The following is a 56,161-nucleotide window of genomic DNA, read 5'->3' on the forward strand; positions in this document are numbered from 1 at the left end:
ACTGCCACAGTATGGTCGCGCGGCGGGCGATGACTGTGTGGCCGCACAGAATGCGGTGGACGTCACCCACCAGCGGAATGGAGGCTCGTGGCGGCGCCGCCACGAGCCTCCTGTCCGCCTGGTGCGTCCTTCTCGGAACACGAGACGGCCCCCGCAGCATGCGCTGCGGGGGCCGTCTCGTGGTGGTGCGGGGACCTACTTGGTGTCGTCCGCAGCGTCGTCCGACTTCGAGGCGGCGTCGGCCTCGACCTCGGCCGCAGCAGCGTCCTCGGTCTCGGGCTCGACCGGAGCCGACTCCTCGGTGGTCTCGGTCGTCTCGACCGGGAGCTCCTCGGCGCTGTCAGCGTCGGCGTCGTCCGTCACGGTGGTGTCCGCGACCGGGGCAGCAGCGGCCGGAGCCGCGTTGCGGGTCACGGGAGCCGGGCTGCTCGAGAGCGGCTCGAGCACGAGCTCGATCGACGCGAGGGGCGCGTTGTCGCCCTTGCGGAAGCCGAGCTTCGTGATGCGGGTGTAGCCGCCCTGGCGGTCGGACACCTGCGGCGCGATCTCCGTGAACAGCGTGTGCACGACGGTCTTGTCGCGGAGGGCCGCGATGACCCGACGACGTGCGTGCAGGTCGCCGCGCTTCGCGAACGTGATCAGACGCTCGGCGACCGGACGGAGGCGCTTGGCCTTCGTCTCGGTGGTCGTGATCCGACCGTGCGTGAAGAGGGCGTTGGCGAGGTTGCTCAGGAGCAGGCGCTCGTGAGCGGGACCGCCACCGAGGCGGGGGCCCTTGGTGGGCTTCGGCATGTCAGTTCTCCAGTGGTGAAAGAGGGGTGCGCGCCATGACGACGCGCGTGCGCATCAGCGCGAGGTCAGTTGCTGGACTCTTCTTCGTCGTACCCGCTGTAGAAGTGGGCGCCGTCGAATCCGGGGACGGTGTCCTTGAGGGACAGGCCGAGCTCGGTGAGCTTGTCCTTGACCTCGTCCACCGACTTCTGACCGAAGTTGCGGATGTTCATGAGCTGCGTCTCCGAGAGGGCGACGAGCTCGGACACCGTGTTGATGCCCTCGCGCTTCAGGCAGTTGTAGCTGCGCACCGACAGGTCGAGGTCCTCGATCGGGGTCTGCAGTTCGTTCGAGAGCACCGCGTCGACCGGCGCGGGGCCGATCTCGATGCCCTCGGCCGCGGTGTTCAGCTCGCGGGCGAGACCGAACAGCTCGACGAGCGTCCGACCGGCCGACGCGATGGCGTCGCGCGGCGTGATGGCCGGCTTCGACTCGACGTCGACGACCAGACGGTCGAAGTCCGTGCGCTCACCGGCACGCGTCGCCTCGACGCGGTAGGTGACCTTGAGGACCGGGGAGTAGATCGAGTCGATCGGGATCTGACCGGCCTCGCTGAACTCCGAGCGGTTCTGCGTCGCCGAGACGTAGCCACGGCCACGCTCGATCGTGAGCTCGAGCTCGAAGCGTGCGGTGTCGTTCAGGGTCGCGATGACGAGGTCCGGGTTGTGGATCTCGACGCCGGCCGGAGCGGAGATGTCCGCTGCGGTGACCTGACCGGCACCCTGCTTGCGCAGGTACGCCGTGATGGGCTCGTCGTGCTCGCTGGAGACGACCAGGCTCTTGATGTTGAGGATGATCTCCGTGACGTCTTCCTTGACACCGGCGACGGTGCTGAACTCGTGGAGGACGCCGTCGATGCGGATGCTCGTGACGGCAGCACCGGGGATCGAGGAGAGGAGCGTGCGGCGCAGCGAGTTCCCGAGGGTGTAGCCGAAGCCGGGCTCGAGCGGCTCGATGACGAATCGCGAGCGGTGCTCGGAGATCGGCTCCTCGGTGAGGGTGGGGCGCTGTGCAATGAGCACTGTGGGATTCCTTTCGGCGAAGTGTCCGCTATATGACACTTGGCGGTACGACGGGGCCAGCCGGGCCCCGACGGGTCTGTTGAGTTGTGATCACGCGCACCGATGTGCGCGATCGAACGACCAGGAATGGCCGTCCCTGCTCGGACCCGCTAGGGAACGAGCAGGGGACGGCCGGTTGCTCCTCGCGTCAGACGCGGCGGCGCTTGGGCGGACGGCACCCGTTGTGCGCCTGCGGCGTGACGTCGTTGATCGAACCGACCTCGAGGCCTGCGGCCTGGAGGGAGCGGATCGCGGTCTCACGACCCGAACCGGGGCCCTTCACGAAGACGTCGACCTTCTTGACGCCGTGCTCCTGCGCCTGACGCGCAGCGGACTCGGCGGCGAGCTGCGCCGCGAACGGCGTCGACTTGCGCGAGCCCTTGAAGCCGACGGCCCCGGAGGACGCCCAGCTCAGGACGGCACCCGACGGGTCGGTGATGCTGACGATCGTGTTGTTGAACGTGCTCTTGATGTGGGCCTGGCCCACGGCGACGTTCTTCTTCTCTTTGCGGCGCGGCTTGCGCGCGGCGGTCTTGGGAGTAGCCATGGTGATCTCCTATCGGGCCTTCTTCTTGCCTGCCACGGTGCGCTTCGGGCCCTTGCGGGTACGCGCGTTGGTCTTCGTGCGCTGACCGCGCACGGGGAGACCACGGCGGTGCCGGATGCCCTCGTAGCTGCCGATCTCGACCTTGCGGCGGATGTCGGCTGCCACTTCGCGGCGGAGGTCACCCTCGACCTTGTAGTTGCCCTCGATGTAGTCACGGAGGGCGACCAGCTGGTCGTCGGTGAGGTCCTTGACGCGGATGTCACCGGAGATACCGGTGTCCGCGAGCGTCTTGACCGCGCGAGTGCGGCCGACGCCGTAGATGTACGTGAGTGCGATCTCCACGCGCTTCTCGCGCGGGATGTCGACGCCTGCTAGACGTGCCATGTGCTGGCTGCTCCTGTTGTCGATGGAGGTGTGGAGCAGTACCGGTGCTCGGGCCTCCGACCCGAGGTGTCCCCGCTCGCGCGGTTCTTGGTACTGCGTTCGATGTTGAGTTGTGGTTCCTGCGCAGGCCGCCCGTGGGCGATCCGCGTCAGAGCACCGGGACTAGCCCTGGCGCTGCTTGTGACGCGGGTTGCTCTTGCAGATCACCATGACGCGGCCCTTGCGGCGGATGACACGGCAGTGCTCGCACATGGGCTTGACGCTGGGGTTGACCTTCATTGCTGATTCCTCGTGCTCGCTGGCTTCGTGCTCGGCGGGTTCGCCGAGTCGTTCCTTTCCAGCTCGCGGATCACTTGTAGCGGTAGACGATCCGGCCGCGGGTCAGGTCGTACGGGCTCAGCTCCACGATCACGCGGTCCTCTGGGAGGATGCGGATGTAGTGCTGGCGCATCTTCCCGGAGATGTGCGCGAGGACCTTGTGCCCATTCGTCAGCTCAACGCGGAACATCGCGTTGGGCAGAGCTTCGAGCACCGAGCCTTCGATCTCGATGACGCCGTCTTTCTTGGCCATAGCCTCACTGTCGCTTGGTTGGATTACCGGTGTGATCCCCGAGCCGGTCTGCGGGTCGGGCGCCACACCCGAGAGGGCATGGCACACCAAAGATCGATCTTATGGGACTACCGCCCGATTGCCAAGCCCGGGCGCGTCGCGGACCCCAGTCCGAGGGTGTTCCTGTGCGCATGGGTCTGCTTCCACAGTCGATCCCCGGCATGCTCCTGGATGACGAGGGGCCTGCACCCCTACGGTGACACCCGAGCCCACGAACGGAGAACCCGTGCCAGACGCCCCCAGCGGCCCCCGCCCCTTCGCCCGACACGGGCGTCTCCCCCGCCGTCGCGGGTGGTCGACGCTCGTGGGCGTCGTCGCGTCCGCCGTCGCGGTCGTCCTGGTCAGCGGCACGAGCGTCGCGGCCATCGCCGGCGCCCAGCTCGCGAGTGCCCCCACGTCGGTGCAGCTGAGCACGGACGACCAGAGCACCGCGAAGACCGCCGACATCACGGCGATCAAGGGCGGCGCGAACATCCTGCTCATCGGCAGCGACACCCGCGTCGGGCAGTTCGACTCGGACGAGGACGTCGAGGGCGCGCGCAACGACGTCACGATGCTCATCCACGTCTCCCAGGACCACCAGCAGCTCACCGCCGTCAGCTTCCCCCGCGACCTGATGGTGCCGATCCCCGCGTGCAGCAACCCGGAGACCGGGACGAGCTACCCCGCGGCCACCTCCGCGCAGTTCAACACGGCGCTCGGCAACGGCGGGGTCTCCTGCGTCGTCGACACCGTCGAGAACCTCACCGGCCTGAGCATCCCGTACGCCGGCCTCATCACCTTCGACGGCGTCATCGAGATGTCGAACGCGCTGGGCGGCGTCGACGTCTGCGTGGCGAAGCCCATCGACGACACGTACACGGGCCTGCACCTGAGCGCTGGTTCCCACGCGCTGCAGGGCTCGGACGCGCTCGCGTTCCTGCGGAGCCGACACGGCGTCGGCGACGGCAGCGACCTCGCACGCATCAGTTCACAGCAGGTCTTCCTGTCCTCGCTCCTGCGCAAGGTGACCGCCGACGGCACCCTGTCGAACCCGGTCACGCTCTACAAGCTCGCCGGGGCCGCGCTCCACAACGTCGTGCTGTCGGACGGCCTGAACCGTGCCCAGACCCTGGTCGGGCTGGCCGGGATGCTCCGCGGCATGAGCACGGCGAACATGCTCTTCGTGCAGTACCCCGTCGTCGACGACCCGGCCGACAGCGCGCGCGTGATCGTCGACCAGACCACCGCCCACGCGCTCAACGTCGCACTCCAGACCGACGAGAAGACCACGCTCGGCGACTCGTCCACCGGTCGGGCGTCGGAGGACCAGTCGGCCGCCGCGGGCGACCCGAGCGCTGCACCGTCGGCGCCGGCGGCCGCTCCGACCACCTCCGCACCGTCTGCCGGCACCGGCACCGGCACGGGGTCGGACGCAGGGGCGGCTGGCACCCCGACGGCCCTGCCCTCGACCATCACCGGGCAGAGCGCCGCGGAGCAGACCTGCTCCGTCGGCAACTGACGGCGGCGGGACGGGTCGGCACCGGGCCTCCAGTCCGGACCGGTCGGTCTGACCGGGGTGTCCGGCCCGACCCGCTCGTCCGGCTCCGCGTCGGCGGCCTGGAGGCGGTGGCTACGGGATCGGGACCGGCGTGACGCCGAGCGGTGCGAGCCCGGCTGCACCACCGTCGGTGGCGGTCAGCACCCAGATGCCGGCAGCGTGCACCGCGACGCTGTGCTCCCAGTGGGCCGCGTCGGAGCCGTCCTGCGTGCGGACGGTCCAGTCGTCGTCGTCCGTGGTGTTCTCGATCGTGCCCGCGGTGACCATCGGCTCGATGGCGACGACCAGACCGGGACGGACCGCCGGACCACCGCCGCGGACGCGGTGGTTGAAGACCGGCGGGTCCTCGTGCATGGACCGGCCGATGCCGTGACCGGTGAAGTCCTCGACGATGCCCCAGGTCCCCGTCTCGTCGACGGCGTCCTCCACGGCGTCACCGACCTCGTGCAGGTGCTTCGCGCTGGCGAGTGCCGCGATGCCGTGCCACAGCGACCGCTCGGTGGTGTCCGAGAGCTGCTGCCGCGCCGCCGTGGTCGTGGCGTCGCCACCGGGGACGACGGTCGTGAAGGCACTGTCGCCGTTCCAGCCGTCCACCTCGGCCCCGGCGTCCACCGAGACGAGGTCACCGGGCTGGAGCACCCGCCCGCCGGGGATCCCGTGCACGATCTCGTCGTTCACCGAGACGCACAGCGTGTGTCGGTACCCCGGCACGAGCTGGAAGTTCGGCACGCCTCCACCGTCGCGGATCGTCCGCTCGGCGATCGCGTCGAGCTCCCCCGTCGTGATGCCGGGTCGGATCGCGGACCGGACGGCGTCGAGCGCCGCTGCGGTCAGCAGCCCGGGTCGCACCATCGCCCGGAGTTCGTCCGGGGTCTTGTAGATCGACGGCTTGCGGAACCGGACCACGCGGGTCAGACCGCTGCTGCGAGACCGCGCGAGGCGAGCGCGGCCTGGATGCGGTCGCCGACCTCGTCGATGGCACCCAGGCCGTCGACCTCGACCACGAGACCGCGCTGCTGGTAGGCATCGACGATCGGTGCGGTCTGCTCGACGTAGACCTGCTGGCGACGACGGATCGTCTCCTCGTTGTCGTCGCTGCGCCCCTGCTCGCCGGCGCGCTTCAGGAGCCGCTCGACGAGGGCGTCCTGGTCGGCGACGAGCCGGATGACGGCGTCGATCGCGGTGCCGTGCTCGGCGAGGAGCGCGTCGAGGTACTCGACCTGCCCGACCGTGCGGGGGTAGCCGTCGAGCAGGAAGCCCTGCTCGGCGTCGGACTCCTGCAGGCGGGACTTCACGAGCTCGTTCGTCAGGGAGTCCGGGACGTAGTCGCCCGCGTCCATGATCGCCTTCGCCTGGACCCCGAGCGGGGTGCCCTCGGTGACGTTCTTCCGGAAGATGTCACCCGTGGAGACGGCGGGGATGCCGAACGACTCGGCGATGCGGCCGGCCTGGGTGCCCTTCCCCGCTCCGGGAGGTCCGACGATGATGAGACGTGCGCTCAACGGAGGAGCCCTTCGTAGTGACGTTGCTGCAGCTGCGAGTCGATCTGCTTCACGGTCTCGAGACCGACACCCACGATGATGAGGATGCTCGCGCCACCGAACGGGAAGTTCTGGTTCGCGCCGAACAGCGCCAGTGCTGCCAGCGGGATGAGTGCGATGAGACCGAGGTAGAGCGCACCGGGCAGCGTCACCCGGGTGAGGACGTAGTCGAGGTACTCGGCGGTGGGACGCCCGGCACGGATGCCGGGGATGAACCCGCCGTACTTCTTCATGTTGTCGGCGACCTCTTCGGGGTTGAAGGTGATCGCGACGTAGAAGTACGTGAAGCCGACGATGAGCAGGAAGTACAGCACCATGTAGAACCAGTTGTCACCGGAGACGAGGTTGCTCTCGATCCAGGTGACCCAGGCCGCGGGCTCGGTGCCGTCGGAGGGCTTGTTGAACTGCGCGACCAGGGCCGGCAGGTACAGCAGCGACGAAGCGAAGATGACGGGCACGACGCCGGCCATGTTCACCTTGATCGGGATGTACGTGTTGTTGCCGCCGTAGGTGCGACGACCGACCATGCGCTTGGCGTACTGCACCGGGATCCGGCGCTGCGACTGCTCGACGAACACGACGGCCATCATGATCACCAGGCCGACCAGGATGACGAAGAGGAACAGCTCGAACGACTGCGACTGCTCGATCGCCCAGAGCGCGGAGGGGAACTGCGCTGCGATGGACGTGAAGATCAGGAGCGACATGCCGTTGCCGATGCCGCGCTCGGTGACGAGCTCACCCATCCACATGATCAGGCCGGTGCCGGCGGTCAGCGTGACCACCATGAGCATGATCGCGTACCAGGAGTCGTTCGAGATGATCGACGAGCAGGAGGCGCTGGCGTTGGTGCCGAAGAGCTGACCGGAGCGTGCGACCGTGATCAGGGTCGTGGACTGCAGCACACCGAGCGCGATGGTGAGGTAGCGCGTGTACTGGGTCAGCTTCGCCTGACCGGTCTGGCCCTCCTTGTAGAGGGCGTCGAAGTGCGGGATCACGACGCGCAGCAGCTGCACGATGATCGACGACGTGATGTACGGCATGATGCCGAGCGCGAAGACCGAGAGCTTCAGCAGCGCGCCACCGGAGAACAGGTTGATCAGGTCGTAGAGACCGCCCGAGGACGAGGCACTCGCGAGGCAGGTCTGCACCGCCGCGTAGTCGACGTACGGCGCCGGGATGTACGACCCCAGCCGGAACAACGCGATGATCGCGAGGGTGAAGCCGATCTTCTTCCGAAGATCGGGGGTGCGCATGATGCGCGCGACCGCTCTGAACACGAGAACTCCGAACTTCTGGGACCGGACTGGCCAGTCGTGCCGGGCGTGGTCGCCCGTGGCCGGAAGCGCCGACCGCGTGGCCCGGTGACCGCCAGCCTGACTGGCGGAACGTTCCGGGCCTCCATCAAGGAAACCGTAACGGCGGCCCGTGCGCAATGCACACGGGCCGCCGGACGGGGGACTACTCGGTGACGGTGCCGCCCGCTGCCGCGATCTTGGTCTGGGCGGAACCCGAGACCTTGTCGACCGTGACGGTGAGCTTCACGTTGATGTCACCCTGACCGAGAACCTTGACCTTCTCGTTCTTGCGGACGGCGCCCTTGGCGACCAGGTCCGCGATGGTGACGTCGCCGCCGTTCGGGTACAGCTCCGCGAGCTTGTCCAGGTTCACGACCTGGTACTCGACGCGGAACGGGTTCTTGAACCCACGGAGCTTCGGGGTGCGCATGTGCAGCGGCATCTGCCCACCCTCGAAGCCGACGCGGACCTGGTACCGGGCCTTCGTGCCCTTGGTACCGCGGCCTGCGGTCTTGCCCTTCGAGCCCTCACCGCGACCCACACGGGTGCGGTCCTTCTTCGAGCCAGCGGCCGGACGAAGGTGGTGCACCTTCAGGATCTGGACGCGCTCGTTCTTCTCGTCGCTCATGCGTCGACCTCCTCGACCTTCACGAGATGCGCCACCGTGGCGACGTACCCGCGGTTCTGGGAGTTGTCCTCACGCAGGACCGTACGGCCGATGCGCTTGAGACCCAGGCTGCGGAGCGTGTCGCGCTGGTACTGCTTCTCGCTGATGACGGACTTCGTCTGCGTGATCTTCAGCATGGCCATCAGGCACCTGCCTTCTCGTTCGCGGCGTGACGCGCAGCGGCCTCGGCACGGAGCAGGCGAGCCGGCACGACGTGGTCGATGTCGAGGCCACGACGTGCTGCGACGGCGCGGGGCTCCTCGAGCTGCTTGAGGGCCTCGACCGTGGCGTGCACGATGTTGATGGTGTTCGACGAACCGAGCGACTTGCTCAGGACGTCGTGGATGCCGGCGCACTCGAGCACGGCGCGGACCGGACCACCGGCGATGACACCGGTACCGGGGCCGGCCGGACGCAGGAGGACGACGCCAGCGGCGGCTTCACCCTGCACCGGGTGCGGGATCGTGTTGCCGACGCGCGGGACGCGGAAGAAGTTCTTCTTGGCTTCTTCGACGCCCTTGGAGATCGCCGTGGGGACTTCCTTGGCCTTGCCGTAGCCGACACCCACGAGCCCGTTGCCGTCACCGACGACGACGAGCGCGGTGAAGCTGAAGCGACGACCACCCTTGACGACCTTGGAGACGCGGTTGATCGTGACGACGCGCTCGAGGAACTGGCTGTCGCCGCCTCGCTTGTCACGGTCACGGCCCTGCTGACGGTCACGGCCGCCACCACGACGGCCGCGGTTGTCGGCCGAGTCGCGGTTGTTCGACGCGGAACCGGCAGCGGTCTCGACGGGACGCTCGGCGACGGGGGCAGCAGCCTCCGCCTCCTTGCCCTTCGGGGCGGCTTCGGTGGTCGCCTCGTCGGCGGTCGCGGTCTCGTCGGCGCTGGTCGTCTCGTCCGAGCTCGCGGACTCCTCGACGCTGGTCGCCTCGTCCACGGACGCGGTCGCGGTCTCTTCGACGCTGGTCGTCTCTTCGACGGCCGGGGTCTCTTCGGCGTTGCTGTTGTTCGCGATGTCGCTCACAGGTTCAGCCCTCCTTCACGGGCACCATCGGCGATCGCGGCGACGCGACCGGCGTACTTGCTACCACCGCGGTCGAACACGACGGCGTCCACACCGGCGGTCTTCGCACGCTCGGCGAGGAGCTCGCCGACGCGGCGCGCCTTGGCGGTCTTGTCGCCGTCGAACGAGCGGAGGTCGGCCTCCATCGTCGATGCGCTGGCGAGGGTGTGACCCTTGGTGTCGTCGATGACCTGCACGAACACGTGACGTGACGAGCGGGTGACGGCGAGACGGGGACGGGTCTCGGTCCCGGTGATCTTCTTCCGGAGACGGTTGTGGCGGCGGGCCTTGGCGGCCGCCTTGCTCTTGCCTCGAGTACGAGTTCCGATGGCCATGATCACTTACCTGACTTTCCGGCCTTGCGGCGCACGTTCTCGCCGGCGTAACGGACACCCTTGCCCTTGTAGGGCTCCGGCTTCCGCAGCTTGCGGATGTTGGCCGCCACTTCGCCGACGGCCTGCTTGTCGATGCCGTTGACGGTGACCCTGTTGTTGCCCTCCACCGTGAAGCTGATGCCTGCCGGCGGCTCGACGGTGATCGAGTGGGAGTAGCCGAGGGCGAACTCGAGGTTCGAGCCCTTGGCAGCGACGCGGTACCCGGTACCGACGACCTCGAGGCCCTTGGAGTAGCCCTGGGTGACGCCGATGATCTGGTTCGCGATCAGGGTGCGGGTCAGGCCGTGCAGCGAGCGCGACGTGCGCTCGTCGTCCGGACGCGTGACGAGGACCTGGTTCTCGTCGACGCTGGCCTGGATGGGCTCCGCGATGACGAGCGCGAGCTCGCCCTTCGGGCCCTTGACCGCGACGTTCTGACCGTCGACGGAGACGGTCACGCCTGCGGGGATGTCAATGGGAAGACGTCCGATTCGAGACATGTTCGATCACCAAACGTAGGCGAGGACTTCCCCACCCACGCCCTTCTGCTCGGCTTCGCGGTCGGTCAGGAGGCCCGAGGAGGTCGACAGGATCGCCACACCGAGGCCACCGAGGACCTGGGGGATCTCCGTCGACTTCGCGTAGACCCGGAGGCCGGGCTTCGAGACGCGCTTGATGCCGGCGATGGAGCGCTCGCGCTCGGGGCCGTACTTCAGCTCGATGGTGAGGGTCTTGCCCACGCGGGCGTCCTCCACCTTCCACTCGCTGATGTAGCCCTCGCGCTTGAGGATGTCAGCGATGGTCGTCTTCAGCTTGGAGCTCGGAAGCGAGACGGCGTCGTGGTGCGCCGAGTTCGCGTTCCGCAATCTGGTCAGCATGTCTGCGACCGGATCGGTCATCGTCATGATGTGATTCCGTTCTTCGCCTGGTTTCGACACCCGTTCCACGAATGCCGACCTGAGCGATCGAGTGACTCCAGGGCGATTCCCCGGAGTCTGTGTGTTCGTGCGTGCGGGCCGGAGGACGTTGATCCTCCGGCCCGCATCACCCGGAGTAGCTTAGACCGTCTGCTCGGCAGCGCGGAACGGGAAGCCCAGCTGCTTGAGCAGGGCGCGTCCCTCGTCGTCCGTCTTCGCGGAGGTCACGACGGTGATGTCGAACCCGCGGACACGGTCGATGCGGTCCTGGTCGATCTCGTGGAACATGCTCTGCTCCGAGAGACCGAACGTGTAGTTGCCGTTGCCGTCGAACTGGCGGTCGCTGAGACCACGGAAGTCGCGGATACGGGGAAGTGCCAGCGAGACCAGGCGGTCCAGGAACTCCCACGCGCGGTCACCACGGAGGGTGACGTGCGCGCCGATGGCCTGGCCCTCACGCAGCTTGAACTGCGCGATGGACTTGCGGGCCATCGTGACCTGCGGCTTCTGACCCGTGATCGCGGTCAGGTCCTTGATGGCCCCGTCCATGATCTTCGAGTCGCGAGCTGCCTCGCCGACACCGGTGTTGACGACGACCTTGACCAGGCCGGGGACCTGGTTGACGTTCGCGTACCCGAACTGCTCGGTCAGCGTCGCCTTGATCTCGTCCTTGTACTTCTGCTTCAGGCGCGGCTGGACGTTGTCAGCCGTCGCGGCAGTCGTGTCAGTCATCAGAGCTTCTCACCAGACTTCTTGGAGTAGCGGACACGGACGGTCTTCTTGACGCCGTCCTTCTCCACCTCTTCGTTGCGGAAGCCGACGCGGGTCGGCTTCTTCGTGGTGGGGTCGACGATGGCGACGTTCGACACGTGGATCGAGGCTTCGTGCTGCTCGATGCCACCGGTCTTGGAGCCGCGCTGCGTCTGGCCGACGCGGACGTGCTTCGTGACGAAGTTCACGCCCTCGACGACGACCCGGTTCTTGTCCTTGAGGACCTCGATGACCTTGCCCTGCTTGCCGCGGTCACCGCCGCGCGCCTGCGTGGCGCCCGTGATGACCTGCACGAGGTCACCCTTCTTGATGTTCGCCATGGCTTACAGCACCTCCGGCGCGAGCGAGATGATCTTCATGAACTTCTTGTCACGAAGTTCGCGACCGACCGGACCGAAGATGCGCGTTCCGCGCGGGTCGCCGTCGGCCTTGAGGATCACTGCCGCGTTCTCGTCGAACTTGATGTAGGAGCCGTCCTGACGACGGGTCTCCTTCTTGGTGCGAACGATGACCGCCTTCACGACGTCACCCTTCTTCACGTTGCCGCCGGGGATGGCGTCCTTCACCGTGGCGACGATGACGTCACCGAGTCCGGCGTAGCGACGACCCGAGCCACCGAGAACGCGGATGGTCAAGATCTCCTTGGCACCCGTGTTGTCGGCGACCTTCAGGCGGGATTCCTGCTGAATCACTGCTGTCTCCTATTTCCGCAAGCGGGCCGCGAGGCCTACTTGGCCTTCTCGAGGATCTCGACCAGGCGCCAGCGCTTGGATGCGCTGAGGGGACGGGTCTCGCTGATCACGACGAGGTCGCCGACACCGGCCGAGCCGGCCTCGTCGTGTGCCTTCACCTTGGAGGTGCGGCGGATGACCTTGCCGTAGAGCGCGTGCTTCACGCGGTCCTCGACCTCGACGACGATGGTCTTGTCCATCTTGTCGCTGGTCACGTAACCGCGGCGCGTCTTGCGGTAGCCGCGGGTGAGGGCGGCGGAGTCCTTCTCTTCGTTCGCCATCAGTTCTCCTCGGCGGTCTCGGCCTCGGTCGACGCAGCGGGCTTCTCAGCCTTCTTGGTCGTCTTCTTGGCCTTGGTTGCGGTCTCGACGGGCGCAGGAGTGGCACGGATGCCGAGCTCGCGCTCGCGGAGGACGGTGTAGATCCGGGCGATGTCGCGCTTGACGGCACGGAGACGGCCGTGGCTCTCCAGCTGGCCGGTGGCCGACTGGAAGCGGAGGTTGAACAGCTCCTCCTTGGCCTTCTTCAGCTCGTCAGCGAGACGCTCGTTCTCGAACGTGTCGAGCTCCGTCGGACGGAGCTCCTTGGAACCGATCGCCATTATGCGTCGCCCTCCTCGCGCTTGATGATGCGTGCCTTGAGGGGCAGCTTGTGAATTGCACGGGTCAGTGCCTCGCGAGCGACCTCGTCGCTCACGCCGGAGAGCTCGAAGAGCACACGACCCGGCTTGACGTTGGCGACCCACCACTCGGGCGAACCCTTACCGGAACCCATGCGGGTCTCAGCAGGCTTCTTGGTGAGCGGACGGTCCGGGTAGATGTTGATCCACACCTTGCCGCCACGCTTGATGTGACGCGTCATCGCGATACGAGCGGACTCGATCTGACGGTTGGTCACGTAGGCGGGGGTCAGGGCCTGGATGCCGTAGTCACCGAAGGAGACCTTGGTGCCACCGGTGGCCTGACCCGAACGCTTCGGGTGGTGCTGCTTGCGGTGCTTGACTCGACGGGGGATAAGCATGGTTACGCCTCAACTCCTGCGCCGGCCGGCGCGTCCTGCGGGGCCTGCTGCTCACGGCCGCCGCGGTCGCCGCCACGACGGTCACCGCGGTCGCCACGGTCGTTGCGGTCGCCACGCGGGCCTCCGCGACGCTCCGGGCGGGACGAACGCTGGTTCGCCTGCTCGCGAGCGAGCTCCTTGTTCGTGATGTCGCCCTTGTAGATCCAGACCTTCACGCCGATGCGGCCGAACGTCGTCCGGGCCTCGTAGAAGCCGTAGTCGATGTTGGCGCGGAGCGTGTGCAGGGGCACGCGGCCCTCGCGGTAGAACTCCGAGCGCGACATCTCGGCGCCGCCGAGACGGCCGGCGACCTGGATGCGGACACCCTTGGCACCGGCGCGCTGTGCACCCTGGAGGCCCTTGCGCATGGCGCGACGGAACGCGACACGAGCGCTGAGCTGCTCCGCGATGCCCTGTGCGACGAGCTGGGCCTCGGTCTCGGGGTTCTTGACCTCGAGGATGTTGAGCTGGATCTGCTTCTTGGTGAGCTTCTCGAGCTCACCACGGATGCGCTCGGCCTCGGCGCCGCGGCGGCCGATGACGATGCCCGGACGTGCCGTGTGGATGTCCACGCGGACACGGTCACGGGTGCGCTCGAGCTCGATGCGGGCGACGCCTGCACGGTCGAGGGTCTTCTTCAGGTACTGACGCACCTTGATGTCCTCGGCGACGTAGTCGGCGTAACGCTGCCCGACCTTCGTGCTGTCGGTGAACCAGTGCGAGACGTGGTCCGTCGTGATCCCGAGGCGGAAGCCGTACGGGTTGACCTTCTGGCCCATTAGTTGCTCGCCTTCTTGCTCGTCGCGGCAGCGGCCTCGGCCTCGTCAGGGGTCGCGAGGACCACCGTGATGTGGCTGGTGCGCTTGTTGATCCGGAAGGCACGGCCCTGGGCACGCGGCTGGAACCGCTTGAGGGTCGTTCCTTCGTCGACGAAGACGCGGCTCACGTAGAGGTCGCGCTCGTCCAGGAAGCTGTTCGTCGAGTCCGCCTTGACCCGTGCGTTGGCGATCGCCGAGGCGACCAGCTTGTACACGGGCTCCGAAGCGCCCTGGGGGGCGAACTTCAGGATGGCGAGGGCCTCGTGGGCCTGCTTGCCGCGGATCAGCTCGATGACGCGACGGGCCTTCTGAGCAGTGACGCGGATGTGTCGCACGCGTGCGATCGACTCCACCATTTCGTTCCTCCTCTTCGTCGCCGCGTCAGCGGCGACGGCCCTTCTTGTCGTCCTTCACGTGACCGCGGAAGGTACGAGTCGGCGCGAACTCGCCGAGCTTGTGGCCGACCATGGATTCGGTGACGAACACCGGGATGTGCTTGCGCCCGTCGTGCACCGCGATGGTGTGTCCGAGCATGTTCGGGACGATCATCGAGCGGCGCGACCACGTACGGATCACGTTCTTCGTGCTGGCCTCGTTCTGCGTGACGACCTTGCGAAGCAGGTGCTCGTCGACGAAGGGGCCCTTCTTCAGACTGCGTGGCATCTTCTGAACTCCTACTTGCGCTTCTTGCCGGCGTTACGGCGGCGGACGATGAGCTTGTCGCTCGGCTTGTTGGCCTTGCGCGTGCGACCCTCGGACTGGCCCCAGGGGCTGACCGGGTGACGTCCACCGGAGGTCTTGCCCTCACCACCACCGTGCGGGTGGTCGACCGGGTTCATCGCGACACCACGCACCGTCGGGCGGACGCCCTTCCAGCGCATGCGGCCGGCCTTGCCCCAGTTGATGTTCGACTGCTCGGCGTTGCCGACCTCGCCGATCGTGGCCCGGCAGCGGGCGTCGACGTTGCGGACCTCGCCCGACGGCAGACGGAGCTGCGCGTAGGGGCCGTCCTTGGCGACGAGACGCACCGAGGCACCGGCCGAACGCGCGAGCTTGGCACCGCCACCGGGGCGGAGCTCGATCGCGTGGATGACCGTACCCACGGGGATGTTGCGCAGCGGCAGGTTGTTGCCGGGCTTGATGTCGGCGCCGGCGCCCTGCTCGATGACGTCGCCCTGCTTGAGCTTGTTCGGCGCGAGGATGTAGCGCTTGGTGCCGTCCACGAAGTGCAGGAGCGCGATGCGCGCCGTGCGGTTCGGGTCGTACTCGATGTGCGCGACCTTGGCGTCCACGCCGTCCTTGTCGTGACGACGGAAGTCGATCACGCGGTACTGGCGCTTGTGGCCACCACCGATGTGGCGGGTGGTGATCCGCCCCGAGCTGTTCCGGCCACCGGTCTTGGGCAGCGGACGCAGGAGGGACTTCTCCGGGGTCGAGCGGGTGATCTCAGCGAAGTCGGAGACCGAGGAGCCGCGACGACCGGGGGTCGTGGGCTTGTAGTTGCGAATAGCCATGATTTATCCCTCTGGTCCTCAGCCGACAGCCGTGAAGATGTCGATCGAACCGGACTTGAGCGTCACGATGGCACGCTTGGTGTCCTTGCGCTTGCCCAGACCGAACTTGGTGCGGCGGGTCTTGCCCGGACGGTTCAGCGTGTTGATGCCGGCGACCTTGACGTTGAAGATCTTCTCGATCGCGAGCTTGATCTCGGTCTTGTTCGCGCGGGGGTCCACGATGAACGTGTACTTGCCCTGGTCGATGAGGCCGTAGCTCTTCTCCGACACGACCGGCGAGATGATGATGTCGCGCGGGTCCTTGTTGAAGCCGCTCATGCGGTGATCTCCTTCGCGGTCTTCGACGCGATGAAGGCGTCGAGGGCGCTCTTGCTGAAGACGATGGCGTCCGACACGAGGACGTCGTAGGCGTTCAGCTGGCCGTACGAGAGCGCGTGGACGTTCGGCAGGTTGCGGATGCTCTTGAGCGTGAGCTCGTCATCCGACTCGAGCACGACGAGCACGTGCTTGACGGGCGCGACCTTCTCGAGGAGCGAGCGGGCGGTCTTGGTCGACGGCAGTTCAGCCGAGACGAAGCCCTCCACCGCGGAGATGCGGCCGCCGCGGGCACGGTCCGAGAGCGAGCCGAGCAGGGCTGCGGCGATCATCTTCTTCGGGGTGCGCTGCGAGTAGTCGCGGGGGGTCGGTCCGTGGACGACGCCACCACCGGTGTGCTCAGGAGCACGGACGGAACCCTGACGGGCGCGGCCGGTGCCCTTCTGCTTGAACGGCTTGCGACCGGCACCGCGGACTTCGCCGCGGTTCTTGGTCTTGTGCGTGCCCTGACGCGACGCGGCGCGCTGCGCGGTCACGACCTGGTGGATCAGCGGGACGTTGGTCTCGACGTCGAAGAGAGCTTCGGGGAGCTCGACGGTGCCGGAGACGGCACCCGAGGCGTCGAGGATGTCGATCGTGGTGGCCATGATCACTTACCCTTCACGGCGGTGCGGATGAAGACGGAGCGGCCACGAGCACCGGGGACGGCGCCCTTGACGAGCAGCAGACCCTTCTCGGCGTCGACGGCGTGCACCGTGAGGTTGAGGACGGTGACACGCTCGCCACCCATGCGACCGGCCATGCGCATGCCCTTGAAGACACGCGACGGGGTCGAGGAAGCACCGATCGAGCCGGGCTTGCGGTGGTTGCGGTGCGAACCGTGCGAGGCGGAGACGCCGTGGAAGCCGTGGCGCTTCATGACACCCGCGAAGCCCTTGCCCTTGCTCGTGCCGACGACGTCGACCTTCGCGCCGGCCTCGAACGTGGCGTCCACGGTGAGCTCCTGGCCCAGCGTGTACTCGCCCGCGTCAGAGGTGCGGATCTCGGTGAGGGTGCGGCGCGGGGTGACCCCGGCGGCCTCGAAGTGGCCAGCGGCCGGCTTGTTCACCTTGCGGGGGTCGATCTGGCCCGCGGCGATCTGGATCGCCTCGTAGCCGTCGCGCTCGACGTTGCGGATCTGGGTGACCACGTTCGGGCCGACCTCGATCACGGTGACGGGGATGAACTTGTTGTTCTCGTCCCACACCTGGGTCATCCCGAGCTTCTTGCCGAGGAGGCCCTTGACGGTCTTGGTTGAGTTCGCCATCAGTGCAGCCCCCTTACAGCTTGATCTCGATGTTGACGTCGGCCGGCAGGTCGAGACGCATGAGCGAGTCGACGGCCTTCGGCGTCGGGTCGACGATGTCGATGACCCGCTTGTGCGTGCGCTTCTCGAAGTGCTCGCGCGAGTCCTTGTACTTGTGAGGAGAGCGGATCACTGCGATCACGTTCTTCTCGGTGGGGAGCGGCACGGGGCCGACCACAGTTGCACCGGCACGGGTCACCGTGTCGACGATCTTCCGAGCCGACGTGTCGATGACCTCGTGGTCGTACGACTTGAGCCGGATGCGGATCTTCTGTCCCGCCATGTCTTCTGTCCTCTCTGCGCCGCGCACCCTCAGGCCGCCTGACACCGCCGGGTTCCGCCCTGTGCGGACCTGGCTGTTTACGTGAATCACCGGGCGCATCCACGGGGGATGACCGCTGTTCTCCTGTCAACCGCGCGGGCGGACGTGCTGCTGGTGCTCACACCGGCCCGCGTGGACGTGTCGTCTCCCGCACGCCGGCGGACCGACATGGTGGTGGGAGTCGAGCTGTTCTGCTGCCTGCGGCCCAACCCAGCCCTGCTGGACAGGGGGGTTGTGCACTGCCAGAGCAGTGATCCGGCGGGCGCGAACGCCCGCGGAATTTCGGAACCGGACAAGTCTCGCATGTCCCCGCCATCGGTGCAACCCGGGCGTGTCGCGCCGTCGGGTCGGGTCGCCTCCCCCGTCCTGCCGCGGATCCGTCGGCCTGGAGGCTCGGCGTGCGTCCGCCTCGCCGGCGCGGTCCTGAGGGGCAGCGACGACCTCCCTGCACGACCGAACGGACACGGCCCCGCGCGGTGCGCGGGGCCGTGTCCGTTCGGCGGTGCGGCGTGGCCCGGGTCGCCCCGGTCCTGGCTGCCTAGTCCTCGTCGGGGACCACGGGTGGGACGAACCACGGCGGGAAGACGGCGACGCGGGGAGCGTGGCCACCGTGCTCGGAGAGGATGTCCTTCACCGCGTGCCGTGCGCGGTCGTTCGGCACGCCGATGACCGCGACGGCAGAGAACGGCACGCTCGGGCCCGCGAGGACCTCGAGTCCGGTCATGTCCGGGTCGGTGAGGTCCGTGCGGCGGAGCAGGTTCGCCGCTGCCTCGGGTCCGACGGCGAACCGTGCGTCCTCGGCGTCGGCGTCCGTGTCGGCGAGGATCACCGAGTCGCCGAACGCCGCGGTGGGAACCACGAGCACGACGTAGTCGATGCCACGGGCGTTCCTGGCGGCCTCCGACCACCGGGACTCGTCGAGGGCGCCGCGACGCACCTCGTCCCAGCGTGCACCGTCCGGTGACAGCGAGAACGGCACGTGGCCGGCGACGCTGGAGCCGTCGGGAGCGGTGGCGGCGGCGCGGGACTCACGGAGCTCCGGGCTGCTGATGTCGTAGGACGGCGTCACCTGGTCGGCCGCGACGATGGCCTGGTCGGCGACGATCCCGTCGAAGTTGTCGATGTGGGTGACGTGGTGTGCGCGCAGCGTGCCGAACACCCGTGCTGCGGGCATCGCGGGCTCCGCGGTCCGCAGTGCGGTCGCCTTCGCCCGGGCTGGCGATCCGCCAGGGGTGGAACGCAGGGAGGTGCTCACGCGGGTTCGCCGCGGAGCTGGGGCCTTGGGGACTTCCGGCACGTCACGCTGGCGCGGGGCGCAGATGTCGCAGAGTTCAGTGGGGAATCCGTGGATGCACTCGTCTGTCACGACTGGTGTGGGTCCTTCCGTGCCGCGTGGGGGTGGAACGGCACAAGGTTCTACGGTACGTCATCCAGCCCCGGAACGGGACCGATCCGCTCATTGCCGGTACAGCAGCGCACGGACCTCGGACTCTGCGGCGTGCAGTCGCGCCGGGTCGATCGTCTCCCCGTGGTCGTAGGCGTCGAGCAGTCGGGGGTCGATGTAACTCGCCCGTGCCACCGTCGGGGTGTTGCCGAGGACCTCGCTCGCGGCCTTCACCGCGTGCGACACGGCACTCTTCCGCTTCCCGACACCGGTCTGCGGGCCGGTCTTCGCCAGGTCGACGGCAGCGGCCACGGTGCCGTGGAGCGTCCGGAAGTCCTTCGCGGTGAACTCGTCGCCCGCCCGCTCCTTGACGTACGCGTTGATGTCCTCGGCCGACAGCGGCTCCCACTCCGCGCCACGGGCCACGCGGTACGACAGCAGGCGCGCGTTCGCACCACGTCGCTTCATGCCCGCGATCACCCGCGCCAGGTCGGCGTCGTGGATCGAGGACGACCACTCCTGGTGGCTCTTGCCGGGGAAGGACAGCTCGATGTCGTCGCCGGAGACCTTGGCGTGCGCGCAGAGCAGCGTCGACAGGCCCCGGCTGCCGTGTTCGGTCGCGTACCGCTCGGACCCGACCCGCAGGGACCCCTGGTCGAGCATCCGGAACGCCGCTGCGAGGGACCGACGCTGGTCCGGCTCCGGTCGACGGAGGTCCTGCGTCACCTGGCGACGTGCAGCGGGCAGGGACTCGGCGAGGGCGAGCGCTCGGTCGTACTTGATCTTGTCCATCCGGTCGCGCCAGGACGGGTGGTACATGTACTGGCGCCGGCCGGCAGCGTCGAAGCCGGTGGCGATGATGTGGCCGTTCTCGTACGGCGAGATCCAGACGTCGTCCCACGCGGGCGGGATGACGAACTCCTCGAGACGCTGGCGCACCTCGGGGTCGGTGACGGTGTTGCCGTCGGGGTCGCGGTACGAGTACCCCTGTCCGCTGCGGACCCGGTGGTAGCCACGACCGTTGGTCTTGGATCTGCGGAGACGTGTCACTCGACCGAGCAAACACGTCGCGCCTGCTCGGGGCAGCAGGAAACGTCGCATTGCGCGTCGGTGGCCCCCGGACATGACGAAAGCGGGGCCGAGCCCGAAGGCCCGACCCCGCTGACGTTGGGGAACGAGAGTTACTTGATGATCGTCTCGACCGTACCGGCACCCACCGTGCGGCCACCCTCACGGATGGCGAAACGGAGGCCCTCCTCCATGGCGATCGGCTGGATCAGCTCGACCGTCATCGAGACGGTGTCGCCGGGCATGACCATCTCGGTGCCCTCGGGCAGCGTGATGACGCCGGTGACGTCCGTGGTGCGGAAGTAGAACTGCGGGCGGTAGTTCGCGTAGAACGGGTTGTGACGGCCGCCCTCTTCCTTGTTCAGGATGTACGCGTTCGCCTTGAACTCGGTGTGCGGCGTGACCGAACCCGGCTTCACGACGACCTGGCCGCGCTCGACGTCCTCGCGCTTGAGGCCACGGATGAGCAGACCGGTGTTGTCACCGGCGACTGCCTTGTCCAGCAGCTTGCGGAACATCTCGATGCCCGTGACCGTGGTCTTCTGGGTCGCCTTGATGCCGACGATCTCGACCTCGGAGTTGAGGTCCAGCTCGCCACGCTCGACGCGACCGGTGACGACGGTGCCACGACCGGTGATCGTGAAGACGTCCTCGATCGGCATCAGGAAGGGCTGGTCGGTGGCGCGGATGGGGTCCGGCACGCTCTCGTCGACAGCAGCCATCAGGTCCTGGACGGACTTGACCCACTTCTCGTCGCCGTCGAGCGCCTTGAGCGCCGACACCTGCACGACGGGGGCGTCCTCGTCGAACTCCTGCGAGCCGAGGAGCTCACGGACCTCGAGCTCGACGAGCTCCAGGATCTCCTCGTCGTCCACCATGTCGGACTTGTTCAGCGCGACGACGATGTAGGGCACGCCGACCTGGCGAGCGAGCAGCACGTGCTCACGCGTCTGGGGCATGGGACCGTCGGTGGCGGCGACCACGAGGATCGCGCCGTCCATCTGGGCCGCACCGGTGATCATGTTCTTCACGTAGTCAGCGTGACCAGGAGCGTCGACGTGCGCGTAGTGGCGCTTCTCCGTCTGGTACTCGACGTGCGAGATGTTGATCGTGATGCCGCGCTGGCGCTCTTCGGGAGCGTTGTCGATCTGTGCGAAGTCACGGGCCTCGTTGAGGTCCGGGTACTGGTCGTGCAGAACCTTGGTGATCGCCGCCGTGAGCGTCGTCTTGCCGTGGTCGACGTGACCGATGGTTCCGATGTTGACGTGCGGCTTGGTGCGCTCGAACTTGGCCTTGGCCACTGTGGGTCCTCCTCAGGACTCGGATGCGACACCCCCGGAGGCATCCCTGTCGGGGTGCTGCTCCGTTGGTCCGCGGTGTGTGTGTCTGTACTTTACTTGGTGGCGAGGGGCCCGTCGCCGGGCGCCCCCGCCTGTGGAGAACACGCTCGAGAGAGCGTTACTCTCCCTTGGCCTTCGCGACGATCTCCTCGGCGACGTTCGACGGGACCTGGTTGTAGGTCTCGAAGGTCATCGAGTAGACGGCACGACCGGAGGTCTTCGAACGAAGGTCCCCGACGTAGCCGAACATCTCGGACAGCGGCACGCTCGCGCGGACCACCTTGACGCCCGAGGCGTCCTCCATCGCGGCGATGTTGCCACGACGGGAGCTCAGGTCACCGATGACGTCGCCCATGTACTCCTCGGGCGTACGGACCTCGACGGCCATGATCGGCTCGAGGATCACGGGACCGGCCTTGCGAGCCGCTTCCTTGTACGCGATCGAGCCGGCGATCTTGAACGCCATCTCGGACGAGTCGACGTCGTGCGCCGCGCCGTCCTTGAGGATGGCCTTCACACCGACCGTCGGGTACCCGGCGAGGATGCCGACCTGCATGGCGTCCTGGATTCCGGCGTCCACCGACGGGATGTACTCGCGCGGGATGCGACCACCGGTGACGGCGTTCACGAACTCGTAGACCTTCTCGGAGGTGACCTCCATGGGCTCGAGCGCGATCTGCACCTTCGCGAACTGACCGGAGCCACCGGTCTGCTTCTTGTGGGTGTAGTCGTAGCGCTCGACGACCTTCGTGAGGGTCTCGCGGTAGGCCACCTGGGGCTTGCCGACGTTGGCCTCGACGTGGAACTCACGCTTCATGCGGTCGACCAGGATGTCGAGGTGGAGCTCGCCCATGCCCTTGATCGTGGTCTGACCGGTCTCGGCGTTGAGCTCGACGCGGAACGTCGGGTCCTCTTCGGCGAGCTTCTGGATGGCCGTGGAGAGCTTCTCCTGGTCAGCCTTGGTCTTCGGCTCGATCGCGACCTCGATGACCGGCTCCGGGAACGTCATCGACTCGAGGACGACCTGGTCCTGCGGGTCGCAGAGCGTGTCGCCCGTGGTCGTGTCCTTGAGGCCGATGACCGCGTAGATGTGACCGGCGGTGACGTTGTCGACCGGGTTCTCCTTGTTGGAGTGCATCTGGAAGATCTTGCCGATGCGCTCCTTCTTGCCCTTGGTCGAGTTGATGACCTGTGCACCGGACTCGATGTGGCCGGAGTACACGCGGACGTAGGTCAGACGACCGAAGAACGGGTGCACGGCGACCTTGAAGGCCAGCGCGGAGAAGGGCTCGGAGGCCTCCGGCTTGCGGATGATCTCCTTCTCTTCGTCCTTGACGTCGTGACCGATCATCGGCGGGACGTCGAGCGGCGACGGCAGGTAGTCGATGACCGCGTCGAGCATCGGCTGGACACCACGGTTCTTGAACGCGGAACCGCAGAGGACCGGGTAGATCTCGCTGTTGACCGTGAGGGTACGGATCGCGGACTTGATCTCGGCGACGGAGAAGTCCGTGTCGCCCTCGAGGTAGCGCTCCATGAGCTCGTCGTTGGCCTCGGCTACGCGCTCGATGAGCTTCTCGCGGTACTCCGCAGCACGGTCGGCGAGGTCCGCGGGGATCTCCTCGATCTCGTACTTGGCGCCCATCTGGACGTCACCCTTCGCGTCGCCGCGCCAGGTGAGTGCACGCATCTCGACCAGGTCGACGACGCCCTCGAAGGACGACTCCGCACCGATCGGGAGCTGCAGCACGAGGGGCTCCGCGCCGAGGCGGTTCACGATCGTGTCGACGGTGAAGTAGAAGTCCGCGCCGAGCTTGTCCATCTTGTTGACGAAGCAGATGCGCGGGACGTTGTACTTGTCCGCCTGACGCCAGACGGTCTCCGACTGGGGCTCGACGCCCTCTTTCCCGTCGAACACGGCGACGGCACCGTCGAGGACGCGGAGCGAGCGCTCCACCTCGACCGTGAAGTCGACGTGACCGGGGGTGTCGATGATGTTGATCTGGTTGTTGTCCCAGAAGCAGGTCGTCGCGGCCGACGTGATCGTGATGCCGCGTTCCTGCTCCTGCGCCATCCAGTCCATCGTGGCTGCGCCGTCGTGGACTTCACCGATCTTGTGCGTGATGCCCGTGTAGAACAGGATGCGCTCGGTGGTCGTGGTCTTGCCGGCGTCGATGTGCGCCATGATGCCGATGTTGCGGACCTTGTTCAGGTCGGTGAGCACGTCCTGTGCCACAGGGTTCCTCCGGGAGAGTTGTAGGAGAGATGGCGTCCGTCAGGGCGCCGGGGTTCTTGACCACCGGCACCCTGACGATGCCGGTGACTACCAGCGGTAGTGCGCGAAGGCCTTGTTCGACTCGGCCATCTTGTGGGTGTCCTCGCGACGCTTGACAGCGGCACCGAGGCCGTTGGAGGCGTCGAGGATCTCGTTCATGAGACGCTCGGTCATCGTCTTCTCGCGACGGGCCTTGGCGTACGAGGTCAGCCAGCGGAGCGCCAGCGTGTTCGCACGGTGCGGCTTGACCTCGACCGGGACCTGGTAGGTCGAGCCACCGACGCGGCGGCTGCGGACCTCGAGGGTCGGTCGGACGTTGTCGAGCGCCTTCTTCAGCGTGACGACGGCGTCCTGGCCGTTCTTCGACGAGACACCTTCGAGCGCGTCGTAGACGATGCGCTCGGCGAGGCCCTTCTTGCCGTCGAGGAGGATCTTGTTGACGAGCTGGCTGACGATCGGTGCGCCGTAGACGGGGTCTGCGACGACGGGGCGCTTGGGGGCTGGACCCTTACGAGGCATCGGACTAACCCTTCTTCGCGCCGTAGCGGCTACGCGCCTGCTTACGGTTCTTGACGGCCTGCGTGTCGAGGGCGCCACGGATGATCTTGTAGCGCACGCCGGGGAGGTCCTTCACACGACCGCCGCGGACGAGCACCATCGAGTGCTCCTGCAGGTTGTGGCCCTCACCCGGGATGTAGGCCGTGACCTCGGTGCCGTTCGAGAGCTTCACACGAGCGACCTTGCGCAGTGCCGAGTTGGGCTTCTTGGGGGTGGTGGTGTAGACGCGGGTGCACACACCACGCTGCTGGGGGTTCGCCTTGAGTGCCGGCGCCTTGGTCTTGACGACCTTGGGCGTACGACCCTTGCGAACCAGCTGCTGAATAGTAGGCAACTGTTCTCCTGGTTCTCGCTCGTGTTCTCTGGCCGACGCGGTCCGTCAGCATCCTCGCCCACGCAGACGACCGCCGAAGTGGCAGATCGTGGTCCGGGGGCGGACTGCCCGGTCGTGGTCGAGGACCAGCCGGACTTTCAGGGCGCGCCCGAGGGCGCACACCTAGATGAGACTACCTGCGTCACCGGGTGAAATCAATCCGGGCGCGTCGCCCTGGAGGCCCGTGGTGTCGGCCGTCGGCGAACAGCGCGACCGCCGGTCGCTCCTGCTGGGCGCGGGGCGCTCCCCGGGGCCGACCCGCTCGTCGAGCCGTGGGCTGCCGGGGTGGTGACCACGGCCTCCCGGCCGGGCGTGACCCGGGGTGTCGACCAGGCGGGCCGGCCTCAGGAACCGGTGTCGGAGGAGCCGTTGCCGATGGCGGAGACGAAGGTCGCGCCGGTGTCCGAGAAGCCGGTGACGTAGCCGCTCGCGTTGACGTTGATCGGGCCGGCCGTCGCCGTGCCGGTACCGGCCGGGCCGGTGAAGGCCGCGGTGAAGGTCGCCGAGCCGAAGGACGACGTCGTGACCATCCACCCCTTGGTCAGCCACCCGTCGACCTGCACGGTGGGGCGGGTGTCGAGCGTCCACTTCTGGTTCGTGTACGTGTTCGCCGGGTTCTCGCCGTAGGCGTAGAAGCTGCAGCCGCTCGGCGCCGTCTCGGTCGAGGCGATGCAGCCGTCCACCCAGGCGTCGACCGCCGCGGTGGCGGCCTGCGTGCCGGCTGCCGTGAGGGACGCGGTCATCGAGACCGGGCTCGAGCCCGTGACGCCGAACCCGAGGACCCGGGCCGTGGCGGCCTTCGCCGAGAACCACTTGCCGCCGTCCACGGCGACGTCGTAGGTGCCCGGGAGCGCCTGCAGCGTGACCGCGCCGGAGGAGTCCGTGCGGGTCCGCTGGCCGGCGACCTCGACGGCCGTCCGCGGCGGCCCCTTGACGACCAGGTCGACCGCGCCGAGGGTCGGGGCGCGGAGCTCCCAGCGCGGGAAGACGCCCCAGTCGGTGCCGACCTGCTCGAGGGTGAACGTCGCGGGGACCCGGCGGCCGGACTGCGTGAGGTAGACGCCCACCGTCGCGGTGTCGCCGCTGCGCTCGACGCCCGCGATGCGGTACCCGGTCACGCGGCCCGATGCCGTGGCGTACGCCGCATCGGTGAGCAGCACGTCGGACTTCGTGGGGCGGATGCCGGCGTCCGCGAGCGCGTCGTCGACGTGGCCGGCGCTGAGGTCGTCGAGGAAGGCCTCGACCTGGCGCTCCGGTGCGTGGGAGGTGCTGCCGACCGAGTAGCCGACGAGACCGGCGACTGCGAGCAGCACGACGGCGGTGGACCCGGCGATGATGCCGACGAGCTGGCCGCGGCGCAGACGGCGACGGCGGGGGGCGTGGGCGTTCTGGTCGCCAGGGGCGGCCGCTGCGAGCGGGGCGTCGTGCGTGCCGCTGATGTCGGCGACCCGGGGGACGGCGGCCCAGGCGGGGTCGGGCTTGACGGTGTCGACGTGGCCGTCGGGCTGGCCGTCCTCGGGCTGGCCGGGCGCGGTCGGCTGGTCGGTCATGGATCCCCCGTCGTCACTGCCGGTTCGGTCCTCCGGCAGCATCGAGCCTACCGGCGACCGACGTCACTGCGACTGCTTGGCCTGGTGCCGCGCGAGGGCGATCCCACCGACCACGCAGAGGAGCGCGACGACGACCGAGCTCACGACGAACGGGCCGAGGGCGTACCCGGCGGGGAACACCAGGAGCTGCGTGACGTCCTGGCGGATGAGCGCGTAGCCGACCGCCCCGATGCCGAGCATGACCAGGTAGGCGGTGGCGGCCGCGACGAGTCCGGTGACACCCGGGTTGCCGTCACGGATGCCGAGCGCGGTCGCGAACAGGACGACGACCGCTCCCCCGACGACCATGGCCGGGCCGAGGTACGGGGTCGCGTCGGACTGGGCGATCACCTCGACGTTCGCGAGCAGGGACTCGAAACCCGTCACGGCGATCACGAGGGCGACGAACAGGACGGACGTCATCGTCGCCACGAGCCATCGGGACATGCAGCGATCGTAGCGTCGGGCGCTCAGGTGGTGTGCGGCTCGGTGCGGGCGAGTCCGTCTGGCGCAGGCTCCTGCTGCTGCTGCGCAGCACTCACGAGGGCGAGCGCGATGGTCGCGGTGATGACGGGGATGCTCTCGGTCATCGGGGCGGCCGGTCGCGCGTGGGTGGTCGCGGCCGGCGTCGCTGTCGCGGTCGCGGTCCCGGTCCCGGTCCCGGTCTGGAGGCTCTGGGGCACCTGCTCGTCGGCGGTCACGCCCGACTCGTGGTCACGGACGGCCGGCCCGATCACGGGCAGCACCGCCGTGGTGGCCGGTGGTTCCGTCGTCAGCTCGCGGTGGGGCTGCAGCCCGGACCGGCGGTCAGCGCGTCGCGCCCGCCCCATCCGCACCAGGACGACGACGGCCACGATCGCCCAGATGCCGTTGACGATGGTCGACGGCACGGCGTGGTGCGCGGCGACGTTGACGGCCACGGCGACACCGCCGACCAGGTTGAACAGCTGGTAGACCGGCCCGTTCGGGAGCTTGCCCGTCGAGAACAGGATGTAGCCCGACAGGACGGTGATGGCTCCGAACCATCCGAGGAACTCCACGATTCCAGACAACACGCGCGACTCCGGGCACGACGGGGAACGGCCGATTCGTGCCGGCCGTCCGAGAGGGTGGGATGCGCCGAGGACACGGCGACCAGATCATCGTAAGCAGAACGACGACCGTCGCGGAAGGGGCTCCGGCGTGGTGTGGAGGGCCCCAGTTGGAGGGCGTCCTGTGGAGGGGCGGGGTCAGCCGTTGGCGGGGGCAGCGGTCTGGGACTGCTTCGCTGCGTCGGCGGTGGCGAGGACGTAGATGGAGCCGCCGAACGTCCAGGTCGACTGGTCCGACGCCGCGCCGTCTTCGCCGCTCTTCTCGGCCGAGGCGATGCTCGTGACGAGGAACAACCGCTTGCCGTGCTGGACTCCGGCGAGGAAGGCGCGGGCCTGTTCGAAGGTCCCGTCGACCGCGACGGTCACCGGGATGACCGAGAAGTTCTGCCCGGTGATCGCACCGTTGGTCACGACGGCCGGCGCAGCCGGCGCGGACGGCACGGTCGCAGCGGGAGCCGCGGACGCTGACGGTGACGCGCTCGGTGCCGAGGACGGCGCTGCCGCGGGGACGACCGGTGCGTACGCGACGGCGTCGCTCGTCGTGTACGAGGACACCTCCATCCCGGACGCGGAGGCGATCCCGTCGAGGTCGGCGATGAAGGAGGACAGGTCGGCACCGTCCGGGACGGAGGCCGACAGCTGCTCGAGCTCCTGACGCATCGCGGGCAGCTTGGCTGCCTGCTCACGCAGGCGCGCCAGTTCGGCCCGGCTCGCGTGGTTCGTCGTCTCGACGTTCTCCGTCTGCGTCTGCGCCGCTGACGCCTGAGCGAGCTGCGGTTGGACGGCGAGGAAGAAGCCGCCGACGGCGACCACCGCCATGGCGACGACGGCGAGCAGCAGACTGAGACGGTTGCGTGACATCAGTCAGTCCTTCTTCTCGGAGTCCGCGGCGAACCGGCCGTCGAACGCCTTCTCGTCGAGGTGGATCGTGAGGTTCACCGTGTACTCGCCAGAGGCGTCGTCGCGGGTCACCGAGTTGGCCGTCGCGTCCACGAAGCCGGTCACGGTCGCGACCGCGTCGAGCCACGTCGGCACGGAGGGCAGGGCGGTGGTCTTGGCGTCGATCGTCAGCGTCGCGACGCGCTGGCCCTGCAGGGGGTCGACCGACTGCGCGTAGGCCGTGGTCGCCGAGGCCGAGTCCACCGTCACACCGCTGATCCGGACACCGGCGGGCAGCTTCGACTGCACCGATCCGAGCACGGGGGACCAGTCGATCTCAGTCGAACCGCCGACCTGCTGGGCCGCCTCGAGCAGACCTGTGGCGCTCTCCGTCGACCGGACGTCGCTGAACTGGCGCTGCTGCTGGAGCAGGCTCACCGTCTCGTTCTGCGCGGCGGCGAGCTGGGTGTCCGCGGCGCTCTTCGTCATGCCGGCACCGGCTGCGCCGAGTCCGACCGCGAGCGCGACGACCACGACACCGGCCCATGCCCGACGGACCGTCGCGCGCTGACGACGGTGGACATGCACTTCGCTCGGGAGCAGGTCCGCACGGGGAGCGGCGCCGATCACGATCTGCTGTCGACCTCGGCGTCGGCTCGACCCCGCGTCGATCTGGGCGACGGCGCCGGCCGTCCCTCTGCTGGCACGGCCCCAGCGCGCTGGCTTCCCGCCGTCGGTCGGCGGTGCGTCGATGATCTCGGTCATGCTGCTCGGCTCCCGACTGCGAGGCTCCACGCGACGGCGATGGACCCGCCGCGCTCGCGGAGGACGTCCGGCCCGATGCCGCGTCCGGCGCGAGCGGAGATGAACGGGTCACCGAGGGCGACCGGGAGACCCGAGGACTCGCCGAGGCCCTCGCGGAGCCCGGGGAGCGCGGCCCCACCGCCGACCAGCAGGATCCCGCGGACCGGCTCCTCCGGGCGGGTGTTCGCGAAGTAGTTGACGGTGTTGCGGATGCTCTGCATGAGCTCTCCGACCGCCTCCCGGGTCACGGCGACGGCCCGGACGTCGTCCGTGGTGCGGGTCACACCGGACAGGCCGAAGTGCCGCTTGACCGCCTCGGCCTCGGGCACGCCGATCTCCAGGCGGGCGGCGATCGACTTCGTCACGTCCGCTCCCCCGGTCGGGATGATCCGGACGAACTTGGGGATGCCGTCCGTCGCGATGACGACGGAGGTGGTGGTCGCGCCGCAGTCGACGATCGCGACGGTTCCCGCGCCGGCGACCCGCGGGGCCAGCACCCGCGTCAGCGCGAACGGGATCAGGTCGACGGCGACGGGGTTGAGCCCGGCGAGCTGCACCGCGTTGACGTTCGCGAGGACCGCGTCCTTGATCGCGGCGACGAGGAGTCCGTGTACGACTGGACCGCTCTCGCCGGTGCCCTCGGACGTCGGGTAGAAGTCGAGGATCGCCTCGCCGACCGGGACCGGCAGCATGTCCTGCACCTGGAACGGCAGCGACTCCCGGATCTGCGCGATGGGGGCCTTGGGCACAGTCAGGTCGCGCGAGAGCACCCGCTGGTTGCCCATGCCGAGGACGACGTCCTTGCTCCTGAACTTGCCGAGGGCCCACAGCGACCGGAGTGCGCCCGCGACGGTGTTCGCCTGGAGCACCTCGCCGTGCTTGGTCGACTCGTCAGGGGCCGCGATCTCGGCGAACCGGAGGATCGTCGGCTGCGGCTTGTCGACGTCGGCGACCTCGACGGCGCGGATGACGTCCGCGCCGATGTCGATGCCGACGATGTTCTTCGCCATGTCGTGTTCCTTCCGGGTCCGTGCTGAACGTGGGTCGGCCGTCAGGCCAGACCGAGGAGTGCGAGGTAGGCGTGCCAGACGGGTTCGCCGGCGAAGGCCCCGATCCACGCACCCAGGAGCATCCAGGGGCCGAACGGGATACCGACCCCCCGGCCGGTGCGACGCACGAGCATGAGGACGATGCCGAAGGTACCGCCGAGGAGGAAGGCTCCGAAAGCACCCACTGCGAGGGGGCCCCATCCGAGGTACGCGAGGACCAGCCCGAGTGCGCCGGCGAGCTTCACGTCGCCCATGCCCATCCCGCGCGGGACTGCGATGGCCAGCAACAGGTAGACACCACCGAGCACGGCGAGCCCCCCGACGCCCCGGACCAGTGCTGCCCAGTCACCCGTCAGCACGCTCGCACCAGCCAGCAGGACGCCCAGGACCGGGTACATCGGGAGCACGATCGCGTTCGGCAGCCGCTGCGTCTCGAGGTCGATCAGGGTGAGCGCGACGCTGACGGCTGCCAGGTAGAGGAGCGCGAGCAGGAGCACGGTCTGTCCTGCCGACGTCGCACCGTCGACAGCGCCGTCCGGCAGGAACCGCAGGGCGACCACCACGAAGAAGGCGGCGGTGCCGAGCTCCACGAGGGGGTACCGGACGGAGATCGGCGCCGCGCAGTCTCGGCAGCGACCGCGGAGGAGCAGCCAGGAGAGCACGGGCACGTTGTCCACCCGGCGGATGCTGCTGCCGCACTTCGGGCAGGACGACGCGGGGGCGACGACCGACAGCCCAGCGGGGACCCGGTGCACGACGACGTTGAGGAACGAGCCGATCGCCAGGCCCAGCACACCACCGAGACCGAGGACCATCGCCGCGAGGGGCATCAGCGACGCGGTCACGGGACCGGCGCTCCGTTCACGTCGTACGCCGTCTTCGACTCCACCTGGCTGGCGACGCGGTACGTGGTCACCGTCGGCTGCGGGAACTTCGGCGGCGTGTACGTCGCCAGGCTGGAGTCGAACCGGTAGTTCTTGTCGAAGCCCTGACCGCTGGCGAGACCGACCGCACCGCGGAAGTTCTGGGCGATCGAGCCGCTGACCGTCAGCGTCCCGCGCCCGGCCGTCGAGCCCCTCGTCCAGTTCTGGACGACGAAGGTGCCGAGGTTCGACAGGATCGCCGCGTTCACCTCGCGGTTGGCGGGCAGGATCGGGTTGCCGGCCGAGTTCACCGGGTTCCACACCCAGACCGCGCGCTGGCCGATGAGCCCCAGCACGGTGGAGGGAGTCCGGGTGGACGGGTACTTGACGTCCCCGGTGACGTAGAGGTAGTTCTCCGCGGCGACGGTCACGGCCTTGTCGACGGTCCCCTGGACGAAGGCGTCACCGCGGTCGCAGCCGTACGGCGTGACGACGTTGGCGCCGGCTCCGGCCGTCGGGTCGGCCTCGGACGTCGTCGAGGAGTTCCCGACGAAGGGGTACCCGACCCCGTTCGCCTTCGAGCTGGTCCACTGGCTGGCCGTCCCCGCGGTGTCGCAGGCCGTCGGGAGGGTCTTCGTCTCGGCGTTGCCCTTCCAGTAGTTCGGGTCCTGGGTCGTCCCGGCGGCCCGCGCCGCTGGTTCGTTCTGCACGAAGACCATGTTGTTCTTCGGGATCGGGACCGTTGCCCCGGACCCGCTCCGGAGGTCGGCGAGTCGGCCGCACTTGTCCGGCTGCGACGGCGCTCCGGTGATCACCGCACCAGGTGTCGCCGTCGCTCCGGTCACGTTGCTCCGGATCGTCAACGGGGACAGGACCGTCATGGTGCCGTTGCCGTTGAAGGTGATCTTCGTCGGGCCGGTGTACAGGCACCCGGTGCCCTCGACGGTGTCCGTGGTCGCCGGCAGGTCGGACCGCATCGAGTCGCGCAGGTCCCCGATCGTCGACGGCGGCGTGAGCGTCGAGACGGTCGTCGGGTTCGAGGCGAACTTCGCGGCGGCGGTCCCACAGTTCGCACTCGTCCAGCCGTAGACGCTCTGGAAGGTGCTCTTGAACGTCGCACCGCAGGCCTTGATCTGGTCGTTCGACCGCACCGGCCCCTCGAGCGTGTCGTTCTGCCCGAACTGGATCTGGTCGCAGGTCGTGCTCGTCGCCGCGGGGCGGTACGCACTCGTGCAGGGCGCGGTGAACGTGCCCTTCTCGTTCGTGACGGTCGGGTCCCCGGACTCGTAGTTCGTGAAGTAGAGGTAGTTGGAGAAGCCGTCCGGACGCACGTTCGCGACCACGGTCCTGGTCGTGTTGCCGGCGCGGCCCGTCGACTGCAGGCGGATGACGCCCTGGGACGAGAGCTTGCTGTTGTCCACCGCGTACCGGAAGGACGCGTCGCTGGCCGAACCGTCCGCCGTGGGCACGGTCACCCACGCGGTACCCGACTGGTAGTTGAACGCCGGGTTCCCGCCGGTGCCCTTCGGGAAGCTGCTGGTGCCGCTGGCGACACTGAACGGCGCGTTCGCCTGGCCGTAGGTGCCGTACGTGTTGTCGGCGTTGAGGCGCGACTGGTAGTCGGCGACACCCGCGTAGGCCGCGGCGATCGCACGGTTCCACGCCGTGTCGGTGGAGGTGACGCGCGCACCGCTCGTCGCCACCGCGACCATCGTCGCGACGAGGAGCATCACGACCATGCCGATGAGGACGACCACGGCCAACGCGACGCCACGCTCGTCGTCGCGCGCGCGGATCGTCCGGAGGAGACGGATCACGAGGAGGCTCCCATCACGATGTTCGGCATGCTGGCCGTGTTGGTCAGGGACACGGCGTTCGGGTCCGTCGCGTTCGCGCCGATGGTGACGCTGACGTCGACTGCTCGGATGTCCGGGAGGTCGACGGCCGCGACCGGCGCCGTCGACGAACCGAGCGGGGTGTCAGCCGCGTCCGAGAACGCGAAGAGGGACGTGCTCGTCACGGACGTCGCCAGGGTGCGGGTCGAGCTCGGTGCCGCGGACAGCAGCGACCCGGTCGCCAGCGGGAACGAGTAGTACGAGGAGTTCCCGGCGACCGCCGTGCCGTACCACTTGGTCTCGGTGATCACCTTGCGGGTCGTGTCCAGGGTCAGCTGGACCTCGACCGCCTTCGACAGGCTGGAGTCGAGGTTGACGTAGGCGAAGAACCGGACCGAGGTGGCGCTCGCGTACTGGAACGCGAACTGCGAGTCGTCGCCGGTGGGGACCGGGTTGTCCGTCGCCGCCCGCAGGTTGCGGCCGACCTCGTTCATCACGATCGCGGCGACACGGGTGTTGGCGCTGACGGAACTCGCGACCTTCGCTGCCTTCTGCGAGGAGACCAGGAACGACCCCGCCACCGTCAGGATCAGGACCGAGAGCGACATCGCGATGATGAGCTCGGACAACGTGAGGCCGCGTTCCTCGCCCCGGGCCCGCGCCAGGAGGCGCTGCAGTCGTGTCATCACGGTGTCGGCACCGTCCTCGGGTCGAGCGTGACGACGTTGCCGTTCACGGAGGTGTTGACGTTCAGGACACCGGGCGTCGCGCCCACGGTCTGGCTGTTCGAGCTGAGCAGTCCGCCGAGCGCGGTGCTCCCCCGGAGCGTCCACGAGCCGTACGGCAGCGCGATGGTTGTCGGCGTCAGGCTGTTCAGCCCGGTGAACGAGTACGTCGTCGCCGGGGAGCACCCGGGGTCCCCCGCCGACGGGCTCGTGTTCTTGACCGTCGCCACCAGCACGGTGTCGAGGCCGCTCAGCTTCACGTCGACGATGCCCATGGGCGCGCGGGCAGTGGCCGCGGTCGCGCTCGTCGGGTTGAAGCCCGGTGTCCCGAGCGACGTGTTCGAGTCGGTGAAGACGAACGGCGACACGACGAGCTTGCTCGCGGTGGGCGTGCTCCACGCGGTCGGGTCGACGTCGGTGCAGGTCGAGGTGTAGCTCCCGGCGACGACGTTCCAGCCGTCGGAGTACGGGAACAGCGTCGTGGAGGTCGTGGAGATCGTCTTGACCGCGCTGGCGTTCTGGAAGCTCGTGGTCATGGACGTCGGGAGCTTCACCGCCTTGCCGTTCGCGTTCAGCGGCGCTCCGACCGTGACGTTGATGCCCTGGTCGTACGTGAAGGTCTTGTTGCCGACACCGCCGGTGGTGGTCGTCACGTCGAAGTACGGTGCCGGCGCCCCGTCGGGGTCGATGTTGCCGGCCTTCGTGATCGTGATCCGGTAGGTACCCGGCGTGACACCGAGGGCGTAGCTGCACCCGTTGGCATCGGTCGCCGCCGGCTGGGCCGGGAGGCTCTTGGCACCGTCCGCGCGGGCGGTGATCGCGACGTTGACGCCCTGGTTCGGCCCGCCGGTGGCGGTCTGCACGCCGACGACGATGGTCGAGGCGGTCGCGCTCGAGACTGCCGAGGACGGGGCGATGAGCGAGTCGATGACGACGCGCTTCTGCTTCGGGGAGGAGTGGCTCGACCACGACACCGTGACGGCCACGCGCTTGTAGGCGAGCACCCCGCTGCCGGCACCACAGGAGTTGTCGGTGCCGTCGGAGTTGATCCAGTTGGTGGTGCGCTTGATCGTGTAGTTCTGGGCGCCGATCGCCTGCTGGGACGTGTCGTCGTCGAGCGTGAACACGTCCTTGGTGCTGCGCGCCGCGTCGAGGGCTTGATTCGCGAGGTTCAGCGCGGCTTCACGGGAGCGGTTGTCCTGAGTCAGGAACAGCGTCGACGCGATGCCCATCGCGACACCGGCGGCGATGATCGCGAAGATGGTCATCGCGACCATGACCTCGATGATCGAGAAGCCCTCGTCGGACTCCCGTGCCGCCCGGAGACGACGTGCGACTGCGGTGATCACGCGCTGCTCCTCTCGGTCGTGCCCGTGCGGTGCTGGTGTGCGGACGGGGCGGATCGATGACTCGACCCGCCCCGTCCGCCGTCAGGATGACTACGACGCGGTGGCTGCGGTGAACACACCCGCGGAGCAGGTGCCCTTGGCGGCGCCACTGGTGTCGGTGATGCCGAAGTTCGTGCCCGACTTGCTCTTGGCCTGGATGCAGAACGCCTTGCCGTCCGCCGTCGCCGTGTAGGTGAGCGTGTCGGAGCTGTTGCTCGTCGCGCCAGCCGGCTTGTACTTGTTGTCGCCGAAGTTCGGCGGGGTGGTCGGGAACGTCGCCGTGTTGTCCTGGGTCTGCACCGCGATGATCGCCGTCTTCGTGTTGGACAGGTCCGACTGCGCGCCCGAGTCCTTCGCGTTGTTCTGGATGCCGAGGTACACCGGGATGGCGATCGCGGCGAGGATGCCGATGATGATCACGACGACCAGGAGCTCGATCAGGGTGAAGCCCTTGTCGTTGTTCTCGACGAGGCCGTTGCGGCGAGCGTTCAGCTTGCCCATGAGAGCGGAGTACATGTGCTCTTCCATTCTTTCGGGAATGATTTCGGAAAGGGTTCGGGGGCTAGCTCTGCCGCCGGTGTCGAGCGTATTCACGCCGGTTTCCGGGCATAATCCCGAGAACGGGGGGCACCGCGGTGTGAAATGCCCCCAGTACCGGGGGTGACGACGAAGCGGACCACCCCCGCCAGGGGGTGGTCCGCCGTGAGGGGTCCTCGTTACTTGATCAGCGTGGAGATCTGGAAGATCGGCAGGTAGAGCGCGACGATCATGCCACCGACGACCACGCCGAGGAACGCGATGAGCAGCGGCTCGATGAGTGACGTCAGTGCTTCGGTGGTGGATTCCACTTCATTGTCGTAGAACGTCGCGATGCGTTCCAACATCAATTCCATGGAACCCGCGTCTTCACCGACGGCGATCATCTGCGAGACCATTGTCGGGAACACCGTTTCGCGTTCCAGTGGAGCGGCGATCGATTCACCTTTCCGGACGGATTCGGAAACGCGGTTCAGCGCTTTCTCGACGACGAAGTTGTTCGACACCTGACCGGCGATGCTCAGCGCCTCGAGGATGGGCACGCCGGCGCCGATCATGTTCGACAGGTTCCGGGAGAACCGGGCCATCACGATCTTGCGGTTGAGCTGCCCGAACACCGGGAGCTTCAGCTTGAGCGGGTCGACGAACGCCCGGACCCGGTCGGTGTTCTTGTTCGCGCGCCACCAGAACCACCCGAGGATGATCGCCACGGCGAGGACCGGCCCGACGTAGACCATCGCGTGCGAGAGGTAGACGAGCATCATCGTCGGCAGCGGGAGCTTGCCGCCGAGGCTGGAGAACATGTCCTGGAAGATCGGGACGATGAACACCAGCATGATGACGACCGCGGCGAGCGACATGCACAGCACGACGACCGGGTAGGTCATCGCGGACTTGATGGTCGAGCGGAGCTTGTGCTCCTTCTCGAAGTTGGTGGCGATGGAGTCCATGGCCTGGTCCAGGAAGCCGCCCGTCTCCCCGGCCCGGATCATGTTGATCATGATCGGCGGGAAGTCGACCGGGTACTTCGACACCGCGTCCGAGAAGGAGACACCGTGCTCCACCTCGTCGCGGACCTTCGACAGAACGCCCTTGAGCTTCTTGTTGTCCGTCTGGTCGGTGAGGATCGTCAGCGCCCGCAGCAGCGACAGCCCCGACGACAGCATCGTCGACGCCTGCCGCGCCATGATCGCCAGGTCCTTGAGCCCGACGCCCTTCTCGAACCCCGGGATCTTGATCTCGGTCTGCAGCCCGGAGCCGACCTTGGCCTCGCTGATGTCGATCGGCGAGACGCCCATCCCACGGAGCCGGGCGACGACGGCACCCTCGGACGCGGCGTCGAGCCGCCCCTTCACGAGCTTGCCGGCGACGTCCCGCCCGCGGTAGTCGAACGCAAGTGACATCAGTGGCCTCCGGAGAACTTGTCGCCGAAGTCGATCTCGCTCGCGGCGATGGCCGCGGCGGACGAGTCGGACGGGGACTCGACGCGCTGGACGAGCCGGTCGAAGCCGTCGTCGTCGTGGACCTTCTCCATCGCCGCGGCGCGGGTGACGGTGCCGACGTTGACGAGCTCGGCGAGGTCCTGGTCCATGGTGTGCATGCCCGCGTCACGGCCGGCCTGCATGGAAGAGGTGATCTGGTAGGTCTTGCCCTCGCGCACGAGGTTGGCGATGGCGGGGGTGGTCTTCATGATCTCCGTGGCGACGACTCGGCCGGAGCCGTTGGCCTTCGGCACGAGCGTCTGGCAGACCACGCCTTCGAGCGTGGAGGCCAGCTGTGTCCGGATCTGTCCCTGCTGGTGCGGCGGGAACACGTCGATGATGCGGTCGATCGTGCCGGGAGCGCTCTGCGTGTGCAGGGTCGCGAACACCAGGTGCCCCGTCTCGGCTGCGGTCAGCGCGACGGAGATCGTCTCGAGGTCGCGGAGCTCGCCGATCAGGATCACGTCGGGGTCCTGCCGCAGCACGTGCTTGAGGGCGGCGGCGAACGAGTGGGTGTCCGCGCCGACCTCGCGCTGGTTGATGATCGCCTTCTTGTGGTCGTGCATGAACTCGATCGGGTCCTCGACCGTCACGATGTGGTCCGCACGGGTCTCGTTGACCAGGTCGATGAGCGCGGCGAGGGTGGTCGACTTGCCGGACCCGGTGGGACCGGTCACGAGCACGAGCCCGCGGGGCAGCTTCGCGAACTCGGACACGTGTGCCGGGATGCCCAGCTGCTTGAGCGTCTTGATCTTGGTGGGGATGATGCGGAAGGCCGCGCCCCAGTTGCCACGCTGCTGGTAGTAGTTCACGCGGAAGCGGTACTCCGGCGACAGCGAGTAGGCGAAGTCGAGCTCCTGGTCCTGGTCGAACTGGGCGGCCTGCTCGGCGGACAGCAGCGTCTTCAGCGCCGCGACCACCTTGTTCCGCGCCCACGGCCCACCGGGGACGGCGGGACGGAGGGAGCCGTCGACGCGTACGGTCGGTGCGGCGTCGGCGGTGAGGTGGAGGTCCGATGCCCCCTGGTAGACGACCTGCGCGAGCGCGGTCAGCAGGTCTGGGTCGGCGACCTCGCGCGCGTGGTGGGTGAAGTGGATCTCCGAGGTGTCCGAGCCGGGCAGGACCTGGAGGCTCGTGGTCGGCTGCGCAGGGACGACCGGCAGGTGCTGGGTCACCGCGTCCGGGTAACCGTAGCTGGCCGTCGACGGCGGGACGGCGGCCGGCGGGGTGGCCGGGGCGGCGTGGGGCTGCGCCACCGGCACGGCGACCGGGGACCCGGACGGCGCAGGCCATCCGGCGACGTCGTCACCGAGGTCGTACACGGGGATGTCCACCACCGGCTGGGCCGGGGTGACGGTCGGCTGCGTGCCGGTCTGTGCCAACCGGGCAGCGCGGCGCGAGCCGATCTCGTGGCCCGGGCGCCCAGGGTGCCAACCGGCGACGGGCTCGTCGCCGGCGGTGGTGATGTCGTACACGGAGTCGCTCATGATGATCGTCCTCTGCCCTCGCTACGCGACCACGCGCATGATCTCGTCGATGCTCGTCATGCCGAGCTTGACCTTCTCCCACCCGTCCTGCCGGAGAGTGAGCATGCCCTGGGCCTGCGCGACGCGGCTGATCTCAGCGCTCGAGGCCCGGGCGACGGCGAGCCGCTCGATCTCCTCGGACACGGTCATGACCTCGTGCAGGGCGATGCGGCCGCGGTACCCGGTGTTCGAGCACACGGCGCAGCCGATCGGGGCAAAGAACGCGGGGACGTCCTGCCCGTCGATGAACCCGAGGGCGCGGAGCTGCTCGGGCTCGTAGATCGCCGGTGCCTTGCACCGGTCGCAGAGCTTGCGCGCCAGACGCTGGGCGACGACGCAGTCGAGTGCGGAGCCCACCAGGAAGGGCTCGATGTCCATCTCCGTCAGGCGCGTGATGGCCGAGGGGGCATCGTTCGTGTGGAGGGTGGAGAGCACGAGGTGACCGGTGAGCGAGGCCTCGATGGCGATCTGGGCGGTCTCGTGGTCGCGGATCTCCCCGAGGAGCACGACGTCCGGGTCGGAGCGGAGGATGCTGCGCAGCGCGGACGCGAACGTCAGACCGGCCTTCGGGTTGACCTGCACCTGGTTGACGCCGGCCATCCGGTACTCGACCGGGTCCTCGACCGTGATGACGTTGATCTCCGGTTTGGCGACCGCGTTGAGGGTCGTGTACAGCGTGGTCGATTTGCCCGAGCCGGTGGGGCCCGTGACCAGGATCATCCCGTACGGCTTGGAGTAGGAGCGCTGGTACGCGGCGGCGTTCCGGTCGAGCAGGTTGAGGTCCTTGAGCGTCAGCGACGTGTTCGTGTTGTCGAGGATGCGCATGACGACCTTCTCGCCCCACACCGTCGGGAGCGTCGCCACGCGGAGGTCGATCTGCCGACCGCCGTGACGCACCGACATGCGGCCGTCCTGGGGCTTCCGACGCTCGGCGATGTCGATGTCGCTCATGATCTTCAGGCGGCTGATCACGCCGTTCTGGATGTTCTTGGGTGCCGGCGCCATCTCGTGCAGCACGCCGTCGATGCGGTAGCGGACACGGACCTCGTGCTCGCCGGGCTCGATGTGGATGTCCGAGGCGTGGTCCTGGATCGCCTGCGAGACGAGCAGGTTCACGAAGCGCACGATCGGGACGTCGTCGAGCGACCCGTCTGCGAGGTCGACCTGCTGCTCGGTGCTCCGGCCGGCCTCTTCCTCGAGCGACGAGGTCAGGTCGTTCAGCTCGTCGTCCGCCCGGAGGTAGCGGTCGAACGCGGTGGCGAGGTCGCGCTCGTCCACCTGCAGGGGCTTGATCATGCGACCGGATGCGGCGCGGGCGTCGTCGATCGCCAGCACGTTCGACGGGTTCACCATCGCGAGGACCAGGGTCTCGCCCTCGAACCCGATACCGAGGACGCCGTGGCGCCGACACAGCGCCGCCGGCAGCATCGACACCGCGGTGCCGTCGACCGGGTAGTCCGTCAGGGGCACGGTCTTCGAGTTGTTCGACGCGGCCCGCGCGGTGATGAACTGTGCCTCGCTCACCACGCCCTGCGTGACCAGGGAGCGGATGGAGCGTTCGTCGATGTCCTCGTCGCCCGTCAGGGAGTCGAGGTGCTCGATCGGGAGAGCGCCGTTCAGGATCAGGATCTCGGAGAGCGTCGCCATGGGTCTCGGAGCCTCCTCGGTGTCGCGCGCAAGCGGGTGGGGTCGAAGCGCCGTCCAGGGGGCTCGGCGCTCGTCAACGCTACGTCCGGCACCGGTCGGTGCCGCAGTCCCAGAATGAGGGGGCGAGGGTGCCTCGGTGCACCCAGAACAGGGGTGCGTGGACAGTTCGGCCCGTGACGGCACCTGTGGAGGAACACCTGACAAACGGGACCGACACGAGCACGGCGCGCAGATCCCCTCGACGGGGCGAGCACCCAGAGGACATGATGAGTCATGGAGATCACGAGCGTGACCGTGGGCCTGCCCGTCACCGACCTCGAGGCGTCCTGCCTCTGGTACGGCGCCGTGTTCGAGCGGGTCGACCCCGACCTCGAGCCCGCCGAGGGCGTCGCGGAGTACGAGATCGGCGGGATCTGGATCCAGCTCGTCGAGGACGCGGGTGCCGAGGAGAACGCCGTCCTGGTGCGCTTCGGCGTCGACGACGTGGCCGCACAGCACCGCAGGATCGCCGCCCTGGGCATCGACGTCGGGCCGGTCGAGCACGTCGACGGAGCCGTCGACTGGTTCGACGTCCACGACCCCGACGGCAACGTCCTCAGCCTGTACTCCCTCGCCGACGAGACGGGACGTGGGCACGGCGGCCAGGACAGCGACGCCGGCCGTTCGCTCTAGCGCGCACCGCGTCCACCACCGGTCCGGAGGCACGGTGCGGGCCCGCACCGTGCCTCCAGACCGGTGGTCATCCCTTCACAGCACCGCGCCGTTCCGCGTTGCAGCACGGTTGTCAACAGTTCGTTTCCGGGCTGGACGCTCGGCGCTGGGCGCTGCCACGATGGCGGTCATGCAGAACACACGGATTTCACATGTGACACGGCGAACGATTGCGAGCGTCGTGCTCGTTGCCTCCGTCGCGCTCGGAGCCGTCGGGATGGCAGCCCCGGCACAGGCAGCGGGGTTCACGGCACGGGTGGCGGCGATCGTGCACAACGCCGGGGACGTGACCATCACCGGCACCGGCGACCCGGGTGACCTGGTGTCCGTCACACCCTCGGACGGCGCCCCCGTCGATGCTCGGGTCGACCCCGACGGGTCCTGGCGGACCACCGCCCACGTCGACGGCTTCGGAGCACACACCTTCCGCGTTGCGGACTCCATCGGGTCCCCCGCCTCCACCCTGCGCGCGACGACCCACCGGGTGAGCTTCACCACGATCGGGGTGCTGCGCGACAACTGGCGCCGAGCGCTCCGCGTCACGGGCGCCGGACTCGAGCCGAACGCGCAGATCGAGCTCGCGGTCGACGGCAACCGCGTCGGCACCACCACCACGGACCGCGACGGCGCCTTCGCCCACCGGGTCACGGGCGTGCCGTTCGGAGAGCACACCGTCACCACGACGGAGCACTTCGACGGTGCCGAGCAACTCCGGGTGAACTCCTCCGCGAAGCTCGAGCCGTTCCCCGTCGTCGACACGATCTCCGTCGACCCGATCGGCCGGACGGTGCACGTCGAGGGCCGAGGACCCGTCGCCACCGAGATGCGCTTCGTCGACGAGTCCGATGCCCCGTGGGCACTGACCACAGGAGAGGACTGGGCCGCGAACGTGGACGGCACCTGGAGCGCTGACCTCGAGTACCCCGCGGCCGGCACGCGCTTCATGGGGATCGTCGCGCAGGTGTTCGACGGCGGGCGGCTGGTCGGTTCGACCACCACCGGCGCGACCATCCCGTTCCCGGTGACCGCCTCGGTGGCCTCGTCCACGCCGACCCGGCTCGTGCTCACCGGTTCCGCCGAACCCGGCGCGCGCCTGTCCTTCACGGACGGGGACGGCACCCCGGTGACGGACGCCGACGGCAACCGCGTCGAGCCGCCGGTCCCGGGGAGCTCGACGTGGCGCGTGACCCTCGACCCGCGACGCATGACCGGCGGCTCCGTGACGGTCTCGGCGACTGGCGACGACGGCCCACTCGGCAGTGCCACGGTGACCTACCGCTGACCGGCACACGGCGCTCGGACGCAGGAAGGGCCCCGCATCCAGGTGGATGCGGGGCCCTTCCGTCAGACCGACCGGCTCAGGTGGCTGGTGTCCAGCCGCCTGCGCCTGCTCAGTTGTAGGTACCCGGCGTGAAGTCGTCCGACGAGAAGCTGTCGAAGTCGACGAAGCTCAGGTCGGCGTCCGAGAACGACGAGTCGTCAGCGAAGATGCGGTTGGGGTACCGCTCTGCCTTCGCCTCTTCCGTCGCGTTCACGTCCACGTCGCGGTACCGGCTGAGACCCGTCCCCGCGGGGATGAGCTTGCCGATGATGACGTTCTCCTTGAGGCCGACGAGGTGGTCCTGCTTGCCCTCCATGGCCGCCTGCGTGAGCACGCGGGTGGTCTCCTGGAAGGACGCGGCGGACAGCCACGACTCGGTCGCGAGGGACGCCTTCGTGATGCCCATGACCTCCTGGCGAGCCGAGGCGGTCTTGCGACCCTCCTGCAGCGCCGCACGGTTGATCGCGTTGTAGCGCGACCGGTCGACGAGCTCACCCGGCAGCAGGTCCGTGTCGGCGTGGTCGACGACCGTCACCTTGCGGAGCATCTGACGGACGATGACCTCGATGTGCTTGTCGTGGATCGGCACACCCTGCGAGCCGTAGACGTCCTGCACACCGTTGACCAGGTGCTTCTGGACCTCTCGGACACCCTTGACCCGGAGGACTTCCTTCGGGTCGACGGTGCCGGCGATGAACTGCTCGCCGAGCTCGACGTGCTGGTTGTCCTCGATGAGGAGCGTCGCACGCTTGAGCACCGGGTAGATGAACGGCTCGTCGCCGTTGTCCGGCGTCAGGATGATCCGACGACCCTTGTCCGTGTCCTCGACGACGACGCGGCCGGGGGCCTCGGCGATCGGGGACGCGCCCTTGGGGGTACGAGCTTCGAAGAGCTCGGTGACACGGGGCAGACCCTGGGTGATGTCGTCGGCCGAGGCCGAACCACCCGTGTGGAAGGTACGCATCGTCAGCTGGGTACCGGGCTCACCGATGGACTGGGCGGCGATGATGCCGACCGCCTCGCCGATGTCGACGAGGTTGCCCGTGGCGAGCGACCGGCCGTAGCACTGCGCGCAGACACCGACGGCCGACTCGCAGGTCAGGACCGAGCGCACCTTGATGCTCTCGACACCGGCAGCGAGCAGCGTGTCCAGCAGGACGTCACCGACGTCCTCGCCACCCTCGGCGACGACCGTGCCCGACGCGTCCGACGCCGCGGTGGCGAGGGTGCGGGAGTACACGGTGTTCTCGACGCGGGGGTCGCGGACGAGCTTGCCGTCAGCGTCCACGGTCGCGATCGGCAGCTCGAGGCCACGCGTCGTGCCGCAGTCGTCCTCGCGGATGATGACGTCCTGCGAGACGTCCACGAGACGACGGGTGAGGTACCCGGAGTCCGCGGTGCGCAGCGCGGTGTCGGCAAGACCCTTGCGAGCACCGTGGGTGGCGATGAAGTACTCCGCCACGGTCAGGCCCTCGCGGTACGAGTTGATGATCGGGCGGGCGATGATCTCGCCCTTCGGGTTGTTCACCAGACCACGCATACCGGCGATGTTGCGGACCTGCAGCCAGTTGCCTCGGGCGCCGGAGGACACCATGCGGTTGATCGTGTTGTCGATGGGGAAGTTGTCCCGCATCTCCTGGGCGATCTCGTTGGTGGCCTCGGTCCAGATCTTGATCAGGTCGGCGCGACGCTCGGAGTCGGTGATCAGACCCTTGTCGAACTCGCCCTGCACCTTGGCGGCCTGGATCTCGTAGCCCGCGATGATCTCCTTCTTGCGAGGAGGCGTCACGACGTCCGACAGTGCGACGGTCACACCGGAGCGCGTGCCCCAGTAGAAGCCGGCGTCCTTGATCCGGTCCAGCGCAGCGGCCGTCTCGGTCTTGGAGTAGCGCTCGGCGAGGTCGTTGACGATCGCGGAGAGCGTGCCCTTGTCGGTGACCTTCTGGACGAACGGGTAGTCCGCCGGCAGGGTCTCGTTGAACAGCGCGCGACCGAGGGTGGTCTCGAGCAGGATCGTCTGACCCACCTCGTAGCCCTCGGGCGCTTCACCCTCGGCGAAGTGGACACCCGACATGCGGATCTTCACGGTCGCGTTCAGGTGCAGCGTGTTCTGGTCCTTCGCCATGATCGCCTCGGCGACCGAGGAGAACGAACGGCCCTCACCGACGGCGCCCTCGCGGACGGTCGTCAGGTGGTGCAGACCGATGATCATGTCCTGTGCGGGCAGGGTCACCGGGCGGCCGTCGGACGGCTTCAGGATGTTGTTCGAGGCGAGCATCAGGATGCGGGCCTCGGCCTGGGCCTCGACCGACAGCGGCAGGTGCACGGCCATCTGGTCGCCGTCGAAGTCCGCGTTGAACGCAGCACAGACGAGCGGGTGGAGCTGGATGGCCTTGCCCTCGACGAGCTGCGGCTCGAACGCCTGGATGCCCAGACGGTGGAGCGTCGGCGCACGGTTCAGCAGCACGGGGCGCTCGCGGATGATCTCCTCGAGCACGTCCCACACCTGCGGGCGCGAACGCTCGACCATGCGCTTGGCCGACTTGATGTTCTGCGCGTGCGACAGGTCGATCAGGCGCTTGATGACGAACGGCTTGAACAGCTCGAGCGCCATCTGCTTGGGCAGACCGCACTGGTGCAGCTTGAGCTGCGGGCCGACGATGATGACTGAACGGCCCGAGTAGTCCACGCGCTTGCCGAGCAGGTTCTGGCGGAAACGACCCTGCTTGCCCTTGAGCATGTCGCTCAGGGACTTCAGGGCGCGGTTGCCGGTACCCGTGACCGGACGTCCACGACGACCGTTGTCGAACAGCGCGTCGACCGCTTCCTGCAGCATGCGCTTCTCGTTGTTCACGATGATCTCGGGGGCACCGAGGTCGAGCAGGCGGCGGAGACGGTTGTTGCGGTTGATCACACGACGGTAGAGGTCGTTGAGGTCCGACGTGGCGAAACGGCCACCGTCGAGCTGCACCATCGGGCGGAGCTCCGGCGGGATGACCGGCACGACGCCGAGCACCATCGCTGCCGGCGAGTTGCCGGTGGCGAGGAAGGAGCTGACGACGCGCAGACGCTTGATCGCACGGATCTTCTTCTGGCCCTTGCCCTCGGCGATCTGCAGACGCAGTGCCTCGGCCTCGGCGGTCAGGTCGAAGGCCTCGAGCCGCAGCTTGATCGCCTCGGCGCCCATGTAGGCGTCGAAGTAGATCCCGAAGCGGTCCTGCAGCTCGTGGAAGACGGCGTCCTCGGGCTTGAGGTCGCCCACCTTGAGGTTGCGGAAGTCCTCCCACACACGCTCGAGACGGGTGATGTCCTCGTCGAAGGACTTGCGGACCTGGGCCATCTCCTTCTCGGCGGTGTCCTTGGTCCGGCGCTTGATGTCGGCCTTGGCGCCCTCTTCCTCGAGCGCTGCGAGGTCGTCCTCGAGCTTCTTGAGGCGGTCGGCGATGATCGAGTCGCGCTGGTTCTCGAGGTTCTTGATCTCGAGGCGCATCTCGTTCTCGAGACCCGGCATGTCAGCGTGCCGGCCCTCTTCGTCGATGCTGATGATCATGTACGCGGCGAAGTAGATGACCTTCTCGAGGTCCTTCGGCGCCATGTCCAGCAGGTAGCCCAGGCGCGACGGGACGCCCTTGAAGTACCAGATGTGCGTGACGGGTGCGGCGAGCTCGATGTGGCCCATGCGCTCACGACGGACCGAGGACTTGGTGACCTCGACGCCGCAGCGCTCGCAGACGATGCCCTTGAACCGGACTCGCTTGTACTTGCCGCAGGCGCACTCCCAGTCGCGGGAAGGACCGAAGATCTGTTCGCCGAACAGACCGTCCTTCTCGGGCTTCAGGGTGCGGTAGTTGATGGTCTCCGGCTTCTTGACCTCGCCGTACGACCACTGGCGGATGTCCTCGGCCGTGGCGAGGCCGATCCGCAGTGCGTCAAAGGAAGTTGCTTCGAGCAATGTTCTTCTCTCTTGCTGAATTCGAAACGTTGTCGGGCGGGGCGGGATCAGATGTCGTCGACGGAGGACGACTCGAACCGCGAGGAGATGTTGATGCCGAGCTCTTCAGCGGCACGGAAGACCTCGTCGTCCGTGTCGCGGAGGCTGACCGCCTGGCCGTCGGCCGAGAGGACCTCGACGTTCAGGCAGAGCGACTGCATCTCCTTCATGAGGACCTTGAAGCTCTCCGGGATGCCGGGCTCCTGGATGTTCTCGCCCTTGACGATCGCCTCGTAGACCTTCACGCGGCCGAGGATGTCGTCGGACTTGATCGTCAGGAGCTCCTGGAGGGCGTAGGCCGCGCCGTATGCCTCGAGCGCCCACACCTCCATCTCGCCGAAACGCTGTCCACCGAACTGCGCCTTACCACCCAGCGGCTGCTGCGTGATCATCGAGTACGGACCGGTCGAACGGGCGTGGATCTTGTCGTCGACCAGGTGGTGGAGCTTCAGGATGTACATGTACCCGACCGACACGGGCTCCGGGAACGGCTCGCCGGAGCGGCCGTCGAAGAGCTGGGCCTTGCCGGAGGAACCGATCAGACGCTCGCCGTCACGGTTCGGGAGCGTCGAGTCGAGGAGGCCCTCGATCTCGCGCTCGTAGGCGCCGTCGAACACCGGGGTCGCGACCTTGGTGCCGGGCTCGGCGCTGTGGGCAGCCTCGGGGAGAGCCGAAGCCCACTCCTGGATGCCGTCGACCTTCCAGCCCTGCTTCGCGAGCCACCCGAGGTGGATCTCGAGCACCTGGCCGAAGTTCATGCGACCGGGGACGCCGAGCGGGTTCAGCACGATGTCGACCGGGGTGCCGTCCGCCAGGAACGGCATGTCCTCGACCGGCAGGATCGTCGAGATGACGCCCTTGTTGCCGTGACGACCGGCGAGCTTGTCGCCCGCGGTGATCTTGCGCTTCTGGGCGATGTAGACGACCACGCGCTGGTTGACGCCCGAGCCGAGCTCGTCGTCGCCGTCCTGCGAGTCGAACACCTTGACGCCGATGATCGTGCCCTCTTCACCGTGGGGCACCTTCAGCGAGGTGTCGCGCACCTCGCGCGACTTCTCGTTGAAGATCGCGCGGAGCAGGCGCTCCTCGGCGGAGAGCTCGGTCTCGCCCTTCGGCGTGACCTTGCCGACCAGGATGTCGCCGGGGCGGACCTCGGCACCGATGCGGATGATGCCGCGCTCGTCGAGGTCGGCGAGGAGGTCCGGGCTGACGTTCGGCAGGTCGCGGGTGATCTCTTCCTTGCCGAGCTTGGTGTCGCGGGCGTCGACCTCGTACTCCTCGATGTGGATCGAGGAGAGGGTGTCGTCCTTCACGAGGTTCTGCGACAGGATCATCGCGTCCTCGTAGTTGTAGCCCTCCCACGGCATGAACGCGACGAGGAGGTTCTTGCCGAGCGCGAGCTCGCCGTTCTCCGTCGCGGGGCCGTCGGCGATGACCTCGCCCTGCTCCACACGCTCACCGGCGCTGACGATCACGCGGTGGTTGTAGCTGGTGCCCTGGTTCGAGCGGTCGAACTTGCGCAGGTAGAACGACTGCGTGCCGCCGTCGTCGAGCTGCAGGGTCACGGCGTCGGCCGAGACCTCGGAGACGACACCGGCCTTGTCGGCGATGATCACGTCGCCGGCGTCGATGGCGGTGTAGCCCTCCATGCCGGTGCCGACGAGCGGCGACTCGGAGCGGAGGAGCGGCACGGCCTGGCGCTGCATGTTCGCACCCATGAGGGCGCGGTTCGCGTCGTCGTGCTCGAGGAACGGGATGAGCGACGTCGCGACCGACACCATCTGGCGCGGGGAGACGTCCATGTAGTCGACCTCGCCGCGGCCGACGAGCTCGACCTCGCCGCCCTTCTTGCGGACGAGCACCTTGTCGTCGGCGAAGTGGAAGTCGTTCGTCAGCGGGGCGTTGGCCTGCGCGACGACGAACTCGTCCTCTTCCGAAGCGGTCAGGTAGTCGATGGTCTTCGTGACCTCGCCGTCGACGACGCGACGGTACGGGGTCTCGATGAAGCCGAACGAGTTGATCCGACCGAAGGACGCGAGCGAGCCGATCAGGCCGATGTTCGGGCCTTCCGGGGTCTCGATCGGGCACATGCGGCCGTAGTGCGACGGGTGGACGTCACGGACCTCGACGCCGGCACGCTCACGGGACAGACCACCCGGGCCGAGGGCCGACAGACGCCGCTTGTGCGTCAGGCCCGCGAGCGGGTTGTTCTGGTCCATGAACTGCGACAGCTGCGAGGTGCCGAAGAACTCCTTGATCGCGGCGACGACGGGGCGCACGTTGATCAGGGTCTGCGGGGTGATGGCCTCGATGTCCTGCGTGGTCATGCGCTCGCGGACGACGCGCTCCATGCGGGACAGGCCCGTGCGGACCTGGTTCTGGATGAGCTCGCCGACGGCGCGGATGCGACGGTTGCCGAAGTGGTCGATGTCGTCCACGTCGAGGCGCAGCTGCACCGGCTCGCCGTCGCGGACGCCGTCGAGGTTCGTCTTCTCGGCGTGCAGGGAGACGAGGTACTTGATCGTGCGGACGATGTCCTGCACGGTCAGGACCGAGTCGCTCAGCTGCGCGTCGATGCCGAGCTTGCGGTTGAGCTTGTACCGGCCCACCTTCGCCAGGTCGTAGCGCTTGGAGTTGAAGTAGAAGTTGTCGAGGAGCGCACGCGCGGCCTCGGCAGCGACCTGCTCGCCCGGGCGCAGCTTGCGGTAGATGTCCTTGAGCGCCTCTTCCTTCGTGAGGATGGCGTCCTTCTCGAGGGTCGACTCGATGGAGGCGAAGCCCTGGAACTCCTCGAGGATCTCCTCGCTCGTCATGCCGAGCGCCTTGAGGAAGACCGTGACCGACTGCTTGCGCTTGCGGTCGATGCGCACGCCCACCTGGTCGCGCTTGTCGATCTCGAACTCGAGCCAGGCACCGCGCGACGGGATGACGCGAGCCGAGTAGATGTCCTTGTCGGACGTCTTCTCCTGCTGGCGCTCGAAGTACACGCCCGGCGAGCGGACGAGCTGCGAGACGACGACGCGCTCGGTGCCGTTGATGATGAACGTGCCGCGCTCGGTCATGAGCGGGAAGTCGCCCATGAAGACCGTCTGCGTCTTGATCTCACCGGTCATGTGGTTCATGAACTCGGCGTTGACGTACAGCGGGGCGGCGTAGGTCTTGCCGCGTTCCTTGCAGTCGTCGATCGAGTACTTGGGGTCCTCGAGCTCCGGGGACGTGAACGAGAGCTGCATCGTCTCGCCGAGGTCCTCGATCGGGGAGATCTCCTCGAAGATCTCCTCGAGGCCGGAGTGCAGCGCGAGGTCGGTACGACCCTGCTCCTGCCCCTCGGCCAGTCGGGCCTTCCAGACGTCGTTGCCGACGAGCCAGTCGAAGCTCTCCGTCTGGAGAGCGAGCAGATCAGGAACCGTGAGGGTGTCCGTGATCTTGGCGAACGAGAGTCGCGAGTGGTTGCGACCGTTCTTGGGGGTGTTGGTGGATGCGTTGAGCGCAGCAGCCAAGGGTTTGACCTCCGGTTGGCCCCGTCGGGCCGATACTGACGGGCAGCATGTAGGTGAGTGGATTGAACGCCGACGACCCCACGAGAACACGCGGTCATGCACCATCCGAGTGAAGGCGTTGCATGTGCGATGATCTGGGTGAGCGGGACCTGCCGACATGTGCGGGTCCGGCTGCACCAGGCGGAGTCCTTCGAGGACTTTCGGTCGACCGCAATATGACGACGCGGATGCCAGGGAGCGCGAACAGTCATCATATGCAGTGGTCGCACGTGCTGTCCAGTCCTGGCTTGACCAAGTTCGCCAGAGCCGTGTATAAGCACGATGGCCGGGTCACTGCTCCCGCCGGCCACTCCCCCGCGATCGCCGTCCCGCCGCGGATCCGGAGGCGACCAGCCCCTCAGCCGAGGCGTTCGCGCTCGGCGCGCACCGGGCCTCCCGGCTGACCGGTCAGACCGGCCAGCGCACGGAACGCGTCCTCCGGACGACGGGTCCGGACGAAGGTGGTCCGCCCTCGGTCGTCGGTCAGCTCGATGCCGAGACCCGGTGTCAGCAGGAGCGCCCGGACCCCGCGGCCGATGCGCAGACCGATGCCGCCGAAGGTGGTCGCGTCGGCCTCGACCAGGCGCGCCTGGACGATCCGGCTCCGTGGGATCCGGCGGGGCGGCAACGGACGGAAGTGCAGCGTGACGTGCCGCTCGGTGACGGTGAACCCGGCACGGGCGAGCAGGAGCAGCAGACCGACGGCCATGCCGAGGACGCCCGGTACCAGGAGCGCGATCTCCGGCGCATCCCCCGGCCAGGCGAGGACGGCCGCCGACAGGGCGGTTCCCGCCCCGAGGAGCGCTGCGCCGATCGTCCGCATCCAGAGCGGCGCCGCTTCACGGTCGGCATGGAACGGACGGGAGGCTCCGCTCGCCCCCGTCGATCGGCTCGCGGTGACGCGGCGGGGCGTCTGGATGCTCATGGTGTCGGCGGACAAGTGGGTCTCCTGGTGCAGGCGGTCCAGGGCGTGGGGCACTCCGGACGCGGTGTGTTCGAGGTCGGAGCGCACTGGCGCACGCCGACGGCGCGGGCGCTGCGGTGCGACCCGTGGGTGGCGGCAGTGGGGGTGCGCGCCACGGTCTGCCGGATGCGGACCCGCCAGGAGCACGCGGGCTCCGGAGGTCGACGCGCTCGGCGGACGACCCGTCGACGGTACGTCGCGTGCCTTGGCGTTCACTGTCCGTTCATGTGTACGCATTCACCCCAGAGCGGGGGACGCGTCAGCGCAGGACGAGGGCGACGGCCTCCGCGCGGGACCTGACCCCGAGCTTCTGGAACAACTGGTTCACGTACGACTTGACGGTCGGCACGGTCAGGAACAGCTCCGCGGCGATCTCGGGGTTCGTCCGGCCGTCCGCGATGCGCTCGAGCACGTCGGCCTCGCGTGGGGTGAGGTCGGGGAAGCGCTCGCGGACCGACACCGGCGTCGGGGGTGTCGAGAGCGTCGGACTCCCGAGCGCCGCGATGAGTCGGGCCCCGACCGCGGCGTCGAAGGTCGACTGCCCCGAAGCGACGGCCCGGATGGCGGTGGCGATCTCCACGCGGCCCGCGTCCTTCGTCAGGTAGCCGCGGGCACCGGCGCGGAGGGCGGTCACGATCGAGTCGTCGTCGGCGAACGTCGTCAGCACCAGGACCGCGACCTCTGGGTGCGCCGCCGTGATCTGCGCCGTGGCGGTCGGGCCGTCGACCACCGGCATGCGCAGGTCCATGAGGACGACGTCCGGCGAGTGCTCCGCCACGAGGGCGACGGCCTCGGCACCGTCGGCGGCCTCGCCGACGACCTCGAGGTCCGGCACGAGCGACAGCACCGTCACCAGACCGTCGCGGACGATGGCCTGGTCGTCGACGACGAGCACGCGGATGCTCACGCGCTCGCCTCGGTCCCGGACCGCGACGCGGGCAGGTGCATCGCGACGACGAACGCGTCGTCGGTGCGCTCGGCACGGATCGTGGCGTCGTCGTCGAGTTCGGCGAAGCGCTCCCGCATGCCGACGAGCCCGTGCCCCGGGTCCGCCAGCGGGTTCGTGACGACGACGTCGACGGGGCCGGCGGGTCCGGTCCGCTCGACGGTGAGCGTGACCGGGCGGCCGGGTGCGTGGCGGCGGGCGTTGCTGAGGGCCTCGCGGGTGGCGGCGACCACGGCGGCACGGTGGGCCGGGTCGAGTCCGGCGAGGGTGAGGTCGCCGTCGACGTGCACCGCGCCGCCGAACGACCGGTGCGCGTCGACGAGGGGCGCGAGGCCGGTGGCGGTGGTCGCCTGCGGCCGGGAGGCTCGGTGCGGCTCCGACACGTCGGCCGCGGCGGGTTCCGGGTCGTCTTCGCGCAGGGCGCGGACCGCGCGGCGCGCCTCCGCGAGGCCGTCGGCGGCGAGGGTGCGGGCGTCAACGGCTCGGCGGGCGGCGTCGTCGACACGGCCGGCCTCGAGCAGGGCCTCGACGGCGTCCAGCTGCAGCACGAGCCCGCCGAGGGAGTGCGCGAGGACGTCGTGGACGTCCCTGGCCGCCCGGGACCGGTCGGCCAGGAGCTCGGCACGCTGCTGGTCCCGCTCCCCCTGGCGCGCCTGGAGCTCGGTGAGTCGGACCTGGCGGCGGCTGAAGCCGACGAGCACGCCGAGCACGAGCCCACCGCACGCGGCGAGGACGAGCGCCACGGGGGCCCGCTCGAGCGTGGCGACGCCGGCGATCTCGACGATCGCGACGAGCACGGCGACGGTGCCGGTCCAGACGGGCAGGTCGGCGCTGGCCTGCAGGGCGACGATGCCAATGATGACCGGCACGAGCAGGAGCGCGTCGGTGGGCACCACGACGAGGGCCCCGGCGGCGACCATCACCACCGCGACGGCGAACCCGGCGCGGGCGGACCGCACGACCTCACGCGCGACCCAGGCGGCGAGCGCCACGCTCCCGACGACCCACACCCACACGGGGTGGTGCAGGGCGAGGCCGTTGTGGACGAACCAGAACACGACGGCGACGACCCCGACGGCGGTGAGCCACCAGCCGAGACGCGAACGCGACCGGCCCCGGGCGAGGTCGGTCGGTTCGACACCGGAGAGGAGGGTCACCGGACCATCATGCCGCTGGGGCGGGACGGGATGCGCTGGTCGACGACGAGCGCCCGGGCGGCCCGGTTGACCGCGAGCATGAGCAGGACCGCGCCGGTCGAGCTGAGCAGGTGCGCGCCGAGGTGGCCGCCGAGGACGTCGATGCCGATCCGGACGACGATGAGCACGATCCACAGCACGGCTCCGGCCGCACCGGTGCGGGACTGCAGCGTCCTGCCCTTGTGGTCCGGGGTGCCGACCGTGCGGAAGCGGGTCAGGCTGCCCATCGCGAGGCCGAGGCCGACGGACACGAGCGCCTCGATGCCGAGGAACACGACGTCGGTCGTGCCGATCGTCGCCGTGGACTGGGCGAGGACGACGATCCCGACGCCGGCCATCACGAGGGGCATGCGCCAGATGCGTGCCGGGTCGAGGTACTGCCAGGTCGCCTGCCGCCAGGCGAGGAAGCCGACGAGCGCCAGGCCGATGACGACGTTCGCGAGGAGTTGAGCCGACATGGTGTGCGCCTTTCCCGAGTGCCCGGCGGGGGTTCCCGGCCGGTGGTCCCATCCTTCGACGGACGGGTCCGCGGCCCCACCACCCACGGGTGGTGACCGGGGTGGTGATGCCGGTGGTGTTCCATGGACCCATGGGTGATGCGTTCGACGGGTTCAAGCTCGGTGCGGGGTTCTCGGTGATCGAGCCCGACCGGCACCGGCCGGGGTCCTTCACGCTGGTGGTCGACGGCACGCCCCAGTCCCACGTGGACCTGGAGGACCCGACGCACCTGGCGTTCGAGTACATCCGTCGGATCGGGCACGCCATCGACCTGCTGCCGCCCGGACCGATCACGGCGCTGCACCTCGGCGCCGGCGCCCTCACGCTCCCCCGCTACGTCGCGGTGACCCGGCCGGGTTCCCGCCAGCAGGTGGTCGAGCTCGAGCGTGACCTCGTCGACCAGGTGCGCGAGGTGCTGCCGTTCCCCCGCGGCGCCTCGATCCGCGTGCGGTACGGCGACGCCCGCGAGGTCCTCGGCAAGCTGCCGAACGGGCTGCACGGCACGGTCGACCTCGCCGTCGTGGACGTCTTCGGTGGTTCGCGGATCCCGGCGCACGTGACGAGCGTCGAGTTCTACCGGGAGGTCGCCGCGTTCCTCTCCCCCACCGGGATCGTCGCGGTGAACGTCGCCGACGGTGCCGGTCTCGCGTTCGCCCGTGGTCAGGCGTCGACGCTGCAGTCCGTGCTGCCCTCGGTCGCGGCGGTGGCGGACACCGGCATGCTCAAGGGCCGGCGCTTCGGCAACATCGTGCTCCTCGGCTCGCCGACGGACCTGCCCGTGGCCGACATGCCGCGCCGGTACTCCTCGGACCCGATGCCGGCGAAGGTCGTGCACGGGGCCGAACTCCGGGCGTTCATCGCCGGGGCACCCATCGTCACGGACGCGACGGCGGTCGCGTCGCCGGAGCCGAACCGGTCCGTCTTCGGGGCGTGACCCGCACGGCGCTCTCGGGCAACGGGACGGTCGCGCTGCCAGGATGGACGCTGGACGACCGCGCAGGTGCGCGACCGAACGAGACGGGGAAGCCCTCATGACGAACGACGACCGGAGCAACGACGACCGGCCTCGCTACGGCGAGCGCATCACGCCGGACTCGACGCCGCAGTACGGCGAGCAGCAGCAGCACGGCCAGCAGCAGGGCCAGCAGTACGGGCAGCAGTACGGCCAGCAGCAGCAGCAGGGTGACCAGTACGGGCAGCAGCAGGGCCAGCAGTCGGACGCCCCCTCGTGGGGTGGCCAGCAGCACCAGCCGCAGCACCACCAGCAGCAGTACGGGTCCGCCCCGGCGTCCTCCGGTGGCCCGGCGTGGCAGCAGCATCACGAATCCGTCGCCAAGAAGCCGACCGTCGGCCGGATCGCCTTCGTCGCCTCGGTCATCGCGCTCGTGCTCGGCGTCATCGGCGGGTACGTCCTCGGGACCGCGCTCGGTGCGACCGGCGTCATCCGCGACCTCATGCAGAGCGGTGGCACCGGGAGCGCGAGTGACCAGCAGGAGCTCCAGCGGCAGCTCCAGGACTCGCTGATGAACTCCGCGAACGGCGGTCAGTTCGCCGTGGGCAGCGTCTTCATGTGGGTCGCCACGCTGTTCGGCGTGTGGGGCATCGTGCAGGGCATCGTCGCGATCGCCACGAAGCGTGGCCGCCGCTGGGGTGTCTTCGCGGTCATCCTGGCCGTCGTCGCCGTCATCGTGGCGTTCGTCGTCTACATCGGGATCGCGGTCTCCGCCTCCTGACCAGGCACGTCCTCGAAGGCCCGTCCCGCACTGCGCGAGGCGGGCCTTCGGCGTGTGGCAGCGGTCACTCCCGGGTGAGCCCGGTTACCCTCGACCCTGATGTCCAACCCGCCCGAAGACCGCCAGCACCTCGACCGGGACGACCGCGCCCGGGAACCGCGTCACGCGGCCCCCGGAAGCCCGAGCGTCAGCCCCGGCAGCACCTTCGCGCCCATCAGTCTGCGCCCCGCCGTGGACGTGCAGGCCGTGCAGGACCGCCTCCGTGACCTCGGCCAGAGCCGCAGCACCGACGCCCTCGCCGAGCGCGCCGAGCTGATGCGGCTGCTCGGCCGCCTCGACGAGGCCCTCGTCCTGGCCGAGGAGGTCTTCCGCCTGACGATGTTCACGGGTGAGCGCTCCGACAAGGTCGCCGCCCGCATCCGCCGCGCGCACGTCCTGCACGACCTGGGTCGGCACGAGCGCGCCGCGAGCGAGGCCGCCATGGCGCGCGACACCGCCACGACCGAGGAGTGGCCGGAGCTCGAGGGCGCCGCCGCCGAGATCGAGGGCTGGTCCCTGTTCGAGCTCTCCCGTTTCGACGAGGCCCGCGAAGTCCTGGCCCGCTCGTACGAGGCCTTCCGCGCCGCCGGTGCCCCGTCCGAGCGCACCGACGCCCTGCGCACCGCGGTCGAGGCCGCCATGCGTGCGTCGATCGCCCAGCCCGCCACGACCGGCGCGCAGGACCGCGACGCCGCCGACCGTCCCCGGACGGCACGCGAGCTCGCTGCCCGCCGCGAGACCGACCCGGTCACCCGGGTGGCCGAGCCGGTGAAGGAGGTGCCGCCGATCCGTCGACGGGTCCTCGGCGCCCCCGACGCGGCCCGCACCGAAGGCGACAGCATCTGGGGCAAGCTGACCGGCCGCTCGGACCGCGCGCGCCCCACCGACACCGACCGGTGACCTCGCTCGACCAGGTCCGGGACCGGGCCGAGGAGCTGCTGCGCCTGCACCTGGGCGGCGGCTCGTGGTCGTTCGGCTTCGACCACGCGAAGACCCGTGCCGGCCAGTGCGACTTCGCCAAGCGCCGGATCACGGTCAGTCGGCACCTGGCGGCACGGTTCTCGGACGAGGACGTCGAGCAGGTGCTGCTGCACGAG

The 56,161-nt window shown here is 68.7% G+C and carries 62 protein-coding genes (1 of these 62 cut by a window edge); 7 read left to right on the forward strand and 55 right to left on the reverse strand.

Going from position 1 to position 56,161, the window contains the following annotated elements:
* Positions 1-195 precede the first annotated feature (195 nt).
* From rplQ to infA, 6 genes are all read right to left on the reverse strand, one after another.
* Positions 196-792, reverse strand: a complete 597-nt coding sequence (rplQ, locus tag ITJ68_RS00005) for a 50S ribosomal protein L17 (protein WP_194659353.1) — start codon at positions 790-792, stop codon at positions 196-198.
* 65 nt (positions 793-857) lie between these two features.
* Positions 858-1,853 carry a DNA-directed RNA polymerase subunit alpha gene (locus ITJ68_RS00010; protein ID WP_071276697.1) on the reverse strand — a complete coding sequence of 332 codons (996 nt, stop codon included), beginning with the start codon at positions 1,851-1,853 and terminating at the stop codon, positions 858-860.
* A gap of 187 nt (positions 1,854-2,040) precedes the next feature.
* Positions 2,041-2,439 carry a 30S ribosomal protein S11 gene (gene rpsK / locus ITJ68_RS00015; protein ID WP_017885507.1) on the reverse strand — a complete coding sequence of 133 codons (399 nt, stop codon included), beginning with the start codon at positions 2,437-2,439 and terminating at the stop codon, positions 2,041-2,043.
* A 9-nt stretch (positions 2,440-2,448) separates the two neighbouring features.
* Complete coding sequence (gene rpsM / locus ITJ68_RS00020) at positions 2,449-2,823, reverse strand: 30S ribosomal protein S13 (RefSeq protein ID WP_071276699.1); 375 nt, start codon at positions 2,821-2,823, stop codon at positions 2,449-2,451.
* A 162-nt stretch (positions 2,824-2,985) separates the two neighbouring features.
* Positions 2,986-3,102 (reverse strand): 50S ribosomal protein L36, encoded by a 117-nt coding sequence (gene rpmJ, locus ITJ68_RS00025; RefSeq protein ID WP_071276701.1) that lies wholly within the window; start codon positions 3,100-3,102, stop codon positions 2,986-2,988.
* Between the two features lie 70 nt (positions 3,103-3,172).
* Positions 3,173-3,394 carry a translation initiation factor IF-1 gene (gene infA / locus ITJ68_RS00030; RefSeq protein ID WP_017885509.1) on the reverse strand — a complete coding sequence of 74 codons (222 nt, stop codon included), beginning with the start codon at positions 3,392-3,394 and terminating at the stop codon, positions 3,173-3,175.
* A 265-nt stretch (positions 3,395-3,659) separates the two neighbouring features.
* On the opposite strand from infA, the gene ITJ68_RS00035 reads away from it, so the two are divergent.
* A complete protein-coding gene (locus ITJ68_RS00035; RefSeq protein ID WP_194659354.1) occupies positions 3,660-4,934 on the forward strand; it encodes an LCP family protein in 1,275 nt (424 codons plus the stop codon).
* A gap of 111 nt (positions 4,935-5,045) precedes the next feature.
* On the opposite strand, the gene map is transcribed toward ITJ68_RS00035, so the two are convergent.
* The 43 genes from map to ITJ68_RS00250 all read right to left on the reverse strand — a co-directional run bounded on the left by map (position 5,046) and on the right by ITJ68_RS00250 (position 40,126).
* On the reverse strand, positions 5,046-5,879 hold the full coding sequence (map, locus tag ITJ68_RS00040) for a type I methionyl aminopeptidase (protein WP_194659355.1): 834 nt from the start codon (positions 5,877-5,879) through the stop codon (positions 5,046-5,048).
* Between the two features lie 5 nt (positions 5,880-5,884).
* Positions 5,885-6,475 carry an adenylate kinase gene (locus tag ITJ68_RS00045; RefSeq protein ID WP_194659356.1) on the reverse strand — a complete coding sequence of 197 codons (591 nt, stop codon included), beginning with the start codon at positions 6,473-6,475 and terminating at the stop codon, positions 5,885-5,887.
* Positions 6,472-7,794 (reverse strand): preprotein translocase subunit SecY, encoded by a 1,323-nt coding sequence (gene secY / locus ITJ68_RS00050; RefSeq protein WP_194626380.1) that lies wholly within the window; start codon positions 7,792-7,794, stop codon positions 6,472-6,474. Before secY ends, ITJ68_RS00045 begins: the two co-directional genes overlap by 4 nt.
* A 181-nt stretch (positions 7,795-7,975) precedes the next feature.
* Entirely contained in the window at positions 7,976-8,440 is a 465-nt protein-coding gene (gene rplO / locus ITJ68_RS00055; protein ID WP_228504424.1) for a 50S ribosomal protein L15, read from the reverse strand.
* The gene (gene rpmD / locus ITJ68_RS00060; RefSeq protein ID WP_083393236.1) at positions 8,437-8,622 is read right to left on the reverse strand and encodes a 50S ribosomal protein L30; all 186 of its coding nucleotides are present in this window, start codon (positions 8,620-8,622) and stop codon (positions 8,437-8,439) included. Before rpmD ends, rplO begins: the two co-directional genes overlap by 4 nt.
* Complete coding sequence (gene rpsE, locus ITJ68_RS00065) at positions 8,622-9,422, reverse strand: 30S ribosomal protein S5 (protein WP_194660132.1); 801 nt, start codon at positions 9,420-9,422, stop codon at positions 8,622-8,624. Before rpsE ends, rpmD begins: the two co-directional genes overlap by 1 nt.
* An 83-nt stretch (positions 9,423-9,505) precedes the next feature.
* Positions 9,506-9,883 (reverse strand): 50S ribosomal protein L18, encoded by a 378-nt coding sequence (rplR, locus tag ITJ68_RS00070; RefSeq protein WP_071276741.1) that lies wholly within the window; start codon positions 9,881-9,883, stop codon positions 9,506-9,508.
* Between the two features lie 2 nt (positions 9,884-9,885).
* Complete coding sequence (gene rplF, locus ITJ68_RS00075; protein ID WP_071276743.1) at positions 9,886-10,422, reverse strand: 50S ribosomal protein L6; 537 nt, start codon at positions 10,420-10,422, stop codon at positions 9,886-9,888.
* 6 nt (positions 10,423-10,428) lie between these two features.
* Positions 10,429-10,827 carry a 30S ribosomal protein S8 gene (rpsH, locus tag ITJ68_RS00080; RefSeq protein WP_071276748.1) on the reverse strand — a complete coding sequence of 133 codons (399 nt, stop codon included), beginning with the start codon at positions 10,825-10,827 and terminating at the stop codon, positions 10,429-10,431.
* 153 nt (positions 10,828-10,980) lie between these two features.
* Positions 10,981-11,571, reverse strand: coding sequence for a 50S ribosomal protein L5 (gene rplE, locus ITJ68_RS00085; RefSeq protein ID WP_194659357.1), 591 nt, complete (start codon positions 11,569-11,571; stop codon positions 10,981-10,983).
* Positions 11,571-11,930 carry a 50S ribosomal protein L24 gene (rplX, locus tag ITJ68_RS00090; RefSeq protein ID WP_194626384.1) on the reverse strand — a complete coding sequence of 120 codons (360 nt, stop codon included), beginning with the start codon at positions 11,928-11,930 and terminating at the stop codon, positions 11,571-11,573. The genes rplE and rplX overlap by 1 nt, the downstream gene beginning before the upstream one ends.
* A gap of 3 nt (positions 11,931-11,933) precedes the next feature.
* Entirely contained in the window at positions 11,934-12,302 is a 369-nt protein-coding gene (gene rplN, locus ITJ68_RS00095) for a 50S ribosomal protein L14 (RefSeq protein ID WP_017885523.1), read from the reverse strand.
* Between the two features lie 35 nt (positions 12,303-12,337).
* Positions 12,338-12,622 (reverse strand): 30S ribosomal protein S17, encoded by a 285-nt coding sequence (rpsQ, locus tag ITJ68_RS00100; RefSeq protein ID WP_071276754.1) that lies wholly within the window; start codon positions 12,620-12,622, stop codon positions 12,338-12,340.
* The gene (gene rpmC, locus ITJ68_RS00105) at positions 12,622-12,942 is read right to left on the reverse strand and encodes a 50S ribosomal protein L29 (RefSeq protein WP_071276756.1); all 321 of its coding nucleotides are present in this window, start codon (positions 12,940-12,942) and stop codon (positions 12,622-12,624) included. Before rpmC ends, rpsQ begins: the two co-directional genes overlap by 1 nt.
* A complete protein-coding gene (gene rplP, locus ITJ68_RS00110; protein WP_071276757.1) occupies positions 12,942-13,361 on the reverse strand; it encodes a 50S ribosomal protein L16 in 420 nt (139 codons plus the stop codon). Before rplP ends, rpmC begins: the two co-directional genes overlap by 1 nt.
* A 2-nt stretch (positions 13,362-13,363) precedes the next feature.
* Positions 13,364-14,179, reverse strand: a complete 816-nt coding sequence (rpsC, locus tag ITJ68_RS00115; RefSeq protein ID WP_056121423.1) for a 30S ribosomal protein S3 — start codon at positions 14,177-14,179, stop codon at positions 13,364-13,366.
* Positions 14,179-14,574 (reverse strand): 50S ribosomal protein L22, encoded by a 396-nt coding sequence (gene rplV / locus ITJ68_RS00120; RefSeq protein ID WP_071276759.1) that lies wholly within the window; start codon positions 14,572-14,574, stop codon positions 14,179-14,181. The genes rpsC and rplV overlap by 1 nt, the downstream gene beginning before the upstream one ends.
* Positions 14,575-14,599: 25 nt before the next feature.
* Positions 14,600-14,881: a 30S ribosomal protein S19 gene (gene rpsS, locus ITJ68_RS00125; protein WP_071276761.1), complete on the reverse strand. Its 282-nt coding sequence runs from the start codon at positions 14,879-14,881 to the stop codon at positions 14,600-14,602.
* Between the two features lie 11 nt (positions 14,882-14,892).
* Complete coding sequence (rplB, locus tag ITJ68_RS00130) at positions 14,893-15,732, reverse strand: 50S ribosomal protein L2 (protein ID WP_071276763.1); 840 nt, start codon at positions 15,730-15,732, stop codon at positions 14,893-14,895.
* Positions 15,733-15,750: 18 nt separating this feature from the next.
* On the reverse strand, positions 15,751-16,050 hold the full coding sequence (rplW, locus tag ITJ68_RS00135) for a 50S ribosomal protein L23 (RefSeq protein WP_056121415.1): 300 nt from the start codon (positions 16,048-16,050) through the stop codon (positions 15,751-15,753).
* Positions 16,047-16,694, reverse strand: a complete 648-nt coding sequence (gene rplD / locus ITJ68_RS00140) for a 50S ribosomal protein L4 (protein ID WP_194659358.1) — start codon at positions 16,692-16,694, stop codon at positions 16,047-16,049. The genes rplW and rplD overlap by 4 nt, the downstream gene beginning before the upstream one ends.
* Positions 16,695-16,696: 2 nt before the next feature.
* Entirely contained in the window at positions 16,697-17,353 is a 657-nt protein-coding gene (gene rplC, locus ITJ68_RS00145) for a 50S ribosomal protein L3 (protein WP_194626390.1), read from the reverse strand.
* A gap of 13 nt (positions 17,354-17,366) precedes the next feature.
* Positions 17,367-17,675 carry a 30S ribosomal protein S10 gene (gene rpsJ, locus ITJ68_RS00150; RefSeq protein WP_017885534.1) on the reverse strand — a complete coding sequence of 103 codons (309 nt, stop codon included), beginning with the start codon at positions 17,673-17,675 and terminating at the stop codon, positions 17,367-17,369.
* Positions 17,676-18,252: 577 nt separating this feature from the next.
* Positions 18,253-18,888, reverse strand: coding sequence for a DarT ssDNA thymidine ADP-ribosyltransferase family protein (locus ITJ68_RS00155; protein WP_194659359.1), 636 nt, complete (start codon positions 18,886-18,888; stop codon positions 18,253-18,255).
* Positions 18,889-19,170: 282 nt separating this feature from the next.
* Positions 19,171-20,148 carry a DNA topoisomerase IB gene (locus ITJ68_RS00160; protein ID WP_194659360.1) on the reverse strand — a complete coding sequence of 326 codons (978 nt, stop codon included), beginning with the start codon at positions 20,146-20,148 and terminating at the stop codon, positions 19,171-19,173.
* Between the two features lie 131 nt (positions 20,149-20,279).
* Entirely contained in the window at positions 20,280-21,467 is a 1,188-nt protein-coding gene (gene tuf, locus ITJ68_RS00165; protein ID WP_071276770.1) for an elongation factor Tu, read from the reverse strand.
* A gap of 157 nt (positions 21,468-21,624) precedes the next feature.
* Positions 21,625-23,742: an elongation factor G gene (fusA, locus tag ITJ68_RS00170; protein ID WP_071276772.1), complete on the reverse strand. Its 2,118-nt coding sequence runs from the start codon at positions 23,740-23,742 to the stop codon at positions 21,625-21,627.
* Between the two features lie 87 nt (positions 23,743-23,829).
* Positions 23,830-24,300 (reverse strand): 30S ribosomal protein S7, encoded by a 471-nt coding sequence (gene rpsG / locus ITJ68_RS00175; protein ID WP_144760634.1) that lies wholly within the window; start codon positions 24,298-24,300, stop codon positions 23,830-23,832.
* 4 nt (positions 24,301-24,304) lie between these two features.
* The gene (rpsL, locus tag ITJ68_RS00180) at positions 24,305-24,673 is read right to left on the reverse strand and encodes a 30S ribosomal protein S12 (protein WP_058728453.1); all 369 of its coding nucleotides are present in this window, start codon (positions 24,671-24,673) and stop codon (positions 24,305-24,307) included.
* A gap of 383 nt (positions 24,674-25,056) precedes the next feature.
* The gene (locus ITJ68_RS00185; protein ID WP_194659361.1) at positions 25,057-26,262 is read right to left on the reverse strand and encodes a hypothetical protein; all 1,206 of its coding nucleotides are present in this window, start codon (positions 26,260-26,262) and stop codon (positions 25,057-25,059) included.
* Between the two features lie 63 nt (positions 26,263-26,325).
* Entirely contained in the window at positions 26,326-26,748 is a 423-nt protein-coding gene (locus tag ITJ68_RS00190; protein ID WP_194659362.1) for a DUF6121 family protein, read from the reverse strand.
* Between the two features lie 23 nt (positions 26,749-26,771).
* Positions 26,772-27,341, reverse strand: a complete 570-nt coding sequence (locus ITJ68_RS00195) for a CBU_0592 family membrane protein (protein WP_194659363.1) — start codon at positions 27,339-27,341, stop codon at positions 26,772-26,774.
* 189 nt (positions 27,342-27,530) lie between these two features.
* Positions 27,531-28,253 (reverse strand): hypothetical protein, encoded by a 723-nt coding sequence (locus tag ITJ68_RS00200; RefSeq protein WP_194659364.1) that lies wholly within the window; start codon positions 28,251-28,253, stop codon positions 27,531-27,533.
* A 3-nt stretch (positions 28,254-28,256) separates the two neighbouring features.
* On the reverse strand, positions 28,257-29,036 hold the full coding sequence (locus ITJ68_RS00205; RefSeq protein ID WP_194659365.1) for a hypothetical protein: 780 nt from the start codon (positions 29,034-29,036) through the stop codon (positions 28,257-28,259).
* Positions 29,033-30,085, reverse strand: a complete 1,053-nt coding sequence (gene pilM, locus ITJ68_RS00210; RefSeq protein ID WP_194659366.1) for a type IV pilus assembly protein PilM — start codon at positions 30,083-30,085, stop codon at positions 29,033-29,035. The genes ITJ68_RS00205 and pilM overlap by 4 nt, the downstream gene beginning before the upstream one ends.
* Positions 30,086-30,126: 41 nt before the next feature.
* The gene (locus ITJ68_RS00215) at positions 30,127-30,969 is read right to left on the reverse strand and encodes a prepilin peptidase (protein WP_416354623.1); all 843 of its coding nucleotides are present in this window, start codon (positions 30,967-30,969) and stop codon (positions 30,127-30,129) included.
* Positions 30,966-32,804, reverse strand: coding sequence for a hypothetical protein (locus ITJ68_RS00220; RefSeq protein WP_194659367.1), 1,839 nt, complete (start codon positions 32,802-32,804; stop codon positions 30,966-30,968). The genes ITJ68_RS00215 and ITJ68_RS00220 overlap by 4 nt, the downstream gene beginning before the upstream one ends.
* Positions 32,801-33,508: a hypothetical protein gene (locus ITJ68_RS00225; protein ID WP_194659368.1), complete on the reverse strand. Its 708-nt coding sequence runs from the start codon at positions 33,506-33,508 to the stop codon at positions 32,801-32,803. The genes ITJ68_RS00220 and ITJ68_RS00225 overlap by 4 nt, the downstream gene beginning before the upstream one ends.
* Positions 33,508-34,896 (reverse strand): type IV pilus modification PilV family protein, encoded by a 1,389-nt coding sequence (locus ITJ68_RS00230; RefSeq protein ID WP_194659369.1) that lies wholly within the window; start codon positions 34,894-34,896, stop codon positions 33,508-33,510. Before ITJ68_RS00230 ends, ITJ68_RS00225 begins: the two co-directional genes overlap by 1 nt.
* Before the next feature lie 90 nt (positions 34,897-34,986).
* On the reverse strand, positions 34,987-35,451 hold the full coding sequence (locus tag ITJ68_RS19430; RefSeq protein WP_194659370.1) for a prepilin-type N-terminal cleavage/methylation domain-containing protein: 465 nt from the start codon (positions 35,449-35,451) through the stop codon (positions 34,987-34,989).
* 200 nt (positions 35,452-35,651) lie between these two features.
* Complete coding sequence (locus ITJ68_RS00240) at positions 35,652-36,875, reverse strand: type II secretion system F family protein (RefSeq protein ID WP_194659371.1); 1,224 nt, start codon at positions 36,873-36,875, stop codon at positions 35,652-35,654.
* The gene (locus tag ITJ68_RS00245; RefSeq protein ID WP_194659372.1) at positions 36,875-38,440 is read right to left on the reverse strand and encodes a type IV pilus twitching motility protein PilT; all 1,566 of its coding nucleotides are present in this window, start codon (positions 38,438-38,440) and stop codon (positions 36,875-36,877) included. The genes ITJ68_RS00240 and ITJ68_RS00245 overlap by 1 nt, the downstream gene beginning before the upstream one ends.
* Positions 38,441-38,461: 21 nt before the next feature.
* Positions 38,462-40,126, reverse strand: coding sequence for a GspE/PulE family protein (locus ITJ68_RS00250; RefSeq protein ID WP_194659373.1), 1,665 nt, complete (start codon positions 40,124-40,126; stop codon positions 38,462-38,464).
* Positions 40,127-40,399: 273 nt separating this feature from the next.
* Between ITJ68_RS00250 and ITJ68_RS00255 the strand changes: the two genes are divergently transcribed.
* Together ITJ68_RS00255 and ITJ68_RS00260 are read left to right on the forward strand one after the other, a co-directional pair.
* Positions 40,400-40,798, forward strand: a complete 399-nt coding sequence (locus ITJ68_RS00255) for a VOC family protein (RefSeq protein WP_194659374.1) — start codon at positions 40,400-40,402, stop codon at positions 40,796-40,798.
* Positions 40,799-41,018: 220 nt separating this feature from the next.
* Positions 41,019-42,119 carry a hypothetical protein gene (locus tag ITJ68_RS00260; RefSeq protein ID WP_194659375.1) on the forward strand — a complete coding sequence of 367 codons (1,101 nt, stop codon included), beginning with the start codon at positions 41,019-41,021 and terminating at the stop codon, positions 42,117-42,119.
* Between the two features lie 109 nt (positions 42,120-42,228).
* Here the strand turns inward: ITJ68_RS00260 and ITJ68_RS00265 are convergent, their stop codons facing one another.
* The 6 genes from ITJ68_RS00265 to ITJ68_RS00290 all read right to left on the reverse strand — a co-directional run bounded on the left by ITJ68_RS00265 (position 42,229) and on the right by ITJ68_RS00290 (position 53,252).
* Positions 42,229-46,110, reverse strand: coding sequence for a DNA-directed RNA polymerase subunit beta' (locus ITJ68_RS00265; RefSeq protein WP_194659376.1), 3,882 nt, complete (start codon positions 46,108-46,110; stop codon positions 42,229-42,231).
* Between the two features lie 47 nt (positions 46,111-46,157).
* Positions 46,158-49,649 (reverse strand): DNA-directed RNA polymerase subunit beta, encoded by a 3,492-nt coding sequence (rpoB, locus tag ITJ68_RS00270; RefSeq protein WP_194659377.1) that lies wholly within the window; start codon positions 49,647-49,649, stop codon positions 46,158-46,160.
* A gap of 397 nt (positions 49,650-50,046) precedes the next feature.
* On the reverse strand, positions 50,047-50,628 hold the full coding sequence (locus tag ITJ68_RS00275) for a hypothetical protein (RefSeq protein WP_194659378.1): 582 nt from the start codon (positions 50,626-50,628) through the stop codon (positions 50,047-50,049).
* Between the two features lie 283 nt (positions 50,629-50,911).
* On the reverse strand, positions 50,912-51,559 hold the full coding sequence (locus ITJ68_RS00280; protein ID WP_194659379.1) for a response regulator: 648 nt from the start codon (positions 51,557-51,559) through the stop codon (positions 50,912-50,914).
* Positions 51,556-52,755 carry a sensor histidine kinase gene (locus ITJ68_RS19280; RefSeq protein WP_194659380.1) on the reverse strand — a complete coding sequence of 400 codons (1,200 nt, stop codon included), beginning with the start codon at positions 52,753-52,755 and terminating at the stop codon, positions 51,556-51,558. The genes ITJ68_RS00280 and ITJ68_RS19280 overlap by 4 nt, the downstream gene beginning before the upstream one ends.
* Entirely contained in the window at positions 52,752-53,252 is a 501-nt protein-coding gene (locus ITJ68_RS00290; RefSeq protein WP_194659381.1) for a hypothetical protein, read from the reverse strand. The genes ITJ68_RS19280 and ITJ68_RS00290 overlap by 4 nt, the downstream gene beginning before the upstream one ends.
* Positions 53,253-53,383: 131 nt before the next feature.
* Here ITJ68_RS00290 and ITJ68_RS00295 point away from each other — a divergent pair, with 131 nt between their 5' ends.
* The 4 genes from ITJ68_RS00295 to ITJ68_RS00310 form a co-directional block, all read left to right on the forward strand.
* Positions 53,384-54,226, forward strand: coding sequence for a spermidine synthase (locus tag ITJ68_RS00295; protein WP_071276808.1), 843 nt, complete (start codon positions 53,384-53,386; stop codon positions 54,224-54,226).
* 97 nt (positions 54,227-54,323) lie between these two features.
* A complete protein-coding gene (locus tag ITJ68_RS00300; protein WP_194659382.1) occupies positions 54,324-55,025 on the forward strand; it encodes a hypothetical protein in 702 nt (233 codons plus the stop codon).
* 99 nt (positions 55,026-55,124) lie between these two features.
* Positions 55,125-55,964 carry a hypothetical protein gene (locus tag ITJ68_RS00305; RefSeq protein ID WP_194659383.1) on the forward strand — a complete coding sequence of 280 codons (840 nt, stop codon included), beginning with the start codon at positions 55,125-55,127 and terminating at the stop codon, positions 55,962-55,964.
* Positions 55,961-56,161: the 5' end (the start) of a SprT-like domain-containing protein gene (locus ITJ68_RS00310; RefSeq protein WP_194659384.1), read on the forward strand. It continues 270 nt past the right edge of the window; the window shows 201 of its 471 coding nt (coding positions 1-201); the start codon lies at positions 55,961-55,963; the stop codon falls past the right edge of the window. Before ITJ68_RS00305 ends, ITJ68_RS00310 begins: the two co-directional genes overlap by 4 nt.

It is taken from the genome of Curtobacterium sp. VKM Ac-1395, from assembly GCF_015350975.1.
Taxonomy (GTDB): domain Bacteria; phylum Actinomycetota; class Actinomycetes; order Actinomycetales; family Microbacteriaceae; genus Curtobacterium.

Bases quoted from the DNA above. Each gene is read 5' to 3' on its own strand.
- rplQ (WP_194659353.1), bottom strand. From the start codon at position 792: ATGCCGAAGCCCACCAAGGGCCCCCGCCTCGGTGGCGGTCCCGCTCAC.
- rpsK (WP_017885507.1), bottom strand. From the start codon at position 2,439: ATGGCTACTCCCAAGACCGCCGCGCGCAAGCCGCGCCGCAAAGAGAAG.
- rpsM (WP_071276699.1), bottom strand. From the start codon at position 2,823: ATGGCACGTCTAGCAGGCGTCGACATCCCGCGCGAGAAGCGCGTGGAG.
- rpmJ (WP_071276701.1), bottom strand. From the start codon at position 3,102: ATGAAGGTCAACCCCAGCGTCAAGCCCATGTGCGAGCACTGCCGTGTC.
- infA (WP_017885509.1), bottom strand. From the start codon at position 3,394: ATGGCCAAGAAAGACGGCGTCATCGAGATCGAAGGCTCGGTGCTCGAA.
- rplO (WP_228504424.1), bottom strand. From the start codon at position 8,440: ATGAGCGACGAGAAGAACGAGCGCGTCCAGATCCTGAAGGTGCACCAC.
- rpmD (WP_083393236.1), bottom strand. From the start codon at position 8,622: ATGGCCATGCTGAAGATCACGCAGACGAAGTCCGTCATCAGCGAGAAG.
- rplR (WP_071276741.1), bottom strand. From the start codon at position 9,883: ATGGCCATCGGAACTCGTACTCGAGGCAAGAGCAAGGCGGCCGCCAAG.
- rplF (WP_071276743.1), bottom strand. From the start codon at position 10,422: ATGTCTCGAATCGGACGTCTTCCCATTGACATCCCCGCAGGCGTGACC.
- rpsH (WP_071276748.1), bottom strand. From the start codon at position 10,827: ATGACGATGACCGATCCGGTCGCAGACATGCTGACCAGATTGCGGAAC.
- rplE (WP_194659357.1), bottom strand. From the start codon at position 11,571: ATGACTGACACGACTGCCGCGACGGCTGACAACGTCCAGCCGCGCCTG.
- rplX (WP_194626384.1), bottom strand. From the start codon at position 11,930: ATGGCGAACATCAAGAAGGGTGACCTCGTGCAGGTCATCACGGGCGCC.
- rpsQ (WP_071276754.1), bottom strand. From the start codon at position 12,622: ATGGCGAACGAAGAGAAGGACTCCGCCGCCCTCACCCGCGGCTACCGC.
- rpmC (WP_071276756.1), bottom strand. From the start codon at position 12,942: ATGGCGATCGGTTCCAAGGAGCTCCGTCCGACGGAGCTCGACACGTTC.
- rplP (WP_071276757.1), bottom strand. From the start codon at position 13,361: ATGCTTATCCCCCGTCGAGTCAAGCACCGCAAGCAGCACCACCCGAAG.
- rpsC (WP_056121423.1), bottom strand. From the start codon at position 14,179: ATGGGCCAGAAGGTCAACCCGTACGGCTTCCGCCTCGGGATCACGACG.
- rplV (WP_071276759.1), bottom strand. From the start codon at position 14,574: ATGGTGGAGTCGATCGCACGCGTGCGACACATCCGCGTCACTGCTCAG.
- rpsS (WP_071276761.1), bottom strand. From the start codon at position 14,881: ATGCCACGCAGTCTGAAGAAGGGCCCCTTCGTCGACGAGCACCTGCTT.
- rplB (WP_071276763.1), bottom strand. From the start codon at position 15,732: ATGGCTATTCGCAACTACAAGCCCACGACCCCCGGTCGTCGCGGCTCC.
- rplW (WP_056121415.1), bottom strand. From the start codon at position 16,050: ATGAGCGGCTTCAACAAGGACCCGCGCGACATCATCATCTCGCCGGTC.
- rplD (WP_194659358.1), bottom strand. From the start codon at position 16,694: ATGGCCACCACGATCGACATCCTCGACGCCTCGGGTGCCGTCTCCGGC.
- rplC (WP_194626390.1), bottom strand. From the start codon at position 17,353: ATGGCGAACTCAACCAAGACCGTCAAGGGCCTCCTCGGCAAGAAGCTC.
- rpsJ (WP_017885534.1), bottom strand. From the start codon at position 17,675: ATGGCGGGACAGAAGATCCGCATCCGGCTCAAGTCGTACGACCACGAG.
- ITJ68_RS00155 (WP_194659359.1), bottom strand. From the start codon at position 18,888: ATGCCCGCAGCACGGGTGTTCGGCACGCTGCGCGCACACCACGTCACC.
- rpsG (WP_144760634.1), bottom strand. From the start codon at position 24,300: ATGCCTCGTAAGGGTCCAGCCCCCAAGCGCCCCGTCGTCGCAGACCCC.
- ITJ68_RS00185 (WP_194659361.1), bottom strand. From the start codon at position 26,262: ATGACCGACCAGCCGACCGCGCCCGGCCAGCCCGAGGACGGCCAGCCC.
- ITJ68_RS00190 (WP_194659362.1), bottom strand. From the start codon at position 26,748: ATGTCCCGATGGCTCGTGGCGACGATGACGTCCGTCCTGTTCGTCGCC.
- ITJ68_RS00200 (WP_194659364.1), bottom strand. From the start codon at position 28,253: ATGTCACGCAACCGTCTCAGTCTGCTGCTCGCCGTCGTCGCCATGGCG.
- ITJ68_RS00205 (WP_194659365.1), bottom strand. From the start codon at position 29,036: ATGACCGAGATCATCGACGCACCGCCGACCGACGGCGGGAAGCCAGCG.
- pilM (WP_194659366.1), bottom strand. From the start codon at position 30,085: ATGGCGAAGAACATCGTCGGCATCGACATCGGCGCGGACGTCATCCGC.
- ITJ68_RS00225 (WP_194659368.1), bottom strand. From the start codon at position 33,508: ATGACACGACTGCAGCGCCTCCTGGCGCGGGCCCGGGGCGAGGAACGC.
- ITJ68_RS19430 (WP_194659370.1), bottom strand. From the start codon at position 35,451: ATGTACTCCGCTCTCATGGGCAAGCTGAACGCTCGCCGCAACGGCCTC.
- ITJ68_RS00240 (WP_194659371.1), bottom strand. From the start codon at position 36,875: ATGTCACTTGCGTTCGACTACCGCGGGCGGGACGTCGCCGGCAAGCTC.
- ITJ68_RS00245 (WP_194659372.1), bottom strand. From the start codon at position 38,440: ATGAGCGACTCCGTGTACGACATCACCACCGCCGGCGACGAGCCCGTC.
- ITJ68_RS00250 (WP_194659373.1), bottom strand. From the start codon at position 40,126: ATGGCGACGCTCTCCGAGATCCTGATCCTGAACGGCGCTCTCCCGATC.
- ITJ68_RS00255 (WP_194659374.1), top strand. From the start codon at position 40,400: ATGGAGATCACGAGCGTGACCGTGGGCCTGCCCGTCACCGACCTCGAG.
- ITJ68_RS00290 (WP_194659381.1), bottom strand. From the start codon at position 53,252: ATGTCGGCTCAACTCCTCGCGAACGTCGTCATCGGCCTGGCGCTCGTC.
- ITJ68_RS00295 (WP_071276808.1), top strand. From the start codon at position 53,384: ATGGGTGATGCGTTCGACGGGTTCAAGCTCGGTGCGGGGTTCTCGGTG.
- ITJ68_RS00300 (WP_194659382.1), top strand. From the start codon at position 54,324: ATGACGAACGACGACCGGAGCAACGACGACCGGCCTCGCTACGGCGAG.
- ITJ68_RS00305 (WP_194659383.1), top strand. From the start codon at position 55,125: ATGTCCAACCCGCCCGAAGACCGCCAGCACCTCGACCGGGACGACCGC.